This window comes from Rhodoferax sediminis, assembly GCF_006970865.1.
In the GTDB taxonomy this organism is placed as follows: domain Bacteria; phylum Pseudomonadota; class Gammaproteobacteria; order Burkholderiales; family Burkholderiaceae_C; genus Rhodoferax_A; species Rhodoferax_A sediminis.
The window spans coordinates 2,924,164-2,979,535 of the sequence record NZ_CP035503.1 but is presented as its reverse complement, the minus strand read 5'-3'; the positions used below and the strand labels follow the sequence as shown (position 1 = coordinate 2,979,535).

General features: G+C 65.6%; 55 protein-coding genes, 1 tRNA gene and 1 pseudogene (2 of these 57 running past the window's edge). 29 read left to right on the top strand and 28 right to left on the bottom strand.

Annotated features, from left to right (window positions below; all coding sequences use genetic code 11):
* The 4 genes in view from EUB48_RS14405 to EUB48_RS14390 are tightly spaced (at most 58 nt apart) and all read left to right on the top strand, a layout consistent with a single transcriptional unit that may run on beyond the window.
* Positions 1-815: the 3' portion of an acyl-CoA dehydrogenase family protein gene (locus tag EUB48_RS14405; protein ID WP_142819792.1), read on the top strand. The gene continues 355 nt to the left of window position 1, outside the view; only the last 815 of its 1,170 coding nucleotides appear in the window; its start codon lies off the left edge, out of view; the stop codon is at positions 813-815.
* 58 nt (positions 816-873) lie between these two features.
* Entirely contained in the window at positions 874-2,466 is a 1,593-nt protein-coding gene (locus EUB48_RS14400; protein ID WP_142819791.1) for a class I adenylate-forming enzyme family protein, read from the top strand.
* A 16-nt stretch (positions 2,467-2,482) separates the two neighbouring features.
* On the top strand, positions 2,483-3,262 hold the full coding sequence (locus tag EUB48_RS14395) for an enoyl-CoA hydratase/isomerase family protein (RefSeq protein WP_142819790.1): 780 nt from the start codon (positions 2,483-2,485) through the stop codon (positions 3,260-3,262).
* A gap of 24 nt (positions 3,263-3,286) precedes the next feature.
* Positions 3,287-5,107 (top strand): acyclic terpene utilization AtuA family protein, encoded by a 1,821-nt coding sequence (locus EUB48_RS14390; protein ID WP_142819789.1) that lies wholly within the window; start codon positions 3,287-3,289, stop codon positions 5,105-5,107.
* A gap of 4 nt (positions 5,108-5,111) precedes the next feature.
* Here the strand turns inward: EUB48_RS14390 and EUB48_RS14385 are convergent, their stop codons facing one another.
* The 9 genes and pseudogenes from EUB48_RS14385 to EUB48_RS14345 all read right to left on the bottom strand — a co-directional run bounded on the left by EUB48_RS14385 (position 5,112) and on the right by EUB48_RS14345 (position 12,836).
* On the bottom strand, positions 5,112-5,930 hold the full coding sequence (locus tag EUB48_RS14385; protein ID WP_142819788.1) for an alpha/beta hydrolase: 819 nt from the start codon (positions 5,928-5,930) through the stop codon (positions 5,112-5,114).
* A gap of 82 nt (positions 5,931-6,012) precedes the next feature.
* Positions 6,013-6,840 carry a proteasome-type protease gene (locus EUB48_RS14380; protein ID WP_142819786.1) on the bottom strand — a complete coding sequence of 276 codons (828 nt, stop codon included), beginning with the start codon at positions 6,838-6,840 and terminating at the stop codon, positions 6,013-6,015.
* Complete coding sequence (locus EUB48_RS14375) at positions 6,837-7,133, bottom strand: addiction module antidote protein (protein WP_142819784.1); 297 nt, start codon at positions 7,131-7,133, stop codon at positions 6,837-6,839. The genes EUB48_RS14380 and EUB48_RS14375 overlap by 4 nt, the downstream gene beginning before the upstream one ends.
* Positions 7,134-7,136: 3 nt before the next feature.
* Positions 7,137-7,433 (bottom strand): type II toxin-antitoxin system RelE/ParE family toxin, encoded by a 297-nt coding sequence (locus EUB48_RS14370; protein ID WP_142819782.1) that lies wholly within the window; start codon positions 7,431-7,433, stop codon positions 7,137-7,139.
* A gap of 37 nt (positions 7,434-7,470) precedes the next feature.
* Positions 7,471-8,256 carry a type IIL restriction-modification enzyme MmeI gene (locus EUB48_RS21510; protein WP_338052397.1) on the bottom strand — a complete coding sequence of 262 codons (786 nt, stop codon included), beginning with the start codon at positions 8,254-8,256 and terminating at the stop codon, positions 7,471-7,473.
* Positions 8,257-8,303: 47 nt separating this feature from the next.
* Positions 8,304-10,889, bottom strand: a complete 2,586-nt coding sequence (gene mutS / locus EUB48_RS14360) for a DNA mismatch repair protein MutS (protein WP_142819780.1) — start codon at positions 10,887-10,889, stop codon at positions 8,304-8,306.
* Positions 10,890-11,126: 237 nt separating this feature from the next.
* Positions 11,127-12,209, bottom strand: a complete 1,083-nt coding sequence (gene arsB / locus EUB48_RS14355; RefSeq protein WP_210411638.1) for an ACR3 family arsenite efflux transporter — start codon at positions 12,207-12,209, stop codon at positions 11,127-11,129.
* A gap of 64 nt (positions 12,210-12,273) precedes the next feature.
* A pseudogene (locus tag EUB48_RS14350) lies at positions 12,274-12,519 on the bottom strand (arsenate reductase/protein-tyrosine-phosphatase family protein); the annotation flags it as partial.
* Positions 12,513-12,836, bottom strand: a complete 324-nt coding sequence (locus EUB48_RS14345) for an ArsR/SmtB family transcription factor (protein WP_142819778.1) — start codon at positions 12,834-12,836, stop codon at positions 12,513-12,515. The pseudogene EUB48_RS14350 and the gene EUB48_RS14345, both read right to left, overlap by 7 nt.
* A 126-nt stretch (positions 12,837-12,962) precedes the next feature.
* On the opposite strand from EUB48_RS14345, the gene EUB48_RS14340 reads away from it, so the two are divergent.
* A complete protein-coding gene (locus tag EUB48_RS14340) occupies positions 12,963-13,622 on the top strand; it encodes an aspartate carbamoyltransferase (RefSeq protein ID WP_244618204.1) in 660 nt (219 codons plus the stop codon).
* 29 nt (positions 13,623-13,651) lie between these two features.
* Here EUB48_RS14340 and EUB48_RS14335 read toward each other — a convergent pair whose 3' ends face one another.
* Both EUB48_RS14335 and EUB48_RS14330 read right to left on the bottom strand, forming a co-directional pair.
* Positions 13,652-14,059 (bottom strand): hypothetical protein, encoded by a 408-nt coding sequence (locus tag EUB48_RS14335; RefSeq protein WP_142819776.1) that lies wholly within the window; start codon positions 14,057-14,059, stop codon positions 13,652-13,654.
* 5 nt (positions 14,060-14,064) lie between these two features.
* Positions 14,065-14,418, bottom strand: a complete 354-nt coding sequence (locus tag EUB48_RS14330; protein ID WP_210411637.1) for a hypothetical protein — start codon at positions 14,416-14,418, stop codon at positions 14,065-14,067.
* A gap of 152 nt (positions 14,419-14,570) precedes the next feature.
* Between EUB48_RS14330 and EUB48_RS14325 the strand changes: the two genes are divergently transcribed.
* On the top strand, positions 14,571-15,386 hold the full coding sequence (locus tag EUB48_RS14325; RefSeq protein WP_142819774.1) for a creatininase family protein: 816 nt from the start codon (positions 14,571-14,573) through the stop codon (positions 15,384-15,386).
* A 58-nt stretch (positions 15,387-15,444) separates the two neighbouring features.
* Positions 15,445-16,608, top strand: a complete 1,164-nt coding sequence (locus EUB48_RS14320) for a YncE family protein (protein ID WP_142819772.1) — start codon at positions 15,445-15,447, stop codon at positions 16,606-16,608.
* Positions 16,609-16,615: 7 nt separating this feature from the next.
* Here the strand turns inward: EUB48_RS14320 and EUB48_RS14315 are convergent, their stop codons facing one another.
* From EUB48_RS14315 to EUB48_RS14305, 3 genes are all read right to left on the bottom strand, one after another.
* Positions 16,616-18,859 carry an FUSC family protein gene (locus tag EUB48_RS14315; protein WP_338052396.1) on the bottom strand — a complete coding sequence of 748 codons (2,244 nt, stop codon included), beginning with the start codon at positions 18,857-18,859 and terminating at the stop codon, positions 16,616-16,618.
* 30 nt (positions 18,860-18,889) lie between these two features.
* Positions 18,890-19,813, bottom strand: a complete 924-nt coding sequence (locus EUB48_RS14310) for an inositol monophosphatase family protein (RefSeq protein ID WP_142819768.1) — start codon at positions 19,811-19,813, stop codon at positions 18,890-18,892.
* 123 nt (positions 19,814-19,936) lie between these two features.
* Positions 19,937-20,497, bottom strand: a complete 561-nt coding sequence (locus EUB48_RS14305; RefSeq protein WP_142819766.1) for an acyloxyacyl hydrolase — start codon at positions 20,495-20,497, stop codon at positions 19,937-19,939.
* A gap of 140 nt (positions 20,498-20,637) precedes the next feature.
* Between EUB48_RS14305 and EUB48_RS14300 the strand changes: the two genes are divergently transcribed.
* Both EUB48_RS14300 and cysE read left to right on the top strand, forming a co-directional pair.
* A complete protein-coding gene (locus EUB48_RS14300) occupies positions 20,638-21,471 on the top strand; it encodes an RNA methyltransferase (RefSeq protein WP_142819764.1) in 834 nt (277 codons plus the stop codon).
* A gap of 9 nt (positions 21,472-21,480) precedes the next feature.
* Complete coding sequence (cysE, locus tag EUB48_RS14295) at positions 21,481-22,254, top strand: serine O-acetyltransferase (protein WP_142819762.1); 774 nt, start codon at positions 21,481-21,483, stop codon at positions 22,252-22,254.
* 40 nt (positions 22,255-22,294) lie between these two features.
* Here cysE and mog read toward each other — a convergent pair whose 3' ends face one another.
* Together mog and yjgA are read right to left on the bottom strand one after the other, a co-directional pair.
* A complete protein-coding gene (mog, locus tag EUB48_RS14290; RefSeq protein ID WP_142819760.1) occupies positions 22,295-22,903 on the bottom strand; it encodes a molybdopterin adenylyltransferase in 609 nt (202 codons plus the stop codon).
* The gene (gene yjgA / locus EUB48_RS14285) at positions 22,900-23,535 is read right to left on the bottom strand and encodes a ribosome biogenesis factor YjgA (RefSeq protein ID WP_142819758.1); all 636 of its coding nucleotides are present in this window, start codon (positions 23,533-23,535) and stop codon (positions 22,900-22,902) included. Before yjgA ends, mog begins: the two co-directional genes overlap by 4 nt.
* A 64-nt stretch (positions 23,536-23,599) precedes the next feature.
* On the opposite strand from yjgA, the gene pmbA reads away from it, so the two are divergent.
* A complete protein-coding gene (gene pmbA / locus EUB48_RS14280; RefSeq protein WP_142819756.1) occupies positions 23,600-25,000 on the top strand; it encodes a metalloprotease PmbA in 1,401 nt (466 codons plus the stop codon).
* A gap of 16 nt (positions 25,001-25,016) precedes the next feature.
* Here the strand turns inward: pmbA and EUB48_RS14275 are convergent, their stop codons facing one another.
* From EUB48_RS14275 to nirB, 9 genes are all read right to left on the bottom strand, one after another.
* Positions 25,017-25,463 (bottom strand): GatB/YqeY domain-containing protein, encoded by a 447-nt coding sequence (locus EUB48_RS14275; RefSeq protein WP_142819754.1) that lies wholly within the window; start codon positions 25,461-25,463, stop codon positions 25,017-25,019.
* A gap of 121 nt (positions 25,464-25,584) precedes the next feature.
* Positions 25,585-25,797 carry a 30S ribosomal protein S21 gene (rpsU, locus tag EUB48_RS14270; RefSeq protein ID WP_077561342.1) on the bottom strand — a complete coding sequence of 71 codons (213 nt, stop codon included), beginning with the start codon at positions 25,795-25,797 and terminating at the stop codon, positions 25,585-25,587.
* Positions 25,798-25,927: 130 nt separating this feature from the next.
* The gene (locus EUB48_RS14265; protein ID WP_142819752.1) at positions 25,928-27,148 is read right to left on the bottom strand and encodes a BaiN/RdsA family NAD(P)/FAD-dependent oxidoreductase; all 1,221 of its coding nucleotides are present in this window, start codon (positions 27,146-27,148) and stop codon (positions 25,928-25,930) included.
* Between the two features lie 64 nt (positions 27,149-27,212).
* Complete coding sequence (locus tag EUB48_RS14260; protein ID WP_142819750.1) at positions 27,213-27,542, bottom strand: hypothetical protein; 330 nt, start codon at positions 27,540-27,542, stop codon at positions 27,213-27,215.
* A gap of 278 nt (positions 27,543-27,820) precedes the next feature.
* Complete coding sequence (cobA, locus tag EUB48_RS14255; RefSeq protein WP_142819748.1) at positions 27,821-28,645, bottom strand: uroporphyrinogen-III C-methyltransferase; 825 nt, start codon at positions 28,643-28,645, stop codon at positions 27,821-27,823.
* A complete protein-coding gene (ybiB, locus tag EUB48_RS14250; RefSeq protein ID WP_142819746.1) occupies positions 28,642-29,547 on the bottom strand; it encodes a DNA-binding protein YbiB in 906 nt (301 codons plus the stop codon). Before ybiB ends, cobA begins: the two co-directional genes overlap by 4 nt.
* A gap of 74 nt (positions 29,548-29,621) precedes the next feature.
* A complete protein-coding gene (locus tag EUB48_RS14245; RefSeq protein WP_142819744.1) occupies positions 29,622-32,438 on the bottom strand; it encodes a nitrate reductase in 2,817 nt (938 codons plus the stop codon).
* On the bottom strand, positions 32,435-32,821 hold the full coding sequence (gene nirD / locus EUB48_RS14240) for a nitrite reductase small subunit NirD (protein ID WP_142819742.1): 387 nt from the start codon (positions 32,819-32,821) through the stop codon (positions 32,435-32,437). The genes EUB48_RS14245 and nirD overlap by 4 nt, the downstream gene beginning before the upstream one ends.
* A gap of 73 nt (positions 32,822-32,894) precedes the next feature.
* Positions 32,895-35,327: a nitrite reductase large subunit NirB gene (gene nirB, locus EUB48_RS14235; RefSeq protein WP_142819740.1), complete on the bottom strand. Its 2,433-nt coding sequence runs from the start codon at positions 35,325-35,327 to the stop codon at positions 32,895-32,897.
* 328 nt (positions 35,328-35,655) lie between these two features.
* Here nirB and EUB48_RS14230 point away from each other — a divergent pair, with 328 nt between their 5' ends.
* The gene (locus tag EUB48_RS14230; RefSeq protein WP_142819739.1) at positions 35,656-37,047 is read left to right on the top strand and encodes an MFS transporter; all 1,392 of its coding nucleotides are present in this window, start codon (positions 35,656-35,658) and stop codon (positions 37,045-37,047) included.
* A gap of 34 nt (positions 37,048-37,081) precedes the next feature.
* Here the strand turns inward: EUB48_RS14230 and EUB48_RS14225 are convergent, their stop codons facing one another.
* On the bottom strand, positions 37,082-37,627 hold the full coding sequence (locus EUB48_RS14225) for a Dps family protein (protein ID WP_142819737.1): 546 nt from the start codon (positions 37,625-37,627) through the stop codon (positions 37,082-37,084).
* Positions 37,628-37,785: 158 nt separating this feature from the next.
* Between EUB48_RS14225 and tsaD the strand changes: the two genes are divergently transcribed.
* A complete protein-coding gene (gene tsaD / locus EUB48_RS14220) occupies positions 37,786-38,838 on the top strand; it encodes a tRNA (adenosine(37)-N6)-threonylcarbamoyltransferase complex transferase subunit TsaD (RefSeq protein ID WP_142819735.1) in 1,053 nt (350 codons plus the stop codon).
* 59 nt (positions 38,839-38,897) lie between these two features.
* On the opposite strand, the gene EUB48_RS14215 is transcribed toward tsaD, so the two are convergent.
* A complete protein-coding gene (locus EUB48_RS14215) occupies positions 38,898-39,269 on the bottom strand; it encodes an Hsp20/alpha crystallin family protein (RefSeq protein WP_142819733.1) in 372 nt (123 codons plus the stop codon).
* 95 nt (positions 39,270-39,364) lie between these two features.
* On the opposite strand from EUB48_RS14215, the gene EUB48_RS14210 reads away from it, so the two are divergent.
* Positions 39,365-40,648 (top strand): branched-chain amino acid ABC transporter substrate-binding protein, encoded by a 1,284-nt coding sequence (locus EUB48_RS14210; protein ID WP_142819732.1) that lies wholly within the window; start codon positions 39,365-39,367, stop codon positions 40,646-40,648.
* A gap of 30 nt (positions 40,649-40,678) precedes the next feature.
* Here EUB48_RS14210 and EUB48_RS14205 read toward each other — a convergent pair whose 3' ends face one another.
* On the bottom strand, positions 40,679-40,948 hold the full coding sequence (locus tag EUB48_RS14205) for a hypothetical protein (protein ID WP_142819731.1): 270 nt from the start codon (positions 40,946-40,948) through the stop codon (positions 40,679-40,681).
* A gap of 128 nt (positions 40,949-41,076) precedes the next feature.
* Here EUB48_RS14205 and EUB48_RS14200 point away from each other — a divergent pair, with 128 nt between their 5' ends.
* From EUB48_RS14200 to nuoI, 16 genes are all read left to right on the top strand, one after another.
* Positions 41,077-42,249 carry a pyridoxal phosphate-dependent aminotransferase gene (locus EUB48_RS14200; protein ID WP_142819729.1) on the top strand — a complete coding sequence of 391 codons (1,173 nt, stop codon included), beginning with the start codon at positions 41,077-41,079 and terminating at the stop codon, positions 42,247-42,249.
* Between the two features lie 84 nt (positions 42,250-42,333).
* A complete protein-coding gene (gene rpsO, locus EUB48_RS14195) occupies positions 42,334-42,600 on the top strand; it encodes a 30S ribosomal protein S15 (RefSeq protein ID WP_142819727.1) in 267 nt (88 codons plus the stop codon).
* A 207-nt stretch (positions 42,601-42,807) separates the two neighbouring features.
* The gene (pnp, locus tag EUB48_RS14190; RefSeq protein ID WP_142819726.1) at positions 42,808-44,952 is read left to right on the top strand and encodes a polyribonucleotide nucleotidyltransferase; all 2,145 of its coding nucleotides are present in this window, start codon (positions 42,808-42,810) and stop codon (positions 44,950-44,952) included.
* 61 nt (positions 44,953-45,013) lie between these two features.
* Positions 45,014-46,000, top strand: a complete 987-nt coding sequence (locus tag EUB48_RS14185) for an NAD(P)H-quinone oxidoreductase (protein ID WP_142819724.1) — start codon at positions 45,014-45,016, stop codon at positions 45,998-46,000.
* A gap of 4 nt (positions 46,001-46,004) precedes the next feature.
* The gene (gene tpiA / locus EUB48_RS14180; RefSeq protein ID WP_142819722.1) at positions 46,005-46,754 is read left to right on the top strand and encodes a triose-phosphate isomerase; all 750 of its coding nucleotides are present in this window, start codon (positions 46,005-46,007) and stop codon (positions 46,752-46,754) included.
* Between the two features lie 32 nt (positions 46,755-46,786).
* Positions 46,787-47,221: a preprotein translocase subunit SecG gene (gene secG / locus EUB48_RS14175; protein ID WP_142819720.1), complete on the top strand. Its 435-nt coding sequence runs from the start codon at positions 46,787-46,789 to the stop codon at positions 47,219-47,221.
* Positions 47,222-47,339: 118 nt separating this feature from the next.
* A tRNA-Leu gene (locus EUB48_RS14170) sits at positions 47,340-47,424 on the top strand.
* Positions 47,425-47,481: 57 nt separating this feature from the next.
* A complete protein-coding gene (locus EUB48_RS14165; RefSeq protein WP_077561372.1) occupies positions 47,482-47,841 on the top strand; it encodes an NADH-quinone oxidoreductase subunit A in 360 nt (119 codons plus the stop codon).
* Positions 47,842-47,862: 21 nt separating this feature from the next.
* Positions 47,863-48,342 carry a NuoB/complex I 20 kDa subunit family protein gene (locus EUB48_RS14160; protein WP_077561373.1) on the top strand — a complete coding sequence of 160 codons (480 nt, stop codon included), beginning with the start codon at positions 47,863-47,865 and terminating at the stop codon, positions 48,340-48,342.
* Positions 48,343-48,352: 10 nt separating this feature from the next.
* Positions 48,353-48,970, top strand: coding sequence for an NADH-quinone oxidoreductase subunit C (locus EUB48_RS14155; RefSeq protein ID WP_142819719.1), 618 nt, complete (start codon positions 48,353-48,355; stop codon positions 48,968-48,970).
* On the top strand, positions 48,957-50,210 hold the full coding sequence (locus tag EUB48_RS14150; RefSeq protein WP_077561375.1) for an NADH-quinone oxidoreductase subunit D: 1,254 nt from the start codon (positions 48,957-48,959) through the stop codon (positions 50,208-50,210). Before EUB48_RS14155 ends, EUB48_RS14150 begins: the two co-directional genes overlap by 14 nt.
* On the top strand, positions 50,207-50,719 hold the full coding sequence (nuoE, locus tag EUB48_RS14145; RefSeq protein ID WP_142819717.1) for an NADH-quinone oxidoreductase subunit NuoE: 513 nt from the start codon (positions 50,207-50,209) through the stop codon (positions 50,717-50,719). The genes EUB48_RS14150 and nuoE overlap by 4 nt, the downstream gene beginning before the upstream one ends.
* Complete coding sequence (gene nuoF, locus EUB48_RS14140) at positions 50,719-52,083, top strand: NADH-quinone oxidoreductase subunit NuoF (RefSeq protein WP_142819715.1); 1,365 nt, start codon at positions 50,719-50,721, stop codon at positions 52,081-52,083. Before nuoE ends, nuoF begins: the two co-directional genes overlap by 1 nt.
* 13 nt (positions 52,084-52,096) lie before the next feature.
* Positions 52,097-54,262, top strand: coding sequence for an NADH-quinone oxidoreductase subunit NuoG (gene nuoG / locus EUB48_RS14135; protein ID WP_142819713.1), 2,166 nt, complete (start codon positions 52,097-52,099; stop codon positions 54,260-54,262).
* Positions 54,259-55,341, top strand: a complete 1,083-nt coding sequence (gene nuoH, locus EUB48_RS14130) for an NADH-quinone oxidoreductase subunit NuoH (protein ID WP_077561379.1) — start codon at positions 54,259-54,261, stop codon at positions 55,339-55,341. The genes nuoG and nuoH overlap by 4 nt, the downstream gene beginning before the upstream one ends.
* 12 nt (positions 55,342-55,353) lie before the next feature.
* Positions 55,354-55,372 carry the start of an NADH-quinone oxidoreductase subunit NuoI gene (gene nuoI / locus EUB48_RS14125; protein ID WP_077561380.1) on the top strand. The gene runs 503 nt beyond the window's last position, so 19 of the gene's 522 nt are visible here — the first part of the coding sequence; the start codon lies at positions 55,354-55,356; its stop codon lies beyond the right edge, outside the window.

Genomic DNA, 55,372 nt, shown 5'->3' with positions numbered 1-55,372 from the left:
CGGTACTGGCGGGCGAGCAGATTGCCGCGCTGGCCATCACCGAGCCCGGCGGCGGCTCCGACGTGGCGGCGCTTGCTACCCGCGCGCGGCGCGATGGCGACGACTACGTGATCGATGGTGAAAAGGTCTTCATCACGTCGGGCATGCGCGCCGACTGGATCACCGTGGCCGTGCGCACCAACGAAGCACAAGCGAAGGGCGCCTCGGGCATCTCGATGCTGCTCGTGCCCGGCACCAGCAGCGGCCTGTCGCGCACCCGCTTGGACAAGATGGGCTGGCTGTGCTCCGACACCGCGCACCTGCGCTTCGATGGCGTGCGCGTGCCGGCGCGCTACCTGCTGGGCGAGGAGGGCGCGGGCTTTCGCATCATCATGAGCAACTTCAACGGCGAGCGCTTCGGCATGGCCGCCGCCGCGCTGGGCTTCAGCCGGGCCTGCTATGACGAGGCGCTTGCCTGGGCGCGCCAGCGCAAGACCTTTGGCTCTGCGCTGGTGGGCCACCAGGCGGTGCGCCACAAACTGGTGGACATGCAAATGCGCATCCATTCCACGGCCGCGTGGGTCGAGGCGCTGGCTGCGCGCGCCGATGCGGGGGATGCCAGTCCGGACTGGGTGGCGCAGGTCTGCGTGCTGAAGAACCACGCCACGCAGACCATGCAGTTCTGCGCCGACCAGGCGGTGCAAATCCTCGGCGGCATGGGCTTCATGCGCGGCACCGTCAGCGAGCGCATTTACCGTGAGGTCAAGGTGATGATGATTGGCGGCGGTGCCGAGGACATCATGAAGGATCTGGCCGCGCGCCAGTGGGGGCTGTGATGGCCCCTGCCGCAATGAAGTCTGTTTTTCACGTTGTTCGACTCCGAGGAGGCAAAAAATGATCGACATGCCCGTTTCAGCCGAGGCCCGGCGCATCCGCCGCATCGCCTTGGGCGATCTGGTGCACCGCACCGCGCAAAAATACGGCGCACGCAATGCCGTCGTGGACGGTGACGTGCGCCTCTCCTACACCGAGCTGGACGCGCGCAGCTCCCAGTTCGCGCACCACCTGCTGCAGAGCGTGGGCAGCGGCCGGCAAATCGGCATGCTGTGCGCCAACTCGGCCGACATGCTGGTGGCGATCAATGGCGTTCACAAATCCGGCAACGTCTGGGTGCCCGTCAACATCAAGCTGGAGCCGCAGGCGATCGACTACATCCTTCGCCACGCCGAGGTCAGCTGCGTCGTCGTTGACGAGGCCATTCGAGCGCAGCCGGGCATGGCGGGCGTGCTGGACGCGCTGGCCGTGCCGCTCATCGTGACCATGGCGACGGCACCCGTGCACGGCGGCACCGCGCTGCAGCAGGCGCTGCAGGGGCGCGCCACCAGCCTGCCGGAGATCGACATCGACGGGCACCAACCCGCGCTCATCATGTACACCAGCGGCACCACCGGGCACCCCAAGGGCGTGGTGCATTCGCACGCCTCGGCCTACAGCGCCATCGTGGGCAACCTGTCGGATTTCGCGATGACGCCGGGCGACGTGCTGACCGGCTTGCTGCCGCTGTTCCATTGCGCGCAGCATGTGCTGGCCGCCAGTGCCTGCGCCGTCGGCGCCAGCATCGTTCTGGCCCGCGCGTTCGTGCCCGGCGAGGTGGCACGCCTGGTCACCACAGAGAAAGTGACGATGTTCGTGGGGCTGCCCATGATGTATGCGGCGCTGCTGGCCGACACCACGTATGCCACGCCGGACTATCGCGCCATGCGGCTGTGCATCTACGCCATGGCGCCGATGCCGCGTCCGCTGATACAGAAGATTTGCGAAAAAATGACGGCCAACATCATGCTGGCCACGGGGCAGACCGAGGTGTATCCGGCCACCCTGAGTTTCCGGCCGGTGGAGAACCCGCAGCGCGACGCCAACTACTGGGGCATCTGCGGCGTGGCCTGCGAAGCCGCCATCATGGACGACGCGGGCCGCCTGCTGCCACCGGGCGAGGTGGGCGAAATCGTGCACCGAGGCCCCAACGTGATGCTGGGTTATTTCAAGGACCCGCAGGCCACTGCCGATGCACAAAAATACGGCTGGCACCACACGGGCGACCTGGGCATGTTCGACATTGGGGGCCAGATGCTGTTCCTGGACCGCAAGAAGGACATGATCAAGACCGGCGGCGAGAACGTCGCCAGCGTCAAGGTCGAGGCCGTCATCCTGGCGCATCCGGAGGTGGCCGCCGTGGCCGTGCTCGGGCTGCCGCACCCGCACTGGAGCGAGGCCGTGTGCGCCTTCGTCGTGCGCAAGCCGGGTGCCGTTTGTGATGAGGCCGCCATCATCGAGCACTGCCGCCCCCGCCTGGGCAGTTTTGAAGTGCCCAAGGCCGTGCGCTTCGTGGCCGCGCTGCCGGCCACGGCCACCGGCAAGATCCAGAAGAACCTGTTGCGCAAGGAGCATGCTCAGTTCTGGGACGGCGCCGCGGGCAGCGCCCTTTGACAGACAAGGAGAGACCATGAGCCAGGACAATCCACCAGAACTGCTTGAAGAAATGCGCGGCCCCGTCATGTGGCTGACCCTCAACCGCGAGGACAGGCGCAACGCGATCAGCGCGGGTGTGCTCTCTAGCCTGTCCGACGCGCTGGCACGCGCGAACAAAGACCGTGAGGTACGCGCCATCGTGATCACGGGCGCAGGCACGCGAGCCTTCTGCGCCGGCGCGGACCTGCAAAGCGGCCAGTCGTTCAAGTTCGACTATTCCGAGCCCCATGTCGGCTTTGCCAACCTGTTCCGCCAGGCAAAGCAGTCCACCGTGCCGCTCATCGCGCGCGTCAACGGCGCGTGCATGGCCGGCGGCATGGGCGTCATGGGCATGTGCGACATGGTGGTGGCCAGCGACAAGGCCATCTTCGGCTTGCCCGAAGTCAAGGTCGGCCTGTTTCCGGCGCAGGTGCTGAGTGTGCTCGGCCACCTGATTCCGCGTCGTGTGCTGGCCGAGATGTGCCTGACCGGCGAGCCACTGACCGCGGCCCAGGCGCTCGAATACTCGCTGGTCAACTACGTGAGCGACGACCTGGACGGCAAGCTGCAATGGCTGCTGGAGCGCATGCTGGACAAATCGCCCGCGGCGATTCGCCGGGGCCTGTACACCATGAAGAAGATCGAGGCCATGTCGTTCGAGGAGTCGATGGCCTTTACCGAGAGCCAGATCGGCCTGTTTGCACTGACCGAAGACGCTGCCGAGGGCCAGCTGGCCTTCCGCGAAAAGCGCAAGCCGCAGTGGACCGGCCATTGAGCCCAGCTTGGCGAGGAACACCGAATGATTGAGGACAGCAAACGGGCCGGCAAGGTGGTGCGCATCGGCGGCGCGTCGGGATTCTGGGGCGACAGCAGCGTCGCCGCGCCCCAACTGGTGGACAGCGGCCAGGTCGACTACCTGGTGTTTGACTACCTGGCGGAGTTGACCATGTCGATTCTGGCCGGTGCACGCCTGAAAAAGCCCGAGCTGGGTTACGCCACCGACTTCGTCGGCGTGGCGATGAAGGCCGTGCTCCGGGACGTGGTGGCCAGGGGCATCCGCGTGGTCAGCAACGCCGGCGGCGTGAACCCCGAGGGTTGCGCCGCCGCGCTGGCAGCGCTGGCGAAAGAGCAGGGCCTTGAGCTGAAGATTGCCGTGGTCACGGGCGACGACGTGATGCCGCTGCTGCCGGCGCTGCGCGCGTCGGGCCAGGTGCAGGAAATGCAAAGTGGCGCGAAGCTGCCCGACAAGGTGCTCACGGCCAATGCCTACCTCGGGGCATTGCCCGTGAAGGCGGCGCTGGACGCGGGCGCGCAGGTGGTCATCACCGGCCGCTGCGTGGACTCGGCCGTGACGCTCGGCGTGCTCATGCACGAGTTCGGCTGGGGTAGCAGCGACCATGACCTGCTCGCGGGCGGCAGCCTCGCGGGCCACATCCTCGAATGCGGCTGCCAGGCCACAGGCGGCCTGCACACCGACTGGGACACGGTGCCCGGCTGGGCCAACATGGGCTACCCCATCGCCGAGTGCCATGCCGACGGGAGCTTCGTGGTGACCAAGCCGCTGGGCACCGGCGGCAAGGTCACGCCGGCCGTGGTCGCGGAGCAGATGCTGTACGAGATCGGCGACCCCGCCGCCTACCTCCTGCCCGACGTGATCTGCGACTTCACGCAGGTCACGCTGCAACAGGCCGGCGAGCACCGCGTCGAGGTGCGCGGCGCCCGCGGGCGGGCACCGTCGGCCAGCTACAAGGTCTGCGCCACGCATGTGCAGGGCTTCAAGACCTCCGCGCAGCTCACCATCGTCGGCTTCGACGCGGTGGCCAAGGCGCGCCGCACGGGCGCGGCCATCATCGACCGCACCACGGCGCTGCTCGACCAAGCCAGGCTCGGCCCCTACACCGCTACCCACATCGAAGTGCTGGGTGCAGAGTCCTGCTACGGGCCGCATGCCACGGCGCTCCACACCCGTGAAGCCGTGCTGCGGCTCACCGCCACCCATGCCAGCCGGGAAGCGCTCGAATTGTTCGCGCGCGAGGTGGCGCCGGCCGGCACCTCCTGGGCGCCCGGCACCACGGGCGCGGGTGGACGTTCTTCTGTAGCGCCCTCGATCCGGCAGTATTCGTTTTTGCTGGACAAGGCACAGCTCGCGCCCGTGGTCACGATCGATGGCCAAGTCATCGCGGTGGCCCAGCCGCCTGGTGAGTCCGGCGCGGCTGCGGTGGTGCCGGCGGCGCCGTCTTGCGCCGATGCAGCCACGGGCGGGGACGGCGTCGTCAGCGACACCCTCGCGGTGCCGCTGATCCGCCTGGCCTTCGGGCGCAGCGGCGACAAGGGCGACACCTCCAACATCGGGATCATTGCGCGCGAGCCGCGTTTTCTGCCGGTCTTGCGCGCGCAGGTCACCGAAGCGGCGGTGGCCGCCTGGCTGGCGCACCTGGTCAAGGGCACGGTGACGCGCTTTGAGGTGCCCGGCATTCACGCGTTCAACTTCGTCTGCACCCGGGCACTGGGCGGCGGCGGCATGGCCTCGATGCGCAACGACGCGCTGGGCAAGGGCATGGCGCAAATCCTGCTCTCGATGCCGGTGCGGGTGCCGATCCCGCTGTTGTCCGAAGCCTGAAAGACTAGGGCGCCATGTTGCGCAGCGCGGCTTCCATCGCCGCCGCGCTGGCCAGTGGCTTTTCCATCGGAAACAGATGGCTGCCGTCGAGCATCATGATGCGCCCGGGCGTGTCGCCCTGTGCACCGACGATCTGCTCGGTCATGCTCATGCCAACCTGCTTCATCTCCTCGGACTGGCGCCCGCCGATGTAGGCCACGGGACACTTGAGCGGATGGCGTTTGATGAGCCCGTCGAGGTGGTCGGGCATGGTGTTGTAGATCGCCGTCTCGACCGCGCGGTCGAAGCTGAGCACGCGCTTGCCGTCCTCCTCGTGCGTGCCGTGCGCAATGTAGTCCTGCAGCACCTGGGCATCCCATTTCGCAAAGGACTTCTTGTGGCGGAAATGCTCCAGTGCGGTCTCGGCATCGGGCCAGCTGTTGCGCCGCGTGCGGCTGACCTTGCCGGGCGTGACCGATTCCACCAGTTGCGTGCGTTTGACCACGCGCAGCGTATTGGCGCGCCAGCCGCCCAGAATCGGTGAGTCGATCAACAGCACCCCGCGCGCCAGTTCGGGATGGCGCGCCGCCGCCATCAGGCTCAGGAAGCCGCCGAGCGAATGCCCGACCAGAAACGCGGGCTCACCCGCCTTGTCCACCTCGCGCTGCGCGAAGTCGGCCAGCTGCTGCACCAGATGCGGCCAGTTGTTGCTGACCGGGTAGGCCGGGTCGTGGCCGAACTTCTCGACCGCCTTCACGACGAAGCCGCGTGCGCGCAGGCTCTTGAACAGCACGCCGTAGGTGCCGGCCGGGAAGCTGTTGGCGTGGGAGAAGACGATCAGCATGGGGCTTTTATCAACGGGGATCTTGAACGGTTGCGGACAGAGCTTGCGCGCTTCGCGAAGCGTAGGTCTGTCCCGCAAAGTCTCAGATTAACCTCTCTTCGGGCGTGGTGATCTTCTTGAGCGGTTTGGCGTGGCTGGAGGACACCATCAAGGGCACGTCAGTGTGGCCGCCGTTCCACATCGGGTCTTCGATGCTGTCGAACACCTCGCGCAGCTTCTGGCCCCAGCTGCCGTGCATCATCCTGAAATAGGGGTTGTTCTCGTCGATGCAGACCACCTTGTCGGTCTGGAAGCGGTCCGCCTCGTACACCACCAGGTCCAGCGGCAGGCCGACCGTCAGGTTCGACTTGAGCGTGGAGTCCATCGACACCAGCGCGCACTTGGCGGCCTCGTTCAGCGGTGTGTCGGGCGTGATCACGCGGTCCAGCACCGGTTTGCCGTACTTGGACTCGCCCACCTGGAAGTAGGGCGTCTCGGGCGTGGCCTCGATGAAGTTGCCGGGCGAATACACCTGGAACAGCCGCATGCCCTCGCCCTTGATCTGGCCACCAAAAATCAGCGACACATTGAAGTCCACGCCCGCCTTCTTCAGCGAGGCGCCGTCGCGCTCGTACACATGGCGCACCGCGGCCCCGAGCACGCGCACCGCGTCGAACATGCTTTTGGCGTTCCAGATCGTGATCGGCTCGCCCGTGTCGTGCTCCTTGATCTGCTCGACCTGCAAAATCTCGCGCACCGACTGCGAAATGCTCAGGTTGCCGGCCGACAGCAGCACCATGAAGCGCTCGCCCGGCTTCTCATAGACGATCATCTTGCGAAAGGTGCCAATCTGGTCCAGCCCCGCGTTGGTGCGCGAGTCCGAGAGAAACACCAGCCCGGCGTTGAGCTTGAGGGCGACGCAGTAGGTCATGCGTGCTCCGCCTGCACGCTGAGCTTCAGGCCCAGCGCCTTGATCACCCGCATCACCGTGGAGAACTCGGGGTTGCCTTCGGGGGACAACGCCTTGTACAGGCCCTCGCGCGCAAGGCCCGTGTCCCGCGCCAGCTGGCTCATTCCGCGCGCGCGGGCAATGGCGCCCAGCGCGCTGCGGATCAGGCTACCGTCGCCGGGATCTTCCTCAAGACAGGCTTCAAAATACAAATCAATGTCTTCTTCGGTTTTGAGGTAGTCCGCGCTATCCCAGCGGGAGAATTTCTCAGTCATGATTTACGCCTTCCAGTCTTTCGCCATTGCAATCGCGCGCTCGATGTCAGCATCCTGTGTGCGCTTGTCACCGCCCGCCAGGAGCACGATCACCAGCGGGCCACTGCGCATGAAATACACCCGGTAGCCGGGGCCAAAGTCAATGCGCAACTCGGAAATGCCATTGCGCAAAGGCTTGAAATCTCCAGTGTTGCCGCTGGCCAACCTGTCAACGCGAGCCTGAATTCGAAAACGCGCCATCCGGTCTTTCAGGTCAAGCAGCCAGTGCTCGAAGGTTTCCGTCTTGATGATCTCGAACATTGGTATTGTAATCTATGGTTTACAAATTATCCATTACCTAAGCCGCTTTGGCACGCTCCAGGTTCAGTGCCAGCAGGCGCTTGAGGATTTCATCGTCGGGCATGGCCGGCGTGTAGTCGCTCCAGCCGTAGGCGGCGGCGACCGCCGCGTCGAGCTGCGCGTGCGCCATCGCGAGCCAGGCGGGGCGCTGGTTGTAGAGGTTGGTGAGGGTGCGCTTTTGCAGCGCCTTGAGATCGGCGTCACTCAAGCCCGGTTTCGGCTCGATGCGGTCGGGGTGGGGCGATGTGCTCAGGCCCAGCGGGATGACTTCGGGCACCTGCTGCGTCCACTCGGGCGGGTTGAGCCAGTTCTCGCGCAGGTCGGCGAGGCGTTTGGCGGCCTGGGCGATGGCGATGGCTGCGGTGCGCGGGGAAGTGTGCTCGGCGGTTTGTGGGCGATGGTCCGGCGAGGATGGGGCGGACGCCGGGGGCTCATACGCTTCGCTTTTTAAAATCGCCCCCGACATCCGCCCCATCCTCGCCTCGGTGTGCTTTATCGGGAGGTCGGCGGGGATCAGCGCGCCGCCTTCGATGGACTCGATGCGCTGGTGGGCCGTGTCCAAGGGAGTGAGGCCGGCGGGGAAGGGGAAGGTTTCGAAGCAGGTGGTGGGGGTGTAGCGCGGCCGGTCTTCGAGCGAAGTGCCCATGCGCAGCGACCAGAGTTCGTGGAAGCGGCTGTGCAGGATGCCGAGGGTGGCGTCGTCGGCGCGGGCGATGATACGCACGGCGTGACTCGCCAATACAGTGCAGTGGCGGGGCCCGGCACGCCGCCCGGCGCGCCCCATTTGGCGATGAAGTCTTGCGGGGTCATGCGGGTGCGGCGGGCCTGGCGTTATTGGGCGGCATTGATTTTCTTGAGTTGGTACAGCGCGTCGAGCGCCTCGCGCGGGCTCAATGCATCGGGATTCAGCGCTGTAACCGCCGTCTCCAAAGGGCTGGGTACTACCATTTCGGTAGCAATCGGCGCGGCAAACAAATCCACCTGGGCGCGACTCTCGGTTTGCTGCGCCGTCAGCGCGGCGAGCGCGGCGCGCGCGTGGTTCAGCACGGCAGCGGGCATGCCCGCCAGTTTGGCGACCTGGATGCCGTAGCTCTTGCTGGCCGGGCCGGCCTGGATCTCGTGCAGGAACACGATGTCGGCGCCCGACTCGGCAGCGCTCACGTGCACATTGACGGCCGCATGGTGTTTGGCCGGGAATTCGGTGAGCTCGAAGTAGTGCGTGGCAAACAGCGTGAAGGCCTGCGTCTTGTCGTGCAGGTGCGCGGCGATGCCGCTGGCCAGCGCGAGCCCGTCGAAGGTCGAGGTGCCGCGGCCGATCTCGTCCATCAGCACCAGCGAATGCGGTGTGGCCGCATGCAGGATGTGCGCGGCCTCCAGCATCTCCAGCATGAAGGTCGATTGCGCGTTGGCCAGGTCGTCGGCCGCGCCGATGCGGGTGTGGATGGCGTCGATGGGCCCGAGCCGGCAGGCCTGCGCCGGCACGTAGCTGCCCATGGCGGCGAGCAGCACGATGATCGCGACCTGGCGCATGTAGGTGGACTTGCCGCCCATGTTCGGGCCGGTGATGACCTGCATGCGTGCCTTCAGCCCCAGGTGCGTGTCGTTGGCGATGAAGCTGCCGCCACTGGTCTCGGCCAGGCGCGCCTCCACCACCGGATGGCGCCCGCCCTGGATCTCGATGCAGGGTTCGCGCGCGAACACCGGCGCGCACCAGCCCAGCGTGAGCGAGCGTTCGGCCAGCGCGCACAGCGCATCCAGCGCGGCCAGTGCGCGTGCCAGCTGGCTTAAGGCGGCGATGTGCGGCTGCAACTGGTCCAGCACCTGTTCATACAGCCATTTTTCGCGCGCCAGCGCGCGGTCTTGCGCGGAGAGTGCTTTGTCTTCGAAGGCCTTGAGTTCGGGCGTAATGAAGCGCTCGGCGTTCTTCAGCGTCTGGCGACGGCGGTAGTCATCGGGCACCTTGGCCGCCTGGCCCTGCGTGACCTCGATGTAGAAGCCGTGCACCTTGTTGAACTGCACGCGCAGATTCGCGATGCCGGTGCGGGCCTTCTCGCGCGACTCCAGGTCGAGCAAAAACGCGTCGCAGTTGTCCTGGATGGCGCGCAGTTCGTCGAGCTCGGCATCGAAACCCGTGGCGATCACGCCGCCGTCGCGCACCAGCGCGGCCGGCTCCTCGGCAATGGCGCGGGCGAGCAGTGCGGCGCAGCCCTCGGGCGGCTGCGCCTGCTGCGAGATTTGAGTCAAAAGTGCCGCTAGACCAGAGCAGACGGGCACCAGTAGCTCTGATTTTTGTAGCGCCAGCTGCAGCGCCACGAGTTCACGCGGACGCACCTGGCGCAGCGCAATGCGGGCCGTGATGCGCTCGACATCGCTGGTGCCCTTGAGCTGCTCGCGCAGCCGCTGCCAGGGGCCGGCGCCGTCGCTGCCGCGCAGGGCCGTGATGGCGTCGAGACGCTGGCGCGCCTCGACGCGGTCGCGCCGCGGCTCCAGCAGCCAGTTTTTCAGCAGGCGGCTGCCCATGCCGGTCATGCAGCTGTCGAGCAGCGAGAACAGCGTGGGGGACGTCTCGCCGCGCAGCGTTTGCGTGAGTTCCAGGTTGCGCCGGGTGGACAGCGGCAGATCCACGGTGTCGTCGTCGCGCTCGACCTTGAGGCTTTGCACATGCGAGAGCGCACGCCCCTGTGTGTGCTCGCAGTAGCCCAGCAGCGCGCCGGCCGCCGCATGGGCCTGCGCCAGCGCCGCGGCATCCCACGCGGCCAGGCTGGCGACCTGAAGCTGCTCCTGCAGCTTGCGCTGGCCGAGCGCCGAATCGAACTGCCACTCGGGGCGCCGCGTCAGCGACAGGGCGGACCCGTTCGCCGAGCTTTGGCGCAGGGCCTTGAGTTTTTGCTCGAAGCCGGCCGTCACGTCGGCGCTGAACAGCAGCTCGCTCGGGGCGATGCGCGCAACCCAGGCATCGACCTCGTCGGGGGCGCATTGCGCCAGGTGCAGCTCGCCCTGCGTCACGCTGAGCCAGGCCAGGCCGCAGGTGTTGCGCGCGCCCTGGTGCAGCGCCAGCAGAATCGACTCGGTCTTGTCGCTCAGCAGTTCGCTGTCGGTCAGCGTGCCGGGGGTGACCACGCGCACCACCTTGCGCTCGACCGGGCCCTTGCCCGTGACCTCGCCGACCTGCTCGCAAATCGCCACCGATTCGCCGCGCTGGATGAGCCGCGCGAGGTAGCTCTCCATGGCGTGGAACGGCACACCCGCCATCACCACCGGCTCGCCGGCCGACTGGCCGCGCCGCGTCAGCGTGATGTCGAGCAGCCGCGCGGCCTTTTCGGCGTCGCCGAAAAACACCTCGTAGAAGTCCCCCATGCGGTAGAAAACCAGGGTGTCGGGGAAGTCCGCCTTGATGCCGAGATATTGCTGCATCATCGGCGTATGGCCTGAAAATGCCGATTCAAGCGTCGCGTTTGAAAAATTCTCTTTTGACATCAATAATTTAAGTGGTCAGCTCAATTCAGAAAAAGCGTTTGTTGACGGGTGCTGACGAACTGCCGACATTGTCGGGCAAGCGGCTTGTCCGCCGAGACTTGCACAGTTCGGCGAAGTTGGCGTGCTGCGACCGTCAGGTCATTGCCGGCGCTATTGTCGCCGCGCGGGGTGCCGCGCTCAGGCAGGCGCGCCCTGCGAACGCTCATACCAGCTCTTGCTGTTGTTGACGATGCTCACCACCAGCAGCATGGCGGGCACTTCGATCAGCACGCCAACCACAGTTGCCAACGCAGCGCCCGAGCTGAAGCCAAACAGGCTGATGGCGGCGGCCACGGCCAATTCGAAGAAGTTGGAGGCGCCGATCAAGGCCGAGGGGCAGGCAATGTTGTGTTTTTCACCCACTGCGCGGTTCAGCCAATAGGCCAGCGCCGAGTTGAAGAACACCTGGATCAGGATGGGCACGGCCAGCAGCGCTATCACCAGCGGCTGCTTCAGGATGGCTTCGCCCTGGAAGGCAAACAGTAAAACCAGCGTGGCCAGCAAGGCTGTGATCGACCACGGCCCCATCGTGGCCATGGCCGCGTCAAAAGCGCTTTGCCCTTTGGCCAGAAGCGCCTTGCGCAGCCATTGCGCCAGGATCACCGGAATCACGATGTAGAGGACTACCGAGGTCAGCAGCGTGTCCCAGGGCACCGTGATGGCGGACAGGCCCAGCAGAAACGCTACCAGCGGCGCGAAGGCAATCACCATGATGCTGTCGTTGAGCGCAACTTGCGAGAGCGTGAAGAGCGGATCGCCGCCAGTAAGACGGCTCCACACGAACACCATAGCGGTGCATGGCGCGGCGGCCAGCAGGATCAGTCCTGCGATGTAGCTGTCCAACTGGTCTGGGGGCAGAAGCGGAGCGAACCAGTGGCGGATGAAGAGCCAGCCGAGAAATGCCATCGAGAACGGCTTGACCAGCCAGTTCACAAAGAGCGTCACGCCGATGCCCTTGACGTGCCTGCGCACGTCGCCCAGTGCGGAGAAGTCCACCTTGACCAGCATCGGGATGATCATCACCCAGATCAGCAGGCCCACCGGCAGGTTGACCTGCGCGATCTCCATGCGTCCGATCGCTTGAAAAACACGGGGGGAAAATTGCCCCAGCGCGATGCCTGCGACGATGCAGAGAAAAACCCACACCGTCAGATAGCGCTCGAACACGCTCATGGGCGCGCCTGCCGCCTGCCCGGCAGTTGTTCCGCCTGGGACGCTCATGTCAGTCCTTTGGGAGTTCACGGGCAGTCGTTTGCACCACGGCCTTTTCGGGCTTTTCCTCGTCGGGCGTCGCAAATTCATCCCAGCTCTTGCTGCGAAGCCCTTCGATGGAAATGCCGGCCTTTTGCAAAACCTGCAAGCCCAGCGGATGGGGCTTCCGGTTCTCGCGCGGGCTGCCGCCAGCAGAATAGGCATGGAAGCGGCCATGGCCCATGGCGTTGAGCGGGGCTTCGGCCAGCATGCTGCGCACGGAGCTGTGCGTGCAAAGGAACAGGACGTTCAAGGGTTCTCCTTGGCGTAGGGTTAGCAGTCGCAGGCCGTCGCCGCAGGGCTCAGGCAAGCGGCTCCCTGGCAGCAGTTTTCGGTGAGGCAGCTCAGCAGTTCGTTCATGGTGGCGAACGATGCGCGATAGATCAGGTTGCGCCCTTGCCGCTCCTGGCTGATGAGCCCCGAGTGGACGAGTTCTTTGAGGTGGAAGGACAGCGTGTTGGGCGCGACCTCCAGCTGTTCGGACAAGACTCCCGGCGTGAGGCCGTCATTGCCTGCCACGACCAGCGCGCGGAAGACTCGCAGGCGCACTTCCTGGGCCAAGGCAGCGAGGGAGCGGACAACATCTGTTTCTTTCATGATGCAACTGTACAACGATAATGGAATAATTCTAAAGTGCTCTTGGTGTCTTACTGAAACCCTCGAAAGTGATTTGGCAAACGGTCAGGGCCAGGCTTTGCGACAACAACCGGAACCAGGAGACCCATGCCATCCCGTTTCACTCTTCTCGACGCCCCAACCAGGTATTTGTTCTTCACCGGCAAAGGCGGGGCCAGCAACCAACATCGGAGAAAGATCGTGCTCAAAATTCTCATCGCTTCCTGTGCGCTGTCGGCACTTGCCGGAAGCATCAATGCCCAGACCATGGATCGCCCGGCCATGGACCCCTCGAAAATGGACCACGCGGCCCACATGAAAATGACGGCCGACGCGCAGCGGCAAACAGAGGTCTCCGAGCGTGGCAAGGACGTGATGCCGTTCGACCTGGCCGCCACGACCCACATATTCACCAAGACAGCCGAAGGCGGGACGCAGCAGGTGCTGGCCAGGAAGTCCACGGACACAGCCCAAGTGAAGCTTGCGCGCCAGCACCTGCGAGAGATTCGCGAGCAGTTCCTGAAAGGCGACTTCTCGGGGCCCACGCACATCCATGGCCAGGACATGCCGGGGCTGTCCGATCTCAAAGCCGCCAAGCCTGGACAAATCGCCATTGACTACAAAGACGTCAAAGGGGGTGGGCAACTCACCTATAAGACGGCAGATGCAACCCTGGTGGCCGCGCTGCACCAGTGGTTTGACGCCCAGCTTTCCGACCACGGCAAAGACGCCATGCAGGGGCACGCCCTCCACCGGCACATGAAGTGAAGCAAAGCGGGCATTTGCTGCACCTGCGCTTATGAGAACCAGCGCAGAAACGCGGCTGCCGCCAGTGCGGTCATGCCCAATGCCGCCAGCATGCGCCAGATCAGGGCGGCGCGATGATCAATCCGCACAGCGCGCGAGCGCAGCAATACGATGATCCCTGCAATCGCCGCCAGTGCGCACAGCACCTTGACGATTAGCGCCGCCACCGCGATGCCGTGGATGTCGGGCAACTGGCCGTAGGAATAGAAGCTGACGAACCCGAACAGCGCGCCGCTGGCAATCTGTACGGCCCAGCCCGACAGCACCAGCCAGAGCACACGCCGCTCGCGCTCGGGTCGGCCAGCGCTGACGACGTAGAGCGGCACGGCGACCACGGTCACGGCGCCAAAGTTGTGGGCGACCTGGGTCAGCGCGTAGGCGAGGTTCTGCAGGTCCAAGCCGGCTACTCGACGCTGACGTTGATGCAGCGCTGCAGGCCAATGGGCGTGTGGGCCTTGTTGGCCACCTTGATGCAGATGGCGTGCTTGCCGGCGGACAGGGACTCCAGGGTATAGCTGCCCCTGAGCTGGCGCAGGATCCCCACCTCCTTGTCGTCCACGTAAACATGGACATGATCGCCCCGGGGCCCGGGCACCACGTCGTATACGAGCTGGTTCTGGTTCATCACATCGAGCTTTGCGCCATCCTTCGGCGACGTGATCGTGACCGAACCTTCGACCGCCCCGGCGACGGGCGTCAGGAAAAAAGACCCCGACAGCAGGGCGACAAACAGGGTGACTACGGGCAGGCGGATCATGGCGTCTCCAGGGGGCAATGGGTGCAGTCGAACGGCGGCTGACAGTATGAAGCATAGCCCGGCCTGTCTTTCAGCGTCTTTGGCCGTCAGGTTGGCCATGCCGCTTGGTTTATGCTGGCGGCCTGATTAACCCAAGGAACCAAGGAAATTTCATGCCCCTGTGTCTGCGGCGCGCATTGTCGTGCGCCATTTTGCTCATCGCCGCGCAGGCCGCCCTGGCGCAAGGACCCGCGAGCGTGTTCCTGGAAGACGTGACCTGGACCGAGCTGCGCGACGCGTTGGCGGCGGGCAAGACGACGGCGATTATTCCGATCGGCGGGACCGAACAAAGCGGCCCCTACGTCGCACTGGGCAAGCACAACGCGCGCGTGAAGGTGCTGTCGCAGCGTATCGCGCAGGCGCTGGGCAATGCGCTCGTTGCGCCCGTCATCGCCTATGTGCCGGAGGGGGGCTATGCGCCGCCCACTTCCCACATGAAGTTTCCCGGCACCCTGACGGTGCCGGACGACGCGTTCGAGAAGACGCTGGAATCGGCAGCGAACAGCCTGAAGGTCCATGGCTTCAGGGACATCGTTTTCCTGGGCGACCACGGCGGCTATCAAAGCGACATCCGGCGCGTGGTGGTGCGCCTGAACAAGGCCTGGGCCGGCTCGCCGGCACGGGCCTTTGTGCCGCCGGAGTATTACGCCGCCAGTTCCGACGGTTATGCGCAGATCCTGCGCCAGCACGGTGTGCGCGATGACGAGATCGGCACGCACGCGGCGCTGGCCGACACCTCGCTGCAGCTCGCGGTTGCGCCCCAGATGGTGCGGCTGCAGCAGTTGCGCAGCGCGCCCAAGCCCGGCACTGCCGACGGCGTGTACGGCGGCGATCCGCGCCGCGCGTCGGCCGAACTTGGCCAGTTGGGTGTGGACGCGATCGTCTCGCGCACCGTGGCTGCCCTGAAAAAAGACACGGCAGCGCGCTGATGCGCCGGCCTGCACGCTTTCCTTTCATCAACTCCTTTACTTTCAAACGGAATCCACCATGACCCTGCTTTCTCGCCCCTTGTCCCGCTTGGCTGCGCTTGCGCTGGCGGGGCTGTGTGCCGCCGGCGTCGCTGCCGCCGCCGCGCCGGTCGTCACGGTGCCCGGCATGCCGCCCGTGGTGAACCCGGACAACCTGTACAGCGAAGTGGGCGCCGGCCGCCTCAGCGCCGCAGTAGCGGGGGCGCTGCCTCGGGTGTATGTGCCCAATGTGCGCTCGAACGACGTCTATGTGATCGATCCGGCGACGTTCAAGGTGGTCGATAAATTCCGTGTGGGTTTCAGCCCGCAGCACGTCGTTCCCTCATGGGACCTGCAGATCCTGTGGGTTGCCAACAATGCCGAAGGCCGGCCCGACGGCAGCCTGACGCCGATCGACCCGAAGACCGGCAAGCCCGGCAAACCGGTCAGTGTGGACGACCCCTACAACATGTATTTCACGCCGGACGGCAAGGAGGCCATCGTGGTGGCGGAAGCCTATGCGCGGCTGGATTTTCGCGATGCGCACACGATGGCGCTGAATTCGAGCCTGAGCGTGCCGCAGTGCAAGGGGATCAACCACGCCGATTTTTCGATCGACGGCAAGTTCGCGCTGTTCACCTGTGAATTCGGCGGCAAGCTGGCGAAGATCGATCTGGTGAACCGCAAGGTCGTGGGCTATCTTGAACTCGACAAGAAGGGCATGCCGCAGGACATCCGCAGCTCACCCGACGGCCGGGTGTTCTACGTGGCCGACATGATGGCCGACGGCGTCTATGTGGTCGATGGCGACAGCTTCACGAAGGTGGGCTTCATCAAGACCGGCGTCGGCACGCACGGGCTGTACCCGAGCCGCGACGGCACGAAGCTGTATGTCTCGAATCGCGGCACCAACCGCATTCACGGAGCGCGCCGCGGCAAGGGCAGCGTCTCGGTGATCGACTTCGCCACGCGCAAGGTTCTCACGACCTGGCCGATTCCGGGTGGCGGCAGCCCCGACATGGGCAACGTCAGCGCGGACGGCAAGATGCTGTGGCTGTCCGGCCGCTTCGACGATGTGGTGTATGCCATCGACACCACGACGGGCGCGGTCAGGTCGATCAAGGTCGGCATGGAGCCGCACGGCCTGACCGTCTGGCCGCAGCCCGGGCGCTACTCGCTGGGCCACACCGGCAATATGCGCTGACCGGCCCCTATACCTTGACCCGGTCCGCGGCCAGCCGCAATTCGCGCGCCATGGCGCAGGCCAGCGCCAGGCGCCGTAAGAGCCAGGGTGTGAGGTCGGCGGCCACCAGCGGGTCGGGCCGCGGCTGGAACGGCTGGCCCGCCACGACCGGCGCGGGGTCTGCCCCGGCATGGCCGGCGTCGGTCCCGGCGCCGCTGCCGGCCAGCTCTTGCTGAATCCGCAAAGACGCCTGTTGCAGTGCCGGAGTGGCCTGCTCCAGGTTGAGCTGGGCGTGGCGCAGCAACAGTGATTTGATGGCCGTGAGCTGGGCCAGCAACTGGTAGCTGCGCGCCTGCAGCGTCTCGAGCGGCTCCAGCGGCGGGCGCACCTGGCGCGGCTCGGCCATCGTGCGCTGGATCGCCAGCGTCACGGCCGACAGGCTGTCGTAGACTTCGCGGCGCGCCAGCCGCCAGGGCAGGTCGGACTTGCGCTCCTTGTCCAGCAGCGCCAACGCCAGCAGGGCATGCTGGCGCTGGGCTTTCACGCTCCGCTGCACCAGGGCGGGAATCTGGTTGCGCTCCCAGTGCGGCAATATGTAGCTGAACAGCCAGGCGATGGAGGCGCCGAGCAGGGTGTCGGCCAGGCGTTCGCCCATCGCCAGGGCGGGCTCCAGGCCGGTGACCAGCAGGTGCACCATGAGCAGGGCTCCGAGTGTCGCCGCGACCGTGGTGTAGAGGTAGCGGCGCAGTGCAAAGGCGTGGGCCAACCCCTGGCTCAGCGCCACCACCAGCAAGATGGTGAAGCCGCCGGGGCGGGTCGCCAGCAGCGCCATGACCAGCAGGCAGCCGAGCACGGTGCCGGCTACGCGCGCGTTGCGCCGCTGCACCGTTTGCGCCAGGTTGCCGCGCATCACCACCACGATGGAGAAAAGGACCCAGTACCCGTGCCCTGCCCACGGCAAATGCAGGGAGACCAGGTAGCCGGCGCCGACCGCGAGCGTGGCGCGCAGGGCGTAGCGCAGCATCGGAGCGCGCCAGCTCAACTGCCCCAGCAGTGGCTGCCACGACCAGGTGGTGGCACTCACGAACAGCTGCCACTGCGTGCGCACGTCGGCCAGTTCGGGGCGCACGTCGCCGCGCGCCAGGGCGACCATGCGGGCGGTTTCGTCGTGGATGTGGCCGATGCGGTTGGCCATGCTGTGCAACAGGGCGGCGGAGTCGGGCTCGCCGGTATTCAGGGGGAACGGCTGCGGGCCCGCGCGGGTTTGCGGCGGCAGTGCGCCGTGCAGCCGCTCGCGCAGGTCGGGCACCGGGACGATCGCGTTGCGGGCGCGGCCCAGCAGCAGGTCCAGCGCCAGCTGCTCGAGCTCGGCGGCGCTGGTGTTCAGGGCCGTCTGCAGCAGCGGCAGCGTGGGGGCCGTGGCACTGGCATGGTGGGTCAGCAAAAAGTCCAGGTCCAGGTTGCAGGCGAGCTGGTGGTCGCGCGCCTCGAGCAGGGCGAGCAGCATGGCGGCCAGCCGCTGGCGCTTCGGTGTGGTGGGCGACTCCAGCACCACGTCGCGGGTGTTTTGCAGGTAGTCCGCCAGCGTGATCTGCTGCCCCAGCATGATGGCCAGCAGCGCTTCGTGATCGGGCTCAGGCCCCAGGCGCCGGGCCTGGGTGCGCAGGATCTGTGCGAACGTGACCAGGCATTCGGCCAGCAACTGGGTGCGAAAGAGCTGGTTCAGCACATGGGTGGTGAGCACCGCCCAGATCAGATACAGAACTGCGCCGACCCCGTACCAGCCGGTGTTCATGGCGATTTGTTCGAGCGACGACGGCGGCGGCGCCGCCATGGCGAACAGCATCGAGAACAGCATCGAGAACGTGATGGGGCCGCCGCGCTTGCCCCAGGCCATCAGCATGACGGACAGAAACGTGCCGGCCACCAGCACCAGCCCGAGTTGCACGGGGTCCTGGTGCACCAGCTGCACCAGCACGAACAGCGGCGCACCCAGCAGCGGGGCGGGCAGTATCTGCGTCAGCTTGCGCCGGCGCGGCGCCGCGACATCGGGCAGGCTGGTGATCAGGACGCCGACCGCGGCGCTGGAGACCGCGACCACGCCGGCCAGCGCGAACACGGCCAGCAAAATCACCAGCAGGCCCACCGATACCGCCAGGCCGTTGGTCACGTACTGGCTCAGCACGACGCGCAGCACCCGGTGCATTGCAGCGCGCAGCCGGGCGGCCAGCGAGGAGGGGAGGGTCAGGTCAGGCGGGTTCCGGTTCATCATGTGCGCAGCACACTTTACCGGACTGGCGCGTCAGGGCGCCGCAGAATCGGCACCCTCGGGCCGGGCGGGCGCCGGTGCCGGGGCTGCGGGCGACGTGGCCCCTGGCACCGTGAGCGTCTGGCGCAGCGCGGCTTTTTCGCCGGCGCTGGCAAACTTGCTGTACTTCGCCAAAAGCGGTACCAGCTGGCCGTAGATCTTCGGATTCGCCGCCAGGCATTCCTTCTGGCCCATGAAGTCGGCCTCGCCCGTGAGGTTGCCGACCAGGCCGCCGGCCTCGGTCACCAACAGCGAGCCCGCCGCCACGTCCCAGGGCTGCAGGCCGGCTTCGAAAAAACCGTCGGTAAAGCCGGCCGCCACATAAGCCAGGTCCAGGGCGGCGGCGCCGGGGCGGCGCAGGCCGGCGGTGCGCGGCATCAAATCGGCCATCATGGCCAGGTAGTTCTTGAAGTTGTCGCCCGGGCGGAACGGGAAGCCGGTGGAGATCAGGGATTCCTGCAGCCGTGTGCGCTTGGACACGCGCAGGCGCCGGTCATTCATGTAGGCGCCGCGGCCGCGCGTGGCGGTGAACAGGTCGTTGCGGCTGGGGTCGTACACGACGGCCTGCTCGACCTTGCCGCGCGCGGTCAATGCGATGCTCACGCAATACACCGGAAAGCCGTGGATGAAGTTGGTGGTGCCGTCCAGCGGGTCGATGACCCAGACGAATTCCGAATCCTTCGCGCCGTGCTCGCTGCCCGACTCCTCGGCCAGGATGCCATGGCCCGGATAGGCGGTGAGCAGGGTTTCGATGATGGCCTGTTCGCTCGCGTGATCGACTTCGGTGACGAAATCGTTGACCTGTTTTTGCGAAATGCGGATGGCTTCCACATCGAGCGCGGCGCGGTTGATGATGGCGCCGGCGGCGCGGGCGGCCTTGATGGCCACGTTGAGCATGGGGTGCAGATTGGGCGACATAAATTTTGAACCTTGCGGGACAGGCCTTTGGCGCCGTCCCCAACGGGTTGAAGAGCAAAACAAATCTGCCCGGCGATGCGGGCAGCGGCAAGGGGGTGATTTTACCTGTCGGCGCGCCGCGCTTCAGTACAGGCAGGTCAGGCTCAATTGCAGCAAGGTGAATCCGGGGTTGGGCTGCTTGATGTCGGCGTTGGAGAAGTGCGCGAGGCGCAGGCTGGCACGCACGGCTGGCGTGAACTGATAACCCACGCCCAGGTGGTCGCCGAACTGGAACGCCGTGCTGATGGCCTTGTCGGCAAATTGAGTGCGGCTGACCAGCGTAGGGCCGATCCCGCCTTCGACGAAGAAGCGCCCGTCGCCGGGCCACCAGCGCAGCATCGGAATGGCGCTGAGTTGCCACAGGCTGGCAGGCTGGCGCCCCTGCCTGGCATCCCAGTACGACAGGCCGAACTCGCCGGTCAGCTCGATCCGGCCGGGGCCGTCCGCTGACCGATGGGTCCATAGCACCGGCGTCTCCCAGCCCAGCGTGGTGCGCAGTGCATCGGGACCCCCGGCCAGTTGCACCATGATGCCGCCGCGGTCGGGCGCGGAGAGCGGTGCGGGCGTGACCTGCGCGCGCGCGCCCGTCGCCAGCATCAGTGCGGCGCCGAGCATGAGAAACCTGAAGACAGCAAGACGACCCATGGTGACCTCCCTCAATGTTTTTTCCTGGCGGCGCGCCATGATTCTGCAATCATTCACAGCGCGCTGCTCGCGGTCCGTGCGGCGACAATGGCGGATCCTGTGGTTATTCGGCTTATCCTGATGCTATTTTCTCGGTGTCCATGAAGACCCGTTTCATTCTGATCAATACCAGCCACGCCGGCAATGTCGGGGCTGCGGCCCGCGCCATGAAGGTGATGGGCTTCGACGACCTGGTGCTGGTCGCGCCGCGCTGGGCCAATGTGCTGCGCCGCGAAGAGACCATCCAGCGCGCCAGCGGGGCGCTCGACGTGCTGAAGAACGCACGCATCGTGCCCACGCTGGACGAGGCGCTGCAGGGCATGACGCACCTGTGCGCCACCGCGATGACGCCACGCGACTTCGGGCCGCCCACGGTGGCGCCGCGCGAGCATTTCGAGATGCTATCGAAAGAAGAGCGTGATGCGCAGACTGTGCAAGGACTCCGGCTCGATAAGACTGTGAATCCGGAGCAGGGCGTGGCGTTCCTCTTCGGCTCCGAGCGCTTCGGCATGCGCAACGAGGACGTGTACCGCTGCCACGCCTGCCTGAGCATTCCGACGAATCCGTCGTTCGGTTCACTGAACCTCGGCGCGGCGATCCAGGTGATTGCCTACGAATGGCGGCTGGCGCTGGGCGGCTTTGCGGTGCAGGACCGGGCCGCGGCACCGGCGTATGCCGATGCGCGTCAGGTCGGCGGCATGCTTGAGCATTGGGAGCGCACGCTCGTCGATATCGATTTCCTGGACCCCGAAGCGCCCAAAAAACTCGTGCCGCGGCTCAACCAGCTCGTGAATCGTGCGCACATCACCGTGGAGGAAATCCATATCCTGCGCGGCATCGCCAAGGCGGTGGCGCAGGTGGCAGCGCGCGCTAAAGCCAGTACTGACGCGGCTGGTGAGGCGCCGCAGCCGGCAGAAATACCGGCGAGACGCTAGACTCCTCGGATGTTTTCGCGCCTACGTTCCGACATTCAATGCATTCTTGACCGCGACCCGGCCGCCCGCAGCAGCTGGGAGGTGCTGACCTGCTATCCGGGGCTGCACGCGCTGGTGTTTCACCGCCGCGCGCACTGGTGCTGGGAGCATGGCTTCAAATGGCTGGGGCGTTTTCTGTCGCACATTGCGCGTGGCCTGACCGGCATTGAAATCCACCCCGGCGCCAAAATCGGCGAGCGCGTGTTCTTCGACCATGCCATGGGCGTGGTGATCGGCGAGACTGCCGAGATCGGCGACGGCTGCACCATCTACCAGGGCGTCACGCTCGGCGGCACCTCGCTCTACAAGGGCGTGAAGCGCCATCCGACGCTGGGGCGCGACGTGGTGGTGAGCGCGGGTGCCAAGGTGCTGGGCGGCTTCGTGGTGGGCGACGGCGCCAAGATCGGCAGCAACGCGGTGGTGATCAAGCCGGTGCCGGCGGGCGCCACAGCGGTGGGCATTCCGGCGCGGATCCTGCTGTCCAAGGCGGGCGAGAGCGCCGATGTGGCGGCCCCGAGGCACAAATTCTCGGCCTACGGCATCACGCAGGAAGACGATCCGCTGAGCCAGGCGATGAAGGGGCTGATCGACAGCGCCTCCTCGCACGAGCACCAGATCGCGCTGTTGTGGCAGGCCGTGGAGACGCTCTCCAGCGCCCGGCCGACCCGTGATTGCGTGCCGGTCGACGCAACGCGCAGCGAAGCCTTCGAGGCCGAGAAGCTGAACCAGTTGGTCGGCAAGTAGGCTGCCCGGCGCGGTTGCAGCGCCGCGGACCCGATTCCGGCTATGGCCGCGCGGGGCGCATCGCGCTCTTGGGCCGGAATGCCTTGCACACTTCGTCGTTTGTTTCCAGGTACGGGCCGCCAATCAGGTCCACGCAGTACGGCACGGCCGCAAAAATCCCCGGCACGATGGATTCGCCCGTGGCGCTTCTCAATCCTTCCAGCGTTTCCTGGATCGATTTCGGCTGGCCCGGCAGGTTGATGATCAGGCTTTGGTCACGAATGACGGCGCACTGGCGCGACAGGATGGCCGTCGGCACGAAGCGCAGGCTGATCTGGCGCATCTGCTCGCCAAAGCCGGGCATGGGCTTGTGCGCCACCGCCAGCGTGGCCTCGGGCGTGACGTCGCGCGGGGCCGGGCCGGTACCGCCGGTGGTCAGCACCAGCGCGCAGCCGGCATCCACCAGTTCGATCAGCGCAGCGCTGATCGCGGCCTGTTCGTCGGGGATCAGCCGGGCCTCGAATTGGATGGAGTTCTTCAGCGCGCGCGTCAGCCACTCCTTGAGTGCGGGCAGGCCCTTGTCTTCGTAGACCCCGCTGGAGGCGCGGTCGCTGACCGAGACGATGCCGATTCTGACGGCGTCGAGCGCAGTGGCTTGTGGCGTGTTCATGGTGTCTGTGCTGCCGGCGCGGCGCCGGCCTCCTTGTTGGCGAGCTGCTCCCGCACCAGCTGGAAGATATCGCGGTAGGCGCGGCCATGGCGCGGCGCCTCGCCGGGCTTGCCCGGCCTGGCGTCCTTGCGCGCCTGGCGGATCAGCGCGCGCAACTGCTGGGTGTCGGTTTGCGCAAAGTCGGCGAGCCAGCGGCCCAGCGCGTCTTCGTCGGCAATCAGCGCGTCGCGCCATTGTTCGGCCAGGTGCAAATTGAGCGTTTCCTGGGCCGAGCCGCTGTGCTGCTCCTCGAGCGCGGCGCGGATGGCGACCAGCGTCTCGGGCGGCAACAGCCGCATCAGCTTGCCGATGAACTGCATCTGGCGCCGCCTGCCCTCGAAGTTGCTGATGCGCTTGGCCTCCTGCACCGCATCAGCCAGTTTCTCCGACAGGTCCAGCCGCTCCAACAGGTCGGCGCGCAAGGTCAGCAGGTCTTCGCCGAGTTTTTGCAGTTCGGTGCTCTCGCGTTTGAGATCGGTCTTGCTCAGCGCGTCGGTGCCCTTGAGCTCGCGCTTGAGTTCGAGGTCGAGCTCGCTGCCCTCGGCAACGAATTTGCCGTGGACGAAGTAGCCTTTGGTGGGTTTGCGTGACATGGTAGGGTGATCAGGAGGGGCGGCGGCCCCCGGGGCCACTGCGGCAAGTATCATAGCCGTCGATATGAAAAAACCATCCCAAGCTGCCAGCGCCAGCCCCGCGCGCATCGACAGCGGCTTCAGTTACAGCCGCCCGTTTTTCGAAGACCTGGTGGACAGCGCCCTGGCGCACGCCAAAAAGCTGGGCGCCACCGATGCCGGCGCGGAGGCGTCCGAGGGCTGCGGCCTGAGCGTGTCGGTGCGCAAGGGCGAGCTGGAAAACGTGGAGCGCAACCGCGACAAGTCGCTGGGCGTGACGGTCTATGTCGGCAACCGCCGCGGCAACGCCAGCACCTCCGATTTTTCCAGAGCGGCGATCGAGCAGACCGTGCAGGCGGCCTATGACATTGCGCGCTTCACGGCCGAAGATCCGATGGCCGGGCTGCCGGACGCAGAGGACATCGCCACGGTGCAGCCGGATCTGGACCTGTTCCACCCCTGGGCCATCACCAGCGAGCAGGCCGCCGCACTGGCGATGCAATGCGAAGCTGCCGCCCTGCAGACCGACCGGCGCATCACCAACAGCGAAGGCGCGAGCGTGTCGGCGCAGCAGTCGCATTTTTTCAGCGCCCACACGCACGGTTTCCGCGGCGGGTATGCCAGCTCGCGCCACAGCCTGTCGGTCGCGCCCATCGCCTCGTCGCCCGGCAAAAAGCAGGACATGCAGCGCGACGCCTGGTACAGCTCGATGCGCGCTGCCGCCGAGCTGGCGTCGCCCGAGGCGGTCGGCCGCTATGCCGCCGAGCGGGCGCTGAGCCGCCTGAAGTCGCGCAAGATCGCCACCACCGAGTGCCCCGTGCTGTTCGAGTCGCCGCTGGCAGCGGGACTGCTGGGCGGCCTGGTGCAGGCGGTCAGCGGTGGCGCGCTGTACCGCAAGAGCACGTTTTTGCTGGACTCGCTGGGCAAGCCGGTGATGCCGAAACACATCGACGTTCTGGAGGACCCGTTCGTCAAGCGCGGCAAGGGCAGTTCGCCGTTCGACGATGAAGGCGTGCAGGTCAGGGCGCGCAAGGTGGTCGATGCAGGGCGCCTCGAAGGCTATTTTCTGAGCACTTATTCGGCGCGCAAGCTGGGCATGAAGACCACCGGCAACGCCGGCGGCTCGCACAACCTGACCTTGACGTCGCGCCTGACGCGCCCGCAGGACGACCTGGACGCCATGCTGCAAAAACTCGGCACCGGCCTGTTCGTGATCGAGCTGATGGGGCAGGGCGTGAACTACGTGACGGGCGACTACTCGCGCGGCGCCAGCGGCTTCTGGGTGGAAAAGGGGCGCATCGCCTACCCGGTGGAGGAGATCACCATCGCCGGCAACCTCAGGGACATGCTGATGGGCATCGAGGCGGTCGGTGCCGACGCCTACAACCACGGCGCCAAGACCGTGGGCTCGGTATTGGTGAACCGGATGAAGGTGGCGGGCAGCTGAGTGCCGGCCTCAAGCGTCAGCCCGCCAGCGCGGCCTTCACCGCGGCGCTGACCTGGCCCATGTCGGCCTTGCCGGCCAGTTTCGTTTTGACGGCGCCCATCACCTTGCCCATATCGCCGGGACCCTTGGCGCCGAGCTCGGCAACGATCGCTTTCACCTCGGCCGTCACCTCGTCGGCGCTCAGGCGCGCGGGCAGGTAGGCCTGCAGCACGGTTGTCTCGGACGCTTCCTTGTCGGCCAGATCCATGCGGCCGGCCTGGGTGTAGGCGGCAATCGAATCCTTGCGCTGCTTGATGAGCTTGTCCACGATCGCGATCACGGCCACGTCATCGACCACCACGCGCTCGTCCACCTCTTTTTGCTTGATGGCGGCCAGCAGCAGGCGAATGGTGCCCAGGCGCTCGCTGTCCCTGGCGCGCATGGCGGTTTTCATGTCTTCGGTGATCTGGTCTTTGAGTGACATCGTGTTCTCCGGGAAAAGGGTGTTTGTGCGGCCCAAAAGCAAAAGCCCGCCAGAGCGTCCCCGGGCGAGCTTGTCTTTCTTCTGGTCGATTGCCGCGCGGGCAATCAGGCGGGAAGTCGAATCAGTACAGCTTCTTGGGCAACTGCATCGAACGGATGCGCTTGTAGTTGCGCTTGACCGCGGCGGCCTTCTTGCGCTTGCGCTCGGCGGTGGGCTTTTCATAGAACTCGCGCGCGCGCAGTTCGGTCAGCAGGCCGAGTTTTTCGATGGTGCGCTTGAAGCGGCGCAGGGCCACGTCGAACGGCTCGTTTTCTTTCAGACGGATGGCGGTCATTAGGTAATGGTTTCCAAAAATTTGCCGAAACGCTACTTCAGGGAAGATCAGGCCCCGGGGTGCGTGTCCAGCGGTGTTCCCCGTCTCAATGTGGATCAGGCCGACGGGGGTTTGCCAGCAAAGCCTGCAATTATAGTGTTTTTCCGTTTGCAAGTGCCTGCGCGCAGGCAAAAGCGCTGGCCCAGGCCCATTGAAAGTTGTAACCGCCGAGCCAGCCCGTCACATCGACCGCCTCGCCAATGAAATACAGGCCCGGCTGCTTCGATTCCATGGTCTGGGACGACAGGTCGCGGGTGTCCACGCCGCCCGCCGTGACCTCGGCCTTCTTGTAGCCTTCGGTGCCGGTGGGCGTGAGTTCCCAGCGCGCGAGACGTTCGGCCAGCAGCATCAATGCCTTGTCCGGGGCGTCGCTCACCGGGCGCTGCCAGCGGCTGTCCTGCTGTACCCAGGCCTCGGCCAGCCGCGACGGCACCAGGGCGGCCAGTTCATTGGCAATGCGCTTGCGCGAGCTGGTCTTGGCCCGCGTCAGCGCTTGCGCCACGTCGTGCCCGGGCGCCAGGTTGAGCCGGATCGGGGCACCCGCGGCCCAGTAGCTGGAGATTTGCAGCACCGCCGGGCCGGACAGGCCGCGATGCGTGAACAGCAGGTCTTCGAGGAAGGTGGTCTGAGCCTTCTTGCTGCCGGTCGAAATCTGCACCGGCAGCGACAGCCCGGCCAGTTGCGCATAGGGCGCCCAGCCGGCGCCGTCGAAGGTCAATGGCACCAGGGCGGGGCGCGGCTGCACCACGCGCAGGCCGAACTGGCGTGCCACGCGGTAGGCAAAATCGGTCGCGCCGATTTTCGGGATGGACAGTCCACCCGTGGCCACCACGATGGAACGGGCCGCGATGATGCCCCGGTCGCTATCGAGTTCATAGCATGAGGCGCCCGCTGCACCTGGGCTGCGGATGCTTTTGATGCTGCAAGGCTGCCAGCGCTGCACGCCGCCGGCCGCGCACTCGGCCAGCAGCATCTGGATCAGGTCTTCGGCCGAGTGGTCGCAAAACAGCTGGCCCTTGTGCTTCTCGTGGAACGGGATGCGGTAGCGCTCCATGAGCGCGGTGAAGTCGCGCGGCGTGTAGCGCGCCAGGGCTGAGCGGCAAAAATGCGGGTTCTCGCCCGAGAAGTTGGCCGGGGTCACGTCGCGATTCGTGAAATTGGCGCGCCCGCCGCCCGAGATGCGGATCTTCTCGGCCACCTTCTCGCTGTGGTCGAGCAGCAGGACCTTGAGCCCGAGCTGCCCCGCGACGCCGGCGCAGAACAGGCCGGCAGCACCCGCGCCGATGATCACGGTGTCAAATGAATGAGTCAAACGGCCCCTTAACGCTTGCCGGACTTTGGCAAGGGCGACGAAATATAGCGCACGCGGGGGGCGATCAGCGGGCCATGTTCGCGCGAGACGCCGCCGAAGGGGTCGCGGATCCCGTTCGCAGGCCGGCGCAGTTCGCCACGGTGGTGTCCCGCTGCGCCTGCGCCGATGGGTATGAGGCGGGGAGAATGCCGCTGCCGCCCGACCCTTGGCTATGGGTCAATCCCGCGAGTGCAGGCTGGCCGGTTTCGTCATTGATTGCCGGTGTCAGCGCAAACAGGCCGAGCGCGAGCGCGACGACGCCCAGCCACAGCGTCAGTTGCCATTCAACGGGGAGGGTGCGTTTGTGGCCGGGCACGGTGTGCCTGCCACGTCTTGCTTTTTTCCGGGTGTGCATGAAGTTTCTCCTTCAGGCAAAAGTCAGCAAAATCTGGTTCGGTGGACCGCCTTTTCGCGACGACGGCCGCGCGGCGGGACCAACAATGTAGTAACTCCTGTGGGTGGCGTTACGCACTGCGCATCGGGTGGTTGCGCGGCGTGCCATGGCGATTTCTAGCTCGCCGTTTTCCCAAATTCAAGGCAACGCCCGCCTGTTCGGGCGCCTTTGGCAATAGTTCACATCAATACAAGTAACGACAAGCAACGCCCGAAAAAACACCCGAAAACGTGCGCCGGTCAGGCGGCCCGGGGCCGTCGCGAGGCACGCGGTGCAACGTCGCCGGTGTGCGCCTGCGGCATCGTGGCGATGGCGCGCGTTACGTCGCCCACCACGATCACCGAAGGGCTGGCCATGTGTTCGCGCTCGATGGCGGCGGACAGCTCGCCCAGCGTGGTGCTGATGTGGCGCTGGGTCGGCAGGCTGGCGTTCTGGATCACGGCCACCGGCGTGCCGGTTGGCAGCCCGGTCAGCAGGTCCTGCTGGATGCGCTGTGCGCCGCGCACGCCCATGTAGATCACCAGCGTCAGCTTTGCACTGTGTGCGGTGGCGGCCAGGGCGCGCCAGTCGGCGCCGTCGCCCGTGCCCCCCACGGGGGCGTGACCGGTGATGAACACCACGCCATGCGCATGCTCGCGGTGCGTCAGCGGCGCGCCCAGCGAGGTGACGGCGGCCAGCCCGGCGGTGATGCCGTTGACCACCTCCACCTGGATGCCGGCGGCCTGCAGGTGCTCCACCTCCTCGCCGCCGCGCCCGAAGATGAACGGGTCGCCGCCCTTGAGCCGGACCACGGTTTCGCCTTCGCGCGCGGCCATGATCATGAGCTTTTCAATGAAGGCCTGCGGCGTGGACTTGCAGCCGCCGCGCTTGCCGACAAACACGATGCGCGCCTGCGGCGACGCGTAGGCCACGATGCCGTCGCCAACCAGGTCGTCGACCAGCAGCACGGTGGCGGCCGCGATGGCTTTCACGGCCTTGAGCGTGAGCAGTTCCGGGTCGCCGGGGCCGGCGCCCACCAGCGTGACCTGTCCCGTGCCGCCGGCGCTGTTTTTGAGTGAATTCATGGTGGGGAGACCAGACGCAAGATGTGTTCCACCTGCCGCGCGATCGGCGCCGGCACCGCCTGCTTGCCCGCCATGACGGCCCGGATATAGGCGGCGGTGCTGGCGGCATCGATCGCCTTGGGCAGATCGGGCAGCGCGCTCAAGGGGCCGCTTTGGGCTTCCTCCAGCAGCACGCGCCGGCCGGCCACGAAGCCCGTCATCTGCGGCATGCGGCGCGGGTCGGCGACGCCCTCGCCCTCGGTGCCGCGCAGCAGCAGGGCATTGGCCTGCACCAGCTCGAACACCGCCGCCATCGAGGTGGCGTATTCGGGGTGGGTGTAGCTGCCCACGACCAGGCTGGGGCCGGCGCAGGGGTTCATCAGCTTGACCAGGCTGTGCGCCGGGTTGCGCAGGCCGACCGCGCGGCGCACATCGAGCAGGCGCTGCAAGCCGGCGCAGAGCAGTTTCGTGGGGACAAAGGCCACTTCGCCGGGTGCTACGGGTTTGATAGCTGTCTGCGCGCGTATGTCAAGGGCTTCGAGCACTTCTGATGTATAGACCCGGGTGTTTTCGGTGGCCGTGCCGTGCACCAGCACCGGCAGCCCCTCGCGCGCCAGCAGCAGCGCCAGCAGCGGCGTCAGCAGCGGCAGCTTGCGCGCGCCGTTGTAGCTGGGCAGCACCACCATCGGCTTATCCGTCGCCGGCAGTTTGTGCAGGCGTGCATGGGCCGCGTCGAGAAAACCCGCCATCTCGGCGGGCGTCTCGCCCTTGATGCGCATGGCCAGGCAGAAGCCGCCCACTTCCAGGTCGGTCACCGCGCCGTCGAGCACCTGGCCGAACAAATCGGCGGCCTGCTCGCGGCTGAGCGCGCGCGCGCCGTCCTTGCCGCGGCCGATTTCCCTGAGGTAGTGACTGATTGCCATGACCCCGATTGTCTTTGATGCCTGATGACTTTTGGTTATGAGCTGATATCTGCCGCGCGCCTGGCGCATCGGTCTCAGGCGGCCTGTTTCAACGGCAGGGTCGCCCGGATGATTTTGCGCAGTTCCGGCACGCAGGAGCCGCACTGGGTGCCGCATCGCAGCCTGGCCTGCAGCGAGGCCAGGCGGCTGTCCTCCGGGCCCGCCGCACCCGCCAGATGGGCGCGGATGGCCGTGTCCGTCACGTTCAGGCAGGTGCACACCTGTTGGCCGCGCGATTGCACCGCAACGGGCGCCTTGGCGCCGGGCACCAGCAGCAGGCGGCCGTACGCCTGCGCCGGCAGCTCGTCCTGCAGCAGGGTCTTGATCCAGCTCTCGGCGCTGATGTCGCCGGCCAGCACAAAGCCCGTGAGCCGTGCCTGATCGCCCATGCGCGCGAGCCGGGCCGCGCGGCGCTGGCCTTTTTTCCTGTCGGCGTAGCGAAGCACGTCGGAGCCGCCCAGGCCCAGCAGGCGCTCGATGTTTGCGATGACCTCAATGGGCGCCGCCTCGTAACTGGCGGCGCGAAACAGCAGGCCGGTGCGCTCGCGGCCGAAGGGCACGCAGCTGGCAAACGGAAACAGCGCCATCAGACGCTTGAGCTCCTCGCGCGCCGCCAGCGCCCGCTCGTCCGGCAGCCAGGCCACGCCGAGCAGCGACCACGGCAGTTCGGCCTTCAGGATTTTCACCGCCGCGTGCTTGAGCTCGGGCTGTTTCGAGTTCGGGCAAAAGGCCGAGGTGGTCAGCGCATTCACGCCGGCCAGCCGCACGCCCATGCTGCTGACGCCGCCGAGAAACTCGCCGCCCCAGTGCATGGCGATGAAGGCCTGGCTCAACCCCATTTCGCTGGCGCCCTGCACCGGCAGCACGATCGAGCCGCGCCGGCTGGTGACGTGGACCAGGTCGCCCTCCTGGAGGCCGCGGCGCGCCATGTCCTGCGGGTGCAACTGCACGGCCGGCTCGGCCACATGGCCGAACAGCCGGCCCAGCGTGCCGGTGCGGCTCATGCCGTGCCACTGGTCGCGCAGGCGCCCGGTGGACAGGCTGAACGGGTAGCGCGACTCGCGCGGCTCGGCCACGGGCCGGTAGGTGGTAGCGGCAAAGCGCGCGCGGCCGTCGGGCGTGGGGAAGACGCCGTCTTCGTACAGGCGCGCCTTGCCGACCGTCTCGCCCTCCGGCAGCGGCCACTGCTGCGGGCCTGCGTCGTCGAGCCGGGCGTAGCTCAGGCCCGTGATGTCGAGGTCGCGGCCGCGCGTGGATTCGCGGTGCTCGTTCCAGATGGCTTCGGGCGTGTCGTAGGGGAACAGGCCCGTTTCGGCACGAACAGGCAGCAACGGCTCCAGTCGCCGCGCAAAATCCACGGCAATAGCCCAGTCGTGGCGTGGACCGTTTTGCGCACTCCCGGGCGGTGGAACCGCCGCCCGCACCCGGCTGATGCGCCGCTCGCTGTTGGTGACCGTGCCTTCCTTTTCACTCCAGGTCGTGGCGGGCAGCAGCAGGTCGGCGTAATCGCAGGTGGCGGTGGTGGCAAAGGCTTCCTGCACCACCACGAACTCGCAGCGTTCCAGTGCTCGGCGCACCAATGCCTGGTCGGGCATGGACTGGGCCGGGTTGGTGCAGGCAATCCACAGCGCGCGGATTTCGCCGTCGGCCGCCGCCTGGAACATCTCGACCGCCGTCTTGCCGGGCTGGTCGGGCACCGAGGGCACGCCCCACAGCGCGGCCACTTCGGCGCGGTGCTGCGGATTCGCCAGGTCGCGGTGCGCCGACAGCAGGTTGGCCATGCCGCCGACCTCGCGCCCGCCCATGGCATTGGGCTGGCCGGTCAGCGAGAACGGGCCGGCACCGGGTCGCCCGATCTGGCCGGTGGCCAGGTGCAAATTGATCAGCGCCGCGTTCTTGGCGGTGCCGCTGCTCGACTGGTTCAGGCCCTGGCAGTACAGGCTGAGCGTGGGTGCGCGACGCCCCGCATCGCCCGCCGAAGCGCCGGCGAACAGCTGCGCCGCGACATACAGGTCTTCTTTGGTGATGCCGCAGACCTGCGCCACGAGGGCCGGCGTGCAGTCGCGCAGCGTGGCCTTGAGCGCATCGAAGCCGCTGGTGTGGGCCGCAATCCAGGCGGCATCGATCCAGCCTTCCCACAGCATGATGTGCAGCATGCCGTTGAACAGCATGACGTCGGTGCCGGGCTGGATCGGCAAATACAGGTCGGCGATCGCCGCGGTGTCGGTGCGGCGCGGGTCGACCACGATGATTTTCAAGGCCGGGTTGGCGGCCTTCGCGTCCTCGATGCGGCGAAACAGGACCGGGTGCGCCCAGGCCGTGTTGCTGCCGACAATGAAAAGGCGCTGCGCGTGGCTCACGTCGTCGTAGCAGGCGGGCGGTGCGTCCATCCCGAGCGTCTGCTTGTAGCCCGCCACCGCGCTGCTCATGCACAGGCGCGAGTTGGTGTCCACGTTGTTGGTGCCGATCAGGCCCTTGGACAGCTTGTTGAAGACGTAGTAGTCCTCGGTCAGCAACTGGCCCGAGAGGTAAAAGCCCACGGCATCGGGCCCGTGCTCGCGGGTGATGCGCGCGAAGGTCTGGCTGGCCAGGCCAAGGGCGGCGTCCCACGCCAGGGGCACGGGCGCCTCGTGCCGGCGCAGGCGCTGCATTGGCTGCATCAGCCGGGTCTGCCGGGTCACGGCCGCGCTGGCCGTCAGGTGCAGCGTGGCGCCCTTGCTGCACAGCCGGCCGAAGTTGGCCGGATGCCCGGGGTCGCCGCGCACGCCGGTGACCTGATCGCCCTGCGACTCGATGATCACGCCGCACCCTACACCGCAGTAAGGGCAGGTCGAACGCGTTTCATGCGTCATGCGGTGGCGGCTGCCTTCAAAGCCGGTCCGGCAACGGGTTGGGGCAGGTCGGTGGCGTGGCTGGCGAGTTCACCGGCATCCAGATACACGGTGCCGGCCTCAACCTTGACGGCAAAGCGCGGCGTGCAGCCCTCGTCGGGCGCCTTGGCGCAGCCGTCGTCCAGCCCGATCACCCGGTTGTGCAGCGGGCAGGCCACGCTGGTGCCGAACACGATGCCCTGCGAGAGCGGGCCGCCCCGGTGCGGGCAGCGGTCGAGCAGCGCGAACACCTGGTCCTGGTCGTTGCGGAACACGGCGACGGCCACGCCCTTGGGGCGCGCCACCCGGCGTGCGCCTAGCACGGGGATGTCTTCAACGCGGCAAATGGCTTTCCAGTCGTTCATGTGCTATCCCTTTTGTAGCTGATTGCGCCCTGTGGACAAGGGCTGGCAGCGGTTTTCATTCAATATAGGGTGGTCAGGCCGTGAGCGGCTCGAACTGCCGCGTGTCCACGCCCGCCTTGTCCGTCTCGAACCACGGATCGGGCTCGCCATCCACGCTGAACTGCAGGCGCTCCCACAGCGCCTTGCGGCCCTCGGCGTCGTCCAGGATCCGCTTCTTCACGTAGTCGAGGCCGACGCGCTGGATGTAGTGCACGGTGCGCTCCAGGTACCAGCCTTCCTCACGGTACAGCTGCAGGAAGCCGCCGGCATACTCCAGTACCTCCCCCGACGTCTTCACCTTCACGAGGAATTGCGCCACCTCGGTCTTGATGCCGCCGTTGCCGCCCACGTGGATTTCCCAGCCCGAATCGACGCCGATCACGCCCACGTCCTTGATGCCCGACTCGGCGCAGTTGCGCGGGCAGCCGCTCACCGCCAGCTTGACCTTGTGCGGCGCGTACATGCGCCACAGCGCGCGCTCCAGGTCCTTGCCCATCTGCGTGCTGTCCTGCGTGCCGAAGCGGCACCACTCCGACCCGACGCAGGTCTTGACCGTGCGCAGCGCCTTGGCGTAGGCGTGGCCGGAAGGCATGCCGATGTCCTTCCAGACGTTTTGCAGGTCTTCCTTCTTCACCCCCAGCAGGTCGATGCGCTGGCCGCCCGTGACCTTGACGGTCGGGATCTTGTATTTGTCCACCGCGTCGGCGATGCGGCGCAGCTCGCTGGCCGTGGTCTCGCCGCCCCACATGCGCGGAATCACGCTGTAGGTGCCGTCCTTCTGGATGTTGGCGTGGCTGCGCTCGTTGATGTAGCGGCTTTGCGGGTCGTCCCTGGCCTGCTTGGGCCAGGTCGAGAGCAGGTAGTAGTTGACGGCCGGGCGGCACATTGAGCAGCCATTCGGCGTGCGCCACTCCATGAAGTGGAACACGTCGGCAATGGCCAGCAGCTTGTGCGCCTTGATGGCCTCGCGCACCTCCTGGTGGCTGTGCTCGGTGCAGCCGCACAGGGCTTTTTTCGCAGGCAGGGCCGAGTAGTCGCCGCCGGCCGTGGCCATCAATAGCTGCTCGACCAGCCCGGTGCACGAGCCGCAGCTCGCGCTGGCCTTGGTGTGCCGGCGCACTTCATCGAGCGTGAACAGGCCCTTGTCCTTGATCGCCTTGCAGATGGTGCCCTTGGTGACGCCGTTGCAGCCGCAGACCTCGGCGTCGTCCGGCATGCCTGCGGCCTTGCTGTGGCCCTCGTGGCCGCTGTCGCCGATGTTGGATTCGCCGAACATCAGCTTGTCGCGGATGTCGTGCACGCTGCGGCCGTCGCGCAAGAGCTTGAAGTACCAGCTGCCGTCCACCGTGTCGCCGTACAGGCAGGCGCCAACCAGCCTGTCGTCCTTGATCACCAGCTTCTTGTAGACCCCGCCGAACGGGTCGCTCATCACCAGCTCTTCGGTCCCTTCGCCGCCCATGAATTCGCCAGCCGAGAACAGGTCGATGCCCGTGACCTTGAGCTTGGTCGAGGTCAGCGAGCCGGTGTAGCGGCCGATGCCGAACTGCGCAAGGTGATTCGCCGCCACCTTGGCCTGCTCGAACAGCGGCGCCACCAGGCCGTAGGCGATGCCGCGGTGCGCCGCACATTCGCCCACGGCGTAAATGCGCGCGTCGGTCACGGTCTGTAGCGTGTCATTGACCACGATGCCGCGATTGCAGTGCAGGCGCATGGCTTCGGCCAGCTCGGTGTTCGGTCTGATACCGACCGCCATGACCACGAGGTCGGTCGGCAGCTCGGTGCCATTCTTGAACCGGATCGCCATGACCCTTCCATCCCGGTCGGGAATCAGCGCTTCGGTCTGCGCGCCGATCATGAACTTGAGCCCACGGTCTTCCAGCGATTTTTGCAGCAGCTTGCCCGCCACATCGTCGAGCTGGCGCTCCATCAGCCAGGGCATCACATGCACCACGGTCACGTCCATGCCGCGCAGCATCAGGCCGTTGGCCGCTTCCAGTCCCAGCAGGCCGCCGCCGATGACGACGGCGCGCCTGTATTTCTGCGAGGCCTCGATCATCGCGTTGGTGTCGGCGATGTCGCGGTAGGCGATCACGCCTTCCAGTTCCTTGCCCGGCACCGGCAGGATGAACGGATTCGAGCCGGTGCACATCAGCAGGCGGTCGTACGGCTCCTCGGTGCCGTCCTGGGCGCGCACGATGCGGTGCACGCGGTCCACCTCCACGACCTTTTTGCCGGCGTGCAGCGTGATGTGGTTGTCCCGGTACCAGTCCCAGGCGTTGAGCACGATCTCGTCGAGCGTCTGCTCGCCCGCGAGCACCGGCGACAGCAGGATGCGGTTGTAGTTGGGGTGCGGCTCGGCCCCGAACACCGTGATGTCGTAGAGCTCGGGTGCGATCTTGAGCAATTCCTCGATGGTGCGAATCCCGGCCATGCCGTTGCCCACCATCACCAGCCTGGACTTTTTCATACTGTGTCTCCGTAACGAGTTGGGCTACATCCGCAAGTCCCATGCCAGTTCGCTGCGCTATGGCGGGTGCGGGCCCGCCACGCTGACTGCGCTCCTGTTTGTTGCATTGCACCAATCTGGATCGAAAACGTGCCTGCCCGTGGTGCATGCGCTTGCAACGCGGCATCGGCTTGCCCTATGAGCGGCTTCGGGCGATCTCGAAGGCGCTGGCGCACATCTTGCTCACACCTCGTTCAAGCATTCGATCTCGATGTGATGCTGCGCCTGGGACGGGGCGTTCAGAAGCGGCACTCGTGATGCGCAGTTTTTTATTCGCAGAGGACTATCCATGAAGAATGTCATTGCTTCACTCAAGAGCGGCGACTGGCGGGCGTTGCTGGCCTGCTTTCTCTATTTCGACTCGGGGTTCACGGTCTGGGTCATGCTGGGCCCCCTGGCGCCCTTCATCAGCCGGGACATCGCGATGTCTCCGGCGGAGCAGGGTTTTCTGGTGGCGGTGCCCGTGCTCGCGGCCGCGATTCTCCGGGTTACTTTGGGGAACCTGTTTCAGTCGGTGGATGGCCGAAAAATCGCGCAGATGGGCGTTCTGCTGTCCGCCATCCCAGCCTTTGTCCTGCTCTTGACGCCGGGCGCACCCTCGTACCTGACGCTGCTGGTCCTCGGGGTGTTTCTGGGCATGGGCGGCGCCAGCTTCGCCGTTGCATTGCCGATGGCCGGCAGCAACTACCCGCCCCGGGTGCAGGGCCTGGTGCTGGGGCTCGCGGCCGCGGGCAACATCGGCGCCGTACTCGACGGCTTCATGTTCCCGACGCTGGCCGGTGCGTTCGGGTGGCAAAAGGCGACGGCTGCAGCCTTGCCCTTGCTGGCGTTGACTTCAGTCGCGATTTTCTTCTGGGCGAAGGACCGCAGCCCCAAGACCGGCAGCCCCCTGCCGGCGTTTGGCGCCTTTGCGCTAACCCTGTTCGGGCTGATCGGCATGGTCCTGCTGGTGCATGCGGGGGCTCTCGGTGGCGGCGAGGCCGGGCTGTTGTTGCTGCCTTTCTTTGGCGCCCTCATGGCCGTCGCGGTACTGCCCCAACGTTACCGCGCCGTGCTGGCCGAGCGCGACACCTGGGTGATCATGCTGGTCTACAGCATCACCTTCGGCGGCTTTGTCGGCATGTCGTCCTACGTCTCGCTGCTGCTCACCAGCCTGTATCAAATGTCCAAGATCAATGCGGGCCTGCTGATGGCGCTGATGGCCTTCACCGGCGCTGTTCTGCGCCCCTTCGGCGGCCTGATCGCCGACCGGGTGACGGGCGTGCGGGCGTTGCTCTTCCTGCTGGCGGGCATCTCGGTGCTCGACTTCACCTTCGCGGCCACCATGCCCCCGCTGGCCGGCGGCGTGGTGCTGCTGCTCGGTCTGTACACCTGCTTCGGGCTGGGCAACGGCGCGACCTTCCAGCTGGTGCCGCACCGCTGGCAGGGCAAGACGGGCGTGATGACGGGGATCATTGGCGCGGCCGGTGGCATCGGGGGCTTTTACCTGCCCGTCGTGATGGGCATCGCCAAGCAGAGCACCGGCAGCTACCAGATGGGGTTTGTCACCTTCGGCGCCATCGCGGCGCTCGCCTTCGTGCTGGTCGCCGCCCTGCGCCAGAAGTGGCTCGCCTGGGCGATGCCCGAGCATGCACAGGGTGCGCGGCCGCCCGCCATGGGGATGGCGACCGCAATAAAGTAAATCCGGCAACCGCGTAGAGCGTGGTGGCGCTAGCTCAAGCCGGGCCGGAGCCCTGGCGGCTGGCTTCGAACAGGAACCAGGTGCGTCGCTCGGTCTCGTCGATCCAGACTTCGATCAGGCTGGCGGTGGCGATGTCGCTGTGCTCCTCGCACACGCCATGGGCCTCGCGCAGGCTCGCGGCCAGCGTCTTGTTGTCCTCGCGCAGCTCGGCCAGCATGTCCTGCGGCTCGACGTAGTCGGCATCGTTGTCCAGCACGCGCTGGGTGCGCGCGATGTGGCCGATGGAGCGCAGCGTGGTGCCACCCACCTTGCGCACGCGCTCGGCGATCGGGTCGGTCATGGCGAAAAGCTGGTCACCCTGTTCGTCCAGCAGCAGGTGGTAGTCGCGGAAGTGCGGCCCGCTCATGTGCCAGTGGAAATTCTTGGTCTTGAGGTAGATCGCGTACACGTCCGCGAGGATGGCATTCATGGCGCCGGTGATGTCCCGGGTCGCGGCGGCCCTGAGGTCGCTGGGCGTGGCCAGCGGCGCCTTCTGCCGGGTCTTGAGGGCCTCGGTCTTGCTTGCTGAATTTTTCTTCATGGAGATTTCCTTTTCAGTCAATGAGCCGCGCCAACCTGTGGCGCGGAGCATCAACATACTCCCATTTTGTGTCGCTGTGCAGTGTCGCAGGGATTGCGCTCGCGCAGAAACCCAGTGCACACCCGGTGGGCAGGGCGCTTGCCCCTAAACTCGGTGCCATGACCGAAAATCTGTTGGTGCTGGGTATCGAATCCTCGTGCGACGAGACCGGCGTGGCCCTGGTCGAGACGCGCGGCCCAGGCGTGCCCGTGTTGTGCGCGCATGCGCTGCACAGCCAGATCGAGATGCACCAGGCCTACGGCGGCGTGGTGCCAGAGCTCGCGAGCCGCGACCATATCCGCCGCGTGCTGCCGCTCACGCAAAAAGTGCTGGGTGAAGCCGGCCGCGCGCTCACGGAGGTCGATGTGGTGGCCTACACGCGCGGTCCCGGGCTGGCCGGCGCGCTGCTGGTCGGTGCGGGCGTGGCCTGCGCGCTCGGCGCGGCGCTCGGCAAACCGGTGCTGGGCGTGCATCACCTGGAGGGGCATTTGCTGTCGCCGTTCCTGAGTCTTGATCCGCCGCAGTTTCCGTTCGTGGCGCTGCTGGTGTCGGGCGGCCATACGCAGCTGATGCGGGTCGATGGCGTCGGGCACTATGAGCTCCTGGGCGAGTCGATCGACGACGCGGCGGGCGAGGCCTTCGACAAATCGGCCAAGCTGATGGGCCTGGGCTATCCCGGTGGCCCTGCGCTGTCAAAACTGGCCGAGCACGGCGACGCGGCCGCTTTCAAATTGCCGCGCCCGTTATTGCACAGCGGCAATCTGGATTTTTCGTTTGCCGGACTCAAGACGGCGGTGCTGGTGCAGGCCAAAAAGCTGGGCGATCAACTCGAAGCGCGCAAGGCCGATCTGGCCGCATCTACGCAAGCCGCGATCGTGGAGGTGCTGGTGAAGAAGTCACTGGCGGCGCTGCGCCAGACGGGCTTGAAGCGGCTGGTGGTGGCGGGCGGCGTAGGAGCCAACCGCAGTTTGCGGCTGCAGCTCGATGCGGCGTGCTTTGCTGTGGGCGTGCGCGTGCACTACCCCGAACTCCATTTGTGCACCGACAACGGCGCCATGATTGCGCTGGCGGCCGCGATGCGCCTGCAAGCCGGTCAGCAAACGGCCAGCGAGGTTTACGCGTTCGACGTAAAACCGCGCTGGCCGCTGAACTCCCTGAGCCGGAGTCTATGAGAAAACAACCGCCAGCCCCTTATACACAGGGCACTGGCAGCTATTTAATTGGTAGCAGCTCAGTTGATGGCAAGCTGTGTGACGTTGCTCACCGGCACCTTCTTCGTCAGCTTCAGCGTGAGCACGCCGTTTTCCAGTTTGGCATCGCTGGCGGCGACGTCGATGTCCTGCGGCAACTCGTACGCGGCCTTGTAGCGGCGCGGCGCGCCTTCCAGGCTCCCGATGCGCACGACGCTGCCTTCGATGCCGATGGACAACTGCTCCTTGGCAACGCCGGGCATATCGAAGCTCATGGTGACGGTCTTGTCGTCCTGCTCAATCGAATAACCCTTTTGACGGGCGGTGAGCAGCGTGTCGTCGAGAAAGCGCTCCAGCGACGGGGCATAGGCGGTGCGGCGCAAAACTGCGGGGGCTACAGGGGTAAAGAACATGGAGGGACTCCTAGTAAACTGCGCGGCTTTCAACATCGATTGCCGCATGCATCGAATCTAGGTGCGATGCGTTTGTTTTCAAGGCAAATTTCCCCATGAATATTTCGCGTCGCCGACTCTTGAATTCCCTCACCGCGGCGCTATGTGCGCCGGCTGCAGCCTTTGCGCAAGCGCCGCAAGGCGGCCCCATCAAGATCGCGTTGATCGAGGGCCTGAGCGGCCCGTTTGCGAATGCCGGCGAGGCCGTGTACCGCAACCTGCTGTGGGCGGTGGAACGCGTCAACGCACGCGGGGGTGTGAAGCTGCCCGAAGCCGCGGGTGGCCACCGGCCGCTGCAGCTCGATCGCTACGACAACAAGGGCCAGAACGAAGAGGCGCTGTCGGCCCTGCGCTCGGCCATCGACGACGGCGCGCAGATTGTGATGCAGGGCAACTCGTCGGCCGTTGCCGCGGCGCTGATCGACGCGATCAACAAGAACAACGAGCGCGAGCCCGACAAGCAGGTCATCTTTCTCAACTACTCGGCGGTCGACCCGATCCTGACCAACGAGAAGTGCAGCTTCTGGCACTTTCGCTTCGATGCCCACGCCGACATGCGCATGGCCGCGTTGATGCAGGTGATCAAGGACGACAAGTCCCTCAGGCGCGTGTACCTGATCGGCCAGGACTACAGCTTTGGCCAGGCCGTGTTGCGCGAGGCCCGGCGCCAGTTGGGTGTGCAGCGCCCCGATGTGCAGATCGTGGGCGATGAGCTGCACCCGATGGGCCGCATCAAGGACTTCATGCCGTACCTCACCAAGATCAAGTCCAGCGGCGCACAGGCCGTCATCACCGGCAACTGGGGCAACGACCTGACCTTGCTGGTCAAGGCCGCCAAAGAGGTGGGTTTCGACGGCAAGTTCTACACTTTTTACGGCAATGCGCTGGGCGCACCGGCCGCGATTGGCGAGGCGGGCGTGGGCAAGGTCGTCGCCGTGGCGGACTGGCTGCCCAACGTGCAGGGTAGCTCCAGCGAAGCGTTCTACCAGGCGTTCCGCCAGCGCTTCCCGAAACCGGCGGACGACTATGTGCAAATGCGCATGCAGCTCATGATGCAGGCGCTGGCGCAGGCGATCGAAAAGGCGGGCACTACCCATCCAGTCGCGGTTGCGAACCAGCTGGAGCGGGCTCGCGTCAGTTTGGGGGGACAAACCGGGGCGATGCGCGCGCTTGATCACCAGTTCCAGCAGCCGCTGGTGGTGGGCGTGATGGAGCGCCAGGGCACGCCCGGCGTGAAGTTCGACGTCGAAGGCTCGGGCTACGGCTTTCGCGTGATCCGGCAAATCAGCGCCGCGCAGGCCGAGCAGCCCACGACGTGCCGCATGGCACGTCCCTCCTGATACGGGCGCCGCATGGCCCGCCCGTCCTGACTACGAGCCGTATCCCAGGCAGGCGCCTGCGTTGGGCATGCCCTTGCACTCGCGCTGCAGGCGCCGGTCGCGCTCGGCGCGGGTCTCGCCGGAACCTTTTTCAAACCTGATGCGCCCGGCCTTTTTGGCCTTGGACGCATGCGTGGTCTGCGCGCCGCTTTTTTTGACCTTGGCCTCAGTGGCGTTGGCGCCCAGACACAGCAGTGCGGCAGCGCACAGCACGGCAATGGCGTTGCCGGGACGATAAACCTGTGGAATCCTGAAATACATGCAATCTCCCTGCCGGCATGGATGCTGCCGGTAAAACCATCATAGCGGCAGCACCATCGCCCGAGCTGCTGCGGGCGTGTCGGCGACAATAGACGCTCCGTTGCCCTTGAACCTCTGTCCGCCCGATCATGCGTCAAGCCATCCAGAACCTCGAAGAATCCAAAATCCGTGAAGTCGCCAATGCCGGCATGGGCCGCAGCGACGTGCTGGCCTTCTGGTTTGGCGAGAGTGACGAGGTCACGCCCGATTTCATCCGGCAGGCGGCCATCGACTCGCTGGAGCGCGGCGAGACCTTTTATGCGCACAACCTGGGCCTGCCCGAGTTGCGCGAGGCGGTCGCCGGCTACATGAGCACGCTGCACGGCAAGGTCGCGGCAGAGCGTATCGCGATCACCTCGGGCGGCGTGAATGCGCTGATGCTGGCGATGCAGGCGCTGATCGACGCGGGCGACGAGGTGGTGGCGCTCACGCCGGTCTGGCCCAATCTCACGGCGCAGCCCGTGATCCTGGGGGCGAAGCTGCGCTGCGTGCCGCTGCAGCCCATGCGCAGCGGCACGCAGCAGGGCGCCTGGTCGCTGGACCTGGACGCGCTGCTGGCCGCCATCACGCCGGCCACCAAACTGCTGATCCTCAACGCACCGAACAACCCGACCGGCTGGACGCTGACGCGTGCCGAACAGCAGGCCATCGTCGAGCACTGCCGGCGCACCGGCACCTGGATCCTGGCCGATGAGGTGTACGAGCGCCTGTACTACGCGGGCGACACCGCGAACGGCAGCGCGCCGAGTTTTCTGGACGTGACCACGCCCGAGGACCGGCTGGTCGTGGTGCACAGCTTTTCCAAGAGTTTCCTCATGACCGGCTGGCGTCTGGGCTGGCTGGTGATGCCGCCCGCGATGACGCACCACATGGGCAAGCTGATCGAGTTCAACACCTCGTGCGCCAGCGTCTTCACCCAGCGCGCGGGCGTGGTGGCGCTTGAGCGCACGGCGGAGGTCACGCCGCGCGTGGTGGCCCATCTCAAGGCCTGCCGCGACACCCTGGTGCCGTTGCTGCAGGCCGTGCCCGGCGTGCAGGTGGCGTCGGCCCGGGGCGGGATGTACGCGTTCTTCAGCCTGGAAGGCCATGGCGACTCCCTGGTCACCGCCAAGCGCCTGGTGACCGAGGCCGGGCTGGGGCTGGCGCCCGGCAATGCCTTTGCGCCCGAAGCCCAGGGCTGGCTGCGCTGGTGCTTTGCCTCGAAAGACCTGCGGCGGCTGGAGCAGGGTGTGGACCGGCTTAAAACCTGGCTCAGGTTATAATTGACGGGCTTTGCACAGTGCAAGGCGCACGTTGGCTGCAGTTCCAGCTACCAACGCAAGTCAAACATTCACAGGAAAATTGAAATGATCGCATCCAGTATCAAGGCCGAAGTCGTCAAGGCCAACGCGCGCAGCGCCACCGACACGGGCAGTCCCGAAGTGCAAGTGGCCCTGCTCACCGCCCGCATCAACGAGCTCACCCCCCACTTCAAGACCCACGCCAAGGACCACCATGGTCGCCGTGGCCTGCTGCGCATGGTGAGCCGTCGGCGCAAGCTGCTCGACTATCTGAATTCCAAAGACCACGATCGTTACGTCGCGCTGATCGCCAAACTCGGTCTGCGCAAATAAGCGGTCCATCGAATGCAAGCGCCTGAGTTAGTTCACTAGCTCAGGCGTTTTTTACTTCGGAGCCGGGCAATACGAATGCGCGCTGTGTCATTCCAGAAGAAATCAGGAGTTTTGCGTGATTTTTTCTGGAATGGCATCGTGTTCTGACTGCCAGACTCCGGGCCATTGGCGCAGCCTCATGCGCCGGATTCTTCAGGAGCCATCCTCATGACCATCTTCAACAAAGTCACCAAGACCTTCCAGTGGGGTGCCAACACCGTCACCATGGAAACCGGCGAAATCGCGCGCCAGGCCAGCGGCGCCGTGCTGCTCGATATCGACGGCACCGTGGTGCTGGCCACCGTGGTCGGCAAGACCGAAGGCAAAACCGGCCAGGACTTCTTCCCGCTGACCGTCGATTACCTTGAAAAAACCTATGCCGCGGGCAAGATTCCCGGCAGCTTCTTCAAGCGCGAAGGCCGCCCCAGCGAGTTTGAAACCCTGACCAGCCGCCTGATCGACCGCCCCATCCGTCCGCTGTTTCCCGAAGGCTATTTCAACGAAGTGCACGTGGTGATCCACACCCTGTCGCTGAACCCCGAAGTGGACGCCGACATTGCAGCCATGATCGCGACCAGCGCGGCTTTGTGCGTCAGCGGCATTCCGTTCAGCGGCCCGATCGGTGCGGCCCGCGTGGGTTACATCAACGGCGAATACGTGCTCAACCCGGGCCAGACCGCGCGCAAGGACTCCAGCATGGACCTGGTGGTGGCCGGTACCGAAGCCGCCGTGCTGATGGTCGAATCCGAAGCCAAGCAATTGTCCGAAGAAATCATGCTCGGTGCCGTGGTGTTCGGCCACGAGCAGAGCCGCATCGCCATCAATGCGATCCATGAGCTGGTGCGCGACGCCGGCAAGCCGGTATGGGACTGGAGGGCTCCGGCCAAGGACGAAGTGCTGATCGCCAAAGTGGCTGCATTGGCCGAAGAAAAGCTGGCTGCGGCCTACCAGATTCGCAACAAGCAGGCGCGCACCCATGCCACGCGCGAGACCTACACCTGGGTGATGAAGGGTCTGAAAGCCGAGGGCGTGGAGTTCGACCCGGTGGCCGTGGAAGGCCTGCTGTTCGACATCGAAGCGCGCATCGTGCGCAGCCAGATTCTGGCCGGCGAGCCGCGCATCGACGGGCGCGACACGCGCACCGTGCGCCCGATCGAAATCCGCAACAGCGTGCTGCCGCGCACCCACGGCTCGGCGCTGTTCACGCGTGGCGAAACCCAGGCGCTGGTGGTCACGACCCTGGGCACCGAGCGCGATGCGCAGCGCATCGACGCGCTGTCCGGCGACTACGAAGACCGCTTCATGCTGCACTACAACATGCCTCCGTTCGCCACCGGCGAGACCGGCCGCGTCGGCAGCCCCAAGCGTCGCGAAATCGGCCATGGCCGACTCGCCAAGCGCGCCCTGGTGGCGGTGCTGCCGAGCAAGGACGAATTCCCCTACACCATGCGCGTGGTGAGCGAGGTGACCGAGTCCAACGGCTCCTCGTCGATGGCCTCCGTCTGCGGCGGCTGCCTGTCGCTGATGGATGCCGGCGTGCCGATGAAGGCGCACGTGGCCGGCATCGCCATGGGCCTGATCAAGGACGGCAGCCGCTTTGCCGTGTTGACCGACATCCTGGGTGACGAAGATCACCTGGGCGACATGGACTTCAAGGTGGCCGGCACCACCAACGGCATCACGGCGCTGCAGATGGACATCAAGATCCAGGGCATCACCAAGGAAATCATGCAGGTCGCGCTGGCGCAGGCCAAGGAAGCGCGCATGCACATCCTGGGCAAGATGCAGGAAGCCATGGGCGAGGCCAAGGCCGAAGTCTCCAGCTTCGCGCCGCGTCTGTTCACGATGAAGATCAACCCCGAGAAGATCCGCGACGTGATCGGAAAGGGCGGCTCCGTGATCCGTGCGCTGACCGAAGAGACCGGCTGCCAGATCAACATCGACGAAGACGGCACCATCACGATCGCCTCGACCGACCCGGAAAAGGCCGAAGCGGCGAAGAAGCGCATCGAGCAGATCACGGCCGAGGTCGAGATCGGCAAGGTCTACGAAGGCCCGGTCACCAAGATCCTGGACTTCGGCGCGCTGATCAACCTGCTGCCGGGCAAGGACGGCCTGCTGCACATCAGCCAGATCGCCAACGAGCGCGTCGAGAAGGTCTCGGACTACCTGACCGAGGGCCAGATCGTCAAGGTCAAGGTGCTGGAGACCGACGAGAAGGGCCGCATCAAGCTGTCGATGAAGGCGCTGCTGGATCGCCCGGCGCAGCCCTCCTATGGCGCCGATCATTCGGGCGCCACCAACCAGTCGTGATTTGCTATTGAAAATATAGCTTGCAACGCCCTTGTAACAGGGGCTACGAGGTTAAAAGATCATGAAAGCGATTGAAATCACAGCCTTTGGCGCGCCTGAGGTCCTGCGTGCGGGCGAGCGCGCCGCACCGGTCGCTGGCACCGGCGAATTGCTGATTCGCGTGGCTGCCTCCGGCGTGAACCGGCCCGATGTGCTGCAGCGCACCGGCAACTACCCGGTGCCGCCCGGCGCCTCGGATATTCCGGGGCTGGAAGTGGCCGGCGTGATCGAAAGTGGCGACGCGAGCGCGATGGTGCAGGCCGGTTTCAAGGTCGGTGACCGCGTCTGTGCGCTGGTGGCCGGCGGTGGCTACGCCGAGCTGTGCGTGGCGCCCGTGGGCCAGTGCCTGCCGGTGCCCCAGGGGCTGAGCGATGTGCAAGCCGCCTCGCTGCCCGAAACGTTTTTTACCGTCTGGAGCAACGTGTTCGACCGCGGCCGCCTGCAGCCCGGCGAAACGCTGCTGATCCAGGGCGGCTCGAGCGGCATCGGCGTCACGGCCATCCAGATGGCCAAGGCGCTGGGCGCGACGGTGATCGTCACGGCCGGCAGCGACGACAAGTGCGCGGCATGCCTGGCGTTGGGCGCCGACCATGCGCTCAACTACAAAACGTCCGACTTCGCCGAAGAGGCCAAGAAGCTCACGGGCGGCCTGGGCGTGAACGTGATTCTCGATATGGTCGCTGGCAGCTACGTGGCGCGCGAAATCGACTGCCTGGCCGAGGACGGCCGTCTCGTCATCATTGCGGTGCAGGGCGGCGTCAAGAGCGAGATCAACGCCGGGCTGGTGCTGCGCCGCCGCCTCACGGTGACCGGCTCCACGCTGCGCGCCCGTCCCGTGGCGTTCAAGACGGCGATTGCGCAGGCCTTGCGCAAGAACGTCTGGCCGCTGATCGAGGACGGCCGCATCAAGCCGGTGATCCACAGCACCTTCGCGGCCGCGCAGGCTGCCCAGGCGCATGCGCTGATGGAGTCGAATCAGCATGTGGGCAAGATTGTTTTGACATGGTGATCGCGTGACGAAGCAGCTCATCGCCGGAAACTGGAAGATGAATGGCAGCCTGGCTGCCAATCAGGCGCTCTTGCAGGCCATGCTGGCCGGCCTGGGCTCACCCGCCTGCGCGGTGGCGGTTTGCGTTCCGGCGCCTTATCTGGCGCAAGCCAAGACGTTGCTTGCGAGTGGCGCTATCAGTTTGGGAGCGCAAGATGTGTCGCAGCATGAGGCCGGCGCCTACACCGGCGAAGTGTCCGCGGCGATGCTGAAGGAATTCGGCGTGCGTTATGCCATCGTGGGGCACTCGGAGCGGCGCCAGTACCACGGCGAGACCGATGCCGTGGTGGCCGCCAAGGCACAGCGCGCGCTGGAAGCCGGCATCACGCCGATCGTGTGTGTCGGCGAGACACTGGCCGAGCGCGACGCAGGCCAGACCGAGGCCACCGTCACGCGCCAGCTGGCTGCGGTGATCGCCGCCACCGGCCCGCGCATCGGCGATATCGTGCTGGCCTACGAGCCGGTGTGGGCCATTGGTACCGGCAAGACGGCCACGCCACAGCAGGCGCAGCAGGTGCACGCCGTGCTGCGCGCGCAGCTGGCCGGTGCCTGCGAGCAGGCCGCCGGAATAGCGATTTTGTACGGCGGCAGCATGAATGCCGCCAATGCGGCCGAACTGCTGGCCCAGCCCGACATTGACGGCGGCCTGATTGGCGGCGCCTCTTTGAGTGCCCCTGATTTTTTGAAAATTATTGCTGCAGCCCGCAAAGGGTAAGCAGTTGATGCTATAGATTTAGGAGTATTGAGATGCATGTCGTACTAAACATCCTGCTGGCGGTCCAGATACTGGCGGCCATCGGCCTGATCGGCCTGATCCTGGTTCAGCACGGCAAGGGTGCCGACATGGGTGCGGCCTTTGGCAGCGGTGGTTCGGGCAGCCTGTTTGGTGCCAGTGGCAGTGCCAACTTCCTGTCGCGTTCCACGGCCGTTCTGGCCACGGTGTTTTTCGCGTGCACGCTGGCGCTGGCGTATTTTGGTAATTTGCGCCCGGTCAATACCGGCAGTGGCAGTGTGCTGGAGCGCGCGACCGTGACCGCTCCGGCGCCCGCACCCGCAGCGTCCGGCATCGCCACGCAGATTCCTGCCACGACTGCACCAGCTCCGCAATCCAGTCCGGTGCCGGCCACCGCCGTGCCCGCGGCGCCCGCGGCGTCCGGTGCGGGGCAGATTCCGACCCGCTGAACGCCTCTGTAAATCGCCCCGTCTGCATCGAATGCAGGAAATTTCAGGGTAAACTAGCAGACTGTCCGGAGAGCCAAAGCCGCAAGGCGCCTCATGCCATCCGGACAACGAAAAAACCGCCGTCGTGGTGAAATTGGTAGACACGCTATCTTGAGGGGGTAGTGGCGAAAGCTGTGCGAGTTCGAGTCTCGCCGACGGCACCAAACAAAAAACTCGCCGGGCAGGGTGCTGGCGGGCATAAGCGGTGATCAGAACTCCAGATGAACCTCGATCAATACCTCCCCGTTCTCTTGTTCATTCTGGTTGGCATTGGCGTTGGTATCGTGCCCCAGGTGCTCGGCTACATCCTCGGTCCAAATCGCCCCGACGCCGCCAAGAACTCCCCTTACGAATGTGGCTTCGAGGCGTTTGAAGACGCACGCATGAAGTTCGATGTACGGTATTACCTCGTGGCCATTCTGTTCATCCTGTTCGACCTGGAGATCGCGTTCCTGTTTCCGTGGGCCGTCTCGCTCAAGGAGATTGGAGCGCTCGGCTTCTGGGCCATGATGGTTTTTCTGGGCATCCTCGTCGTGGGCTTTGTCTACGAGTGGAAAAAAGGCGCCCTGGATTGGGAATGAAGCAAAAGGCGGGAGAGCATTATGGCCATTGAAGGTGTTTTCAAGGAAGGCTTCGTCACCACCAGCTACGACTCGGTGATGAACTGGGCCAAGACCGGCTCGCTGTGGCCGATGACGTTCGGCCTGGCCTGCTGTGCCGTGGAGATGATGCACGCAGGCGCCGCGCGCTACGACATCGACCGCTTCGGCATGCTGTTTCGCCCCAGTCCGCGCCAGTCCGACCTGATGATCGTGGCCGGCACGCTGTGCAACAAGATGGCGCCGGCGCTGCGCAAGGTCTACGACCAGATGAGCGAGCCGCGCTGGGTGCTCTCGATGGGCTCGTGCGCCAATGGCGGTGGCTACTACCACTACAGCTATTCGGTGGTGCGCGGCTGCGACCGCATCGTGCCGGTGGACGTGTATGTGCCGGGCTGTCCGCCGACGGCCGAAGCGCTGCTGTACGGCATCATCCAGCTGCAGCAGAAGATCCGCCGCACCAACACCATTGCGCGCGCCTGAAGGGACTTCGATGACCGCGTTTGCCGTAAATCCCGAAACTCTCAAAGACACCATCGCCGCGGTGCTGGGCGAGAGGGCCAAACATATCAGTCTCAAGCTGGGCGAGGTGACGGTGGTGGTATCCGCCGCCAACTATCTGCAGGTTGCCACGACCCTGCGCGATGCATCGGGTTGCCAATTCGAGCAACTCATGGATCTGTGCGGCGTGGATTACTCGCAGTACAAGGATGGTGTCTGGGATGGCGCCCGCTACTGTGTGGTGCTGCACCTGCTGTCGGTGAGCCTGAACCAGCGCGTGCGCCTCAAGGTATTTGCACCCGACGACGACCTGCCCGTGGTGGCGTCGGTGACGGGTGTCTGGAATGGCGCCAACTGGTTCGAGCGCGAGGCGTTCGACCTGTTCGGTATCGTGTTCGAGGGGCACAGCGACCTGCGCCGCATCCTGACCGACTATGGCTTCATCGGCCACCCGTTCCGCAAGGACTTCCCGACCTCCGGCCACGTCGAAATGCGTTACGACCCGGAGCAAAAACGGGTCATCTACCAGCCCGTCACGATCGAGCCGCGCGAGATCACGCCGCGCATCATCCGCGAAGAGGATTACGGGGGACTTCATGGCAGAGATTAAGAACTACACCCTCAACTTCGGGCCGCAGCATCCGGCGGCGCACGGCGTTCTGCGTCTGGTGCTCGAGCTCGATGGCGAGGTCGTGCAGCGTGCCGACCCGCACGTGGGCCTGCTGCACCGCGCCACCGAAAAGCTGGCCGAGAGCAAGACCTACATCCAGTCGCTGCCCTACATGGACCGCCTCGACTACGTGTCGATGATGTCCAACGAGCATGCGTATTGCCTGGCGATCGAGCGGCTGCTGGGCGTCGAGGTGCCCGAGCGTGCGCAGTACATCCGCGTCATGTTTGCCGAAATCACGCGGCTGCTCAACCACCTGATGTGGCTGGGCGCGCACGGGCTCGATTGCGGCGCCATGAATGTGCTGATTTATTGCTTTCGCGAGCGCGAGGATCTGTTCGACATGTACGAGGCAGTCTCGGGTGCGCGCATGCATGCGGCGTATTTCCGACCGGGCGGTGTGTACCGCGACCTGCCCGATACCATGGCGCAGTACAAGGTCAGCAAGATCAAGAATGCCAAGGTGATCGGGCAGCTCAACGAAAACCGCCAGGGCTCGCTGCTTGATTTCATCGATGACTTCTGCACGCGCTTTCCAGCCCTCGTCGACGAGTACGAAACCCTGCTCACCGACAACCGCATCTGGAAGCAGCGCACCGTGGGTGTCGGCGTGGTCACGCCCGAGCGCGCGCTCAATCTCGGCTTTACCGGTGCCATGCTGCGCGGCTCCGGCGTCGCCTGGGACCTGCGCAAGAAGCAGCCCTACGAGGTCTATGACCGCATGGACTTCGACATCCCCGTGGGCAAGACCGGCGATTGCTACGACCGCTACCTGGTGCGCGTGGAAGAAATGCGCCAGGCCAATCGCATCATCAAGCAGTGCGTGGACTGGCTGCGCGTCAACCCGGGCCCGGTGATCACCGACAACCACAAGGTGGCGCCGCCTGCGCGCGAAGCGATGAAGTCGAACATGGAAGACCTGATCCACCATTTCAAGCTGTTCACCGAAGGCTTCCACGTACCCGAGGGCGAGGCCTATGCGGCGGTCGAGCATCCCAAGGGCGAGTTTGGCATCTACATCGTGAGCGACGGGGCGAACAAGCCCTACCGGCTCAAAATCCGTCCGCCCGGATTCGCCCACCTCGCGGGGATGGACGAGATGGCGCGCGGCCACATGATTGCCGACGTCGTCGCCATCATTGGCACCCTGGATATTGTGTTTGGAGAGATTGATCGATGATCTCTGAAGTCATGAAGGCGCGCTTCGCCAAGGAAGTCGCAAAGTACCCGCCCGAGCAAAAACAGTCGGCCGTGATGGCCTGCCTGGGCATGGTCCAGCTGGAGCAGGGCTACATCAGCCAGGACAGCGAAAAAGAAGTCGCCGCCTACCTCGGTATGCCGCCCATCGCCGTGCACGAGGTGACGACCTTCTACAACATGTTCAACCAGCAGCCCGTGGGCAAGTACAAGCTCAACGTGTGCACCAACCTGCCGTGCCAGCTGCGCGACGGGGATCGCGCGCTCCAGCATCTGGAGCAGCGGCTGGGCATCAAGATGGGCGAGACCACGGCGGACGGAATGTTCACGCTGCAGCAGAGCGAGTGCCTGGGGGCCTGCGCCGATTCGCCCGTGATGCTGGTGAACGACCGCACCATGTGCAGCTTCATGAGCAACGAGCGGATCGACCAGATGATTGATGGTTTGCGGGCCGCCGACGGTGTGGCCCAGCCGGCCGCCGAGGTGAAGTAATGTCTCCAGAAAATATCCTGTCGCAATTCGCCGCCACCGGCGTTGAAACCTGTTTCCATGGCCGGCATATCGAGCCGCAAATTTACGCAGGGCTGGACGGTTCCAACTGGCGCCTCAAGGACTATGTGGCGCGCGGCGGCTACCAGGCGCTGCGCAAGGTTCTGGGCAAGGACGGCGTGGCCGGTAATGAAGCCGGGCTGACGCAGGACCAGGTGATTGCCACGGTCAAGGAATCGGCGCTGCGTGGTCGTGGCGGCGCGGGTTTCCCGACGGGGCTCAAGTGGAGCTTCATGCCGCGTCAGTTTCCGGGCCAGAAGTACCTGGTCTGCAATTCCGACGAGGGCGAGCCGGGCACCTGCAAGGACCGCGACATCCTGCACTACAACCCGCACATCGTGATCGAGGGCATGGCCATTGCCGCCTACGCCATGGGCATCACGGTCGCCTTCAACTACATCCACGGCGAGATCTTTGCGACCTACGAGCGCTTCGAGGAAGCGCTGGAAGAGGCGCGCGCCGCCGGCCTGCTGGGGGATCACATTCTGGGCAGCGGCTTCAGCTTCCAGTTGCACGCATTCCATGGTTTCGGCGCCTACATCTGCGGCGAAGAAACGGCCCTGCTGGAATCGCTGGAAGGCAAGAAGGGCCAGCCCCGCTTCAAGCCGCCGTTCCCGGCCAGCTTCGGCGTGTACGGCAAGCCCACCACCATCAACAACACCGAAACCTTCGCGGCCGTGCCCTGGATCATCCGCAATGGCGCGCAGGCGTACCTGGCGTGCGGCAAGCCGAACAATGGGGGCACCAAGATCTATTCGGTCAGCGGCGACGTGCAGCGGCCCGGCAACTATGAAATCCCGATGGGAACGCCGTTCGCCAAACTGCTCGAATTGGCGGGCGGGGTGCGCGCGGGGCGCCAGCTCAAGGCCGTGATTCCGGGCGGCTCGTCGGCGCCGGTGCTGCCGGCCTCCATCATGATGAACTGCACCATGGACTACGACTCGATCGCCAAGGCCGGCTCCATGCTCGGCTCGGGCGCCGTGATCGTGCTGGACGACTCGCGCTGCATGGTGCGCTCGCTGCGCCGGCTGAGCTACTTCTACATGCACGAGTCCTGCGGCCAGTGCACGCCCTGCCGCGAAGGTACGGGCTGGCTCTGGCGCATGGTGAACCGCATCGAGAACGGCCAGGGGCGCCAGGCCGACCTGGATGTGCTGGACTCGGTGGCCGACGGCATCATGGGGCGAACGATTTGTGCGCTGGGCGATGCCGCGGCCATGCCGGTGCGCGCCATGATCAAGCATTTCCGTCCCGAATTCGAATACCACATAGAGCACAAGACCTGCCCGGTCCCCGAGTACGTCTGAGCGAGCAGCCCCCATGATTGAAATTGAACTCGACGGAAAAAAAGTAGAGGTTGCCGAGGGCAGCATGGTGATGCATGCCGCCGACAAGGTCGGCACCTACATTCCGCATTTCTGCTACCACAAGAAACTCAGCATTGCCGCCAATTGCCGCATGTGCCTGGTCGATGTGGAGAAGATGCCCAAGCCCATGCCGGCCTGTGCCACGCCGGTGTCGCAGGGCATGATCGTGCGCACCAAGAGCGACAAGGCCATCAAGGCGCAGAAGTCGGTGATGGAGTTCCTGCTCATCAACCACCCGCTGGACTGTCCGATCTGCGACCAGGGCGGCGAATGCCTGCTGCAGGACCTGGCGGTCGGCTACGGCGCCTCGACCTCGCGCTACGAAGAAGAAAAGCGCGTGGTGTTCCGCAAGGAGGTGGGTCCGCTGATCTCCATGGAAGAGATGACGCGCTGCATCCACTGCACCCGCTGCATCCGCTTTGGCCAGGAAGTGGCCGGCGTGATGGAGCTGGGCATGATCCACCGCGGCGAACATGCCGAGATCACCACGGTGGCCGGTGGCACCATCGACTCCGAGCTGTCGGGCAACATGATCGACATCTGCCCGGTGGGTGCGCTCACCAGCAAGCCGTTCCGCTACAGCGCCCGCACCTGGGAGTTGTCGCGCCGCAAATCGATCAGCCCGCACGACGCCACCGGTGCCAACCTGGTCGTTCAGGTCAAGAACAACAAGGTGCTGCGCGTCGTGCCGCTGGAGAACGAAGAGGTCAACGAGTGCTGGATTGCCGACCGCGACCGTTTCTCGTACGAGGCCTTGAACAGCGACGAGCGGCTCACCAGTCCCATGCTCAAGCAGGGCGGTGAGTGGAAGGCCGTGGATTGGCAGACGGCGCTGGAATACGTGGCCAATGGTCTCAAGCAGATCAAGGCCGGGCACGGGCCGCAAAGCATCGGCACGCTGGCCAGCCCGCACAGCACGCTCGAGGAGCTGTATCTGGCGGCGGCGCTGATGCGCGCCCTGGGCAGCGACAACATCGATACCCGTTTGCGCCATGCCGAATTCCCGGCGTTCGAGGGCGTGCGGTATCTGGGCACCTCGATTGCTTCTCTCTCGCAACTGCAGCGCGTGCTGGTGGTGGGCTCGAACCTGCGCAAGGACCATCCGCTGTTTGCACAACGAATTCGGCAGTCGGCCCGCGCCGGCTGTGCGGTGAGCGCTATTAATTCTGTAGTCGAACTGGCGTCCCCCGACGCCTGGGCCATGCCGGTCGCCAACGCGCTGTTGACCGCGCCGGGTGGCTGGGCGCAAGCACTGGCCGATGTGGCGGTCGCGCTGGCGGCAGAAAAGGGCGTTGCAGCACCTGCTGCGGGCAACGCCACCGATGCGGCCAAGGCCATCGCCCGATCGCTGCTGGGTGGCGAGCGCAAGGCCATCTTGCTGGGCAATGCGGCGGCGCATCACGCCCGGGCCTCCAGCCTGCTGGCACTGGCCAACTGGATCGGCGCGCAGACCGGTGCCACGGTGGGCTATCTGACCGAAGCGGCCAATACCGTGGGGGCGCAACTGGTGGGCGCGTTTCCGCGCGGCGATGCGGCGCCGGGCGGTCTGAACGCGGGCCAGATGCTCGCGGGGGGCTTGAAGGCGGTCCTGCTGCTGAACAACGAACCCGAATTCGATTCGGCGGCCGGCGCCTCGGCCAAGGCGGCCCTGGGCCAGGCCGACATGGTCGTGACGCTGAGCCCGTTCAAGGCCAATCTGGATTTCAGCGACGTGCTGCTGCCGATCGCGCCATTCACCGAGACGCCCGGCACCTTCGTCAATGCCGAAGGTCGCGTGCAGGGGTTCCACGCGGTTGTCAAACCCCTGGGTGAAACCCGGCCCGCCTGGAAGGTGTTGCGCGTGCTGGCCAATCTGCTCGACCTGCCGGGATTCGAGTTTGAGTCGTCGCAGGATGTGCTCGATCACATGCGCGGCGCGCAGCACGCCGGTGCGACCCATGTGCCCTCCGGGAAATTGAGCAACGCCACGAGTGCGGGCATTGATCTGGCTGAGAGCGGTCCGGCGGTGCCCGCCGTGGCCAGCATCTATCAGCTCGATGGCCTGGTGCGGCGCGCGTCTTCGCTGCAAATGACGGCAGACGCAAGGAATGCAGCAAACCTGAAAGGGGCGGCAGCATGATTGAAGCGTTCTACAGCGCGGGACTCGGTCTTGCCGGCGCCACCTGGTGGACCGCAGTGGTCTGGCCCGTGATCTGGGCCCTGATCAAGATCGTGGTCGTGCTGGTGCCCCTGATGGGGTGCGTGGCCTACCTCACGCTCTGGGAGCGCAAGGCGATTGGCTTCACCCAGATACGGCTCGGCCCGAACCGGGTCGGCCCCTCGGGTTTGCTCACCCCGATTGCCGACGCCCTCAAGCTGCTGACCAAGGAAATCATCATGCCGGCCGCGGCTAGCAAGGGCCTGTTCGTGCTCGGCCCCATCATGACCATCATGCCGGCGCTGGCGGCCTGGGTGGTCATTCCGTTCGGCCCGGAAGTGGCACTCGCCAACGTGAACGCCGGCCTGCTGTTCCTGATGGCGATCACCTCGCTGGAGGTGTACGGCGTGATCATCGCGGGCTGGGCGTCGAACTCCAAATATGCATTCATAGGCGCCATGCGCGCCTCGGCCCAAATGGTCAGCTACGAGATTGCCATGGGCTTTTGCTTTGTGGTGGTGCTGATGGTCTCCGGGTCGATGAACATGACCGACATCGTCATGGGACAGGGCAAAGGCCACTTCGCCAACATGGGGCTGAATTTCCTGTCGTGGAACTGGCTGCCGTTGCTGCCGGTGTTCGTGGTCTATTTTGTCGCCGGCCTGGCCGAAACCAACCGGCACCCGTTCGACGTGGTGGAGGGTGAGTCCGAAATTGTGGCCGGCCACATGGTCGAGTACTCGGGCATGGCATTTGCCATGTTCTTCCTGGCCGAATACGCCAACATGATCCTGATTGGCATCCTGTGCACGGTCATGTTCCTGGGCGGCTGGATGTCGCCGATCGACAGCGCGGTGTTCAACTGGATTCCGGGCTGGATCTGGCTGGGGCTCAAGACCTTCATCGTCACCACCATGTTCCTGTGGGTGCGTGCCACCTTCCCGCGCTTTCGCTATGACCAGATCATGCGGCTGGGCTGGAAGATCTTCATCCCGGTCACCCTCGTGTGGCTGGTGGTTGTCGGGGCCTGGATGCAGACCTCCTGGAATATCTGGAAATAAGCCGGAGCCGATATGACTACATTGACGTCCC

Bases quoted from the DNA above. Each gene is read 5' to 3' on its own strand.
- EUB48_RS14385 (WP_142819788.1), bottom strand. From the start codon at position 5,930: ATGCTGATCGTCTTCTCCCACGCCAACAGCTTCCCGGCCGGCACCTAC.
- EUB48_RS14230 (WP_142819739.1), top strand. From the start codon at position 35,656: ATGAAGAATGTCATTGCTTCACTCAAGAGCGGCGACTGGCGGGCGTTG.
- EUB48_RS14150 (WP_077561375.1), top strand. From the start codon at position 48,957: ATGGCAGAGATTAAGAACTACACCCTCAACTTCGGGCCGCAGCATCCG.
- EUB48_RS14320 (WP_142819772.1), top strand. From the start codon at position 15,445: ATGACCCTGCTTTCTCGCCCCTTGTCCCGCTTGGCTGCGCTTGCGCTG.
- nuoF (WP_142819715.1), top strand. From the start codon at position 50,719: ATGTCTCCAGAAAATATCCTGTCGCAATTCGCCGCCACCGGCGTTGAA.
- EUB48_RS14245 (WP_142819744.1), bottom strand. From the start codon at position 32,438: ATGACGCATGAAACGCGTTCGACCTGCCCTTACTGCGGTGTAGGGTGC.
- cobA (WP_142819748.1), bottom strand. From the start codon at position 28,645: ATGAATTCACTCAAAAACAGCGCCGGCGGCACGGGACAGGTCACGCTG.
- EUB48_RS14210 (WP_142819732.1), top strand. From the start codon at position 39,365: ATGAATATTTCGCGTCGCCGACTCTTGAATTCCCTCACCGCGGCGCTA.
- EUB48_RS14380 (WP_142819786.1), bottom strand. From the start codon at position 6,840: ATGACCTACTGCGTCGCCCTCAAGCTCAACGCCGGGCTGGTGTTTCTC.
- nuoG (WP_142819713.1), top strand. From the start codon at position 52,097: ATGATTGAAATTGAACTCGACGGAAAAAAAGTAGAGGTTGCCGAGGGC.
- secG (WP_142819720.1), top strand. From the start codon at position 46,787: ATGCATGTCGTACTAAACATCCTGCTGGCGGTCCAGATACTGGCGGCC.
- EUB48_RS14345 (WP_142819778.1), bottom strand. From the start codon at position 12,836: ATGAAAGAAACAGATGTTGTCCGCTCCCTCGCTGCCTTGGCCCAGGAA.
- pmbA (WP_142819756.1), top strand. From the start codon at position 23,600: ATGAAAAAACCATCCCAAGCTGCCAGCGCCAGCCCCGCGCGCATCGAC.
- nuoH (WP_077561379.1), top strand. From the start codon at position 54,259: ATGATTGAAGCGTTCTACAGCGCGGGACTCGGTCTTGCCGGCGCCACC.
- EUB48_RS14375 (WP_142819784.1), bottom strand. From the start codon at position 7,133: ATGACTGAGAAATTCTCCCGCTGGGATAGCGCGGACTACCTCAAAACC.
- EUB48_RS14390 (WP_142819789.1), top strand. From the start codon at position 3,287: ATGATTGAGGACAGCAAACGGGCCGGCAAGGTGGTGCGCATCGGCGGC.
- EUB48_RS14300 (WP_142819764.1), top strand. From the start codon at position 20,638: ATGAAGACCCGTTTCATTCTGATCAATACCAGCCACGCCGGCAATGTC.
- EUB48_RS14260 (WP_142819750.1), bottom strand. From the start codon at position 27,542: ATGCACACCCGGAAAAAAGCAAGACGTGGCAGGCACACCGTGCCCGGC.
- EUB48_RS14340 (WP_244618204.1), top strand. From the start codon at position 12,963: ATGCCATCCCGTTTCACTCTTCTCGACGCCCCAACCAGGTATTTGTTC.
- cysE (WP_142819762.1), top strand. From the start codon at position 21,481: ATGTTTTCGCGCCTACGTTCCGACATTCAATGCATTCTTGACCGCGAC.
- EUB48_RS14315 (WP_338052396.1), bottom strand. From the start codon at position 18,859: ATGATGAACCGGAACCCGCCTGACCTGACCCTCCCCTCCTCGCTGGCC.
- EUB48_RS14225 (WP_142819737.1), bottom strand. From the start codon at position 37,627: ATGAAGAAAAATTCAGCAAGCAAGACCGAGGCCCTCAAGACCCGGCAG.
- ybiB (WP_142819746.1), bottom strand. From the start codon at position 29,547: ATGGCAATCAGTCACTACCTCAGGGAAATCGGCCGCGGCAAGGACGGC.
- EUB48_RS14160 (WP_077561373.1), top strand. From the start codon at position 47,863: ATGGCCATTGAAGGTGTTTTCAAGGAAGGCTTCGTCACCACCAGCTAC.
- rpsO (WP_142819727.1), top strand. From the start codon at position 42,334: ATGATCGCATCCAGTATCAAGGCCGAAGTCGTCAAGGCCAACGCGCGC.
- EUB48_RS14275 (WP_142819754.1), bottom strand. From the start codon at position 25,463: ATGTCACTCAAAGACCAGATCACCGAAGACATGAAAACCGCCATGCGC.
- EUB48_RS14330 (WP_210411637.1), bottom strand. From the start codon at position 14,418: ATGATCCGCCTGCCCGTAGTCACCCTGTTTGTCGCCCTGCTGTCGGGG.
- EUB48_RS14370 (WP_142819782.1), bottom strand. From the start codon at position 7,433: ATGTTCGAGATCATCAAGACGGAAACCTTCGAGCACTGGCTGCTTGAC.
- nirD (WP_142819742.1), bottom strand. From the start codon at position 32,821: ATGAACGACTGGAAAGCCATTTGCCGCGTTGAAGACATCCCCGTGCTA.
- EUB48_RS14395 (WP_142819790.1), top strand. From the start codon at position 2,483: ATGAGCCAGGACAATCCACCAGAACTGCTTGAAGAAATGCGCGGCCCC.
- pnp (WP_142819726.1), top strand. From the start codon at position 42,808: ATGACCATCTTCAACAAAGTCACCAAGACCTTCCAGTGGGGTGCCAAC.
- nirB (WP_142819740.1), bottom strand. From the start codon at position 35,327: ATGAAAAAGTCCAGGCTGGTGATGGTGGGCAACGGCATGGCCGGGATT.
- EUB48_RS14325 (WP_142819774.1), top strand. From the start codon at position 14,571: ATGCCCCTGTGTCTGCGGCGCGCATTGTCGTGCGCCATTTTGCTCATC.
- EUB48_RS14185 (WP_142819724.1), top strand. From the start codon at position 45,014: ATGAAAGCGATTGAAATCACAGCCTTTGGCGCGCCTGAGGTCCTGCGT.
- EUB48_RS14305 (WP_142819766.1), bottom strand. From the start codon at position 20,497: ATGGGTCGTCTTGCTGTCTTCAGGTTTCTCATGCTCGGCGCCGCACTG.
- mutS (WP_142819780.1), bottom strand. From the start codon at position 10,889: ATGATGCAGCAATATCTCGGCATCAAGGCGGACTTCCCCGACACCCTG.
- nuoE (WP_142819717.1), top strand. From the start codon at position 50,207: ATGATCTCTGAAGTCATGAAGGCGCGCTTCGCCAAGGAAGTCGCAAAG.
- arsB (WP_210411638.1), bottom strand. From the start codon at position 12,209: ATGAGCGTCCCAGGCGGAACAACTGCCGGGCAGGCGGCAGGCGCGCCC.
- EUB48_RS14155 (WP_142819719.1), top strand. From the start codon at position 48,353: ATGACCGCGTTTGCCGTAAATCCCGAAACTCTCAAAGACACCATCGCC.
- rpsU (WP_077561342.1), bottom strand. From the start codon at position 25,797: ATGACCGCCATCCGTCTGAAAGAAAACGAGCCGTTCGACGTGGCCCTG.
- mog (WP_142819760.1), bottom strand. From the start codon at position 22,903: ATGAACACGCCACAAGCCACTGCGCTCGACGCCGTCAGAATCGGCATC.
- EUB48_RS14215 (WP_142819733.1), bottom strand. From the start codon at position 39,269: ATGTTCTTTACCCCTGTAGCCCCCGCAGTTTTGCGCCGCACCGCCTAT.
- tsaD (WP_142819735.1), top strand. From the start codon at position 37,786: ATGACCGAAAATCTGTTGGTGCTGGGTATCGAATCCTCGTGCGACGAG.
- EUB48_RS14310 (WP_142819768.1), bottom strand. From the start codon at position 19,813: ATGTCGCCCAATCTGCACCCCATGCTCAACGTGGCCATCAAGGCCGCC.
- EUB48_RS14400 (WP_142819791.1), top strand. From the start codon at position 874: ATGATCGACATGCCCGTTTCAGCCGAGGCCCGGCGCATCCGCCGCATC.
- EUB48_RS14165 (WP_077561372.1), top strand. From the start codon at position 47,482: ATGAACCTCGATCAATACCTCCCCGTTCTCTTGTTCATTCTGGTTGGC.
- yjgA (WP_142819758.1), bottom strand. From the start codon at position 23,535: ATGTCACGCAAACCCACCAAAGGCTACTTCGTCCACGGCAAATTCGTT.
- EUB48_RS14205 (WP_142819731.1), bottom strand. From the start codon at position 40,948: ATGTATTTCAGGATTCCACAGGTTTATCGTCCCGGCAACGCCATTGCC.
- EUB48_RS14200 (WP_142819729.1), top strand. From the start codon at position 41,077: ATGCGTCAAGCCATCCAGAACCTCGAAGAATCCAAAATCCGTGAAGTC.
- EUB48_RS21510 (WP_338052397.1), bottom strand. From the start codon at position 8,256: ATGGGGCGCGCCGGGCGGCGTGCCGGGCCCCGCCACTGCACTGTATTG.